The organism is Micromonospora sp. NPDC023956 (genome assembly GCF_040639195.1).
Lineage (GTDB): Bacteria > Actinomycetota > Actinomycetes > Mycobacteriales > Micromonosporaceae > Micromonospora.
The window spans coordinates 1-57,671 of record NZ_JBEZZN010000016.1 but is presented as its reverse complement, the minus strand read 5'-3'; the positions used below and the strand labels follow the sequence as shown (position 1 = coordinate 57,671).

The following is a 57,671-nucleotide window of genomic DNA, read 5'->3' as shown; positions in this document are numbered from 1 at the left end:
CCGTATTGTCGTATAGCTGGGCGACGGCGCGGTCGGGGAGCCAGCGGGCGTGTTCGGTGACCCCGGCGAGCACGGGTGAGACGATGAGCACGAGGCTGAGCGTTCCGACGAGCGCGGGCACGAGGTGTCGCACGAGCAACGCGACGGCGTGGGAGAGCAGGCCGATCAGCGTGAGGTAGGCGGCCGCGCCGGCGAGAAGCCCCGGCTCGCCGTCGTCGGCAGGAGACGGGACGTCTGTCAGGTGCTGCGCGATCGTCGCGGCGGCGAGGCTTGCGCCGATACTCACTGCCGCGGTGACGGCGACGACGAGGAGCGCGGCAACCGTCTTGCCGGTGACCAGCAGGCCGCGATTCGGCACGGACGTGAGGGTCGTGCTGAGCTGGCGGCCGGCGTGCTCGTGCGTAGCGGGCAGGATACCCAGCAGAACGAACCCTGCCTGCGCGAACGGCACCGTCTGGAGGGTGATGTCGACGGCTGATGCCTGCGGGCCCTGAGCGACTGCGGAGGCGGCGAGGGCTGCGGCGATCACGATGCCGGTGGCGATCGCGCCGATGGCGGTGAGCGTCGTAGCGGGCAGGGTGCGGAGCTTGTCGAGTTCGGCCGTGGTGACGCTTCCGATGCGCACGATGTTCACGCGTCTCGACGGCGGAAGACGACTGTGGCGACGATGAGCAGAGCGAGTGTCCAGCCACCCATGACGAGCGCGCCCGGTACGGCGTCCAGCCCGCCCTCGATGGTGTGGAGGCCGCCGAAGAGCCTGCGACCGGCCATGTCGGGAAGCCAGTGCGCGAGCGGGGTGAGGTTCGTCAGCAGCAGTGAGAACGACACCACAGAGCTGTTCACGATGAGAACGATGAGCGGGATGATGCCGCTGCGGGTCAGCACAGTGATCGCAAACGCGATGAGCCCGGTGAGAGCCCAGTAGAGGGTGCCACCGAGGCAGCGCGTCACCGCTTCGTCGAGCGTCACGGTTTCGGTTCCGGCCCCGCCGATGACGACCCGTGCGATGCCGACGGTGATGGGCAGGGTGACCACGGCAACTACTGCGACGAACACGACGATGGTGGCCGCCTTCGCCGCGAGGAGGACCACCCTGCGCGGAGATGCGGTGAGGGTCGCAGTGATCTGCCGGCCCCCGCCGGCATCGGTGCTGTTGGCCACGTACTCGCTGCTGAAGACGATCACCCCGATGACAACCGCGCCGACGGTGCCCAGCGGCATCGCGGCGAACGCCGTCTCGAACGGGGAGGTGAACGCTCGGGTCTCCGGCTGGTCCGCGTCGAGCGCGGCACGAGTCGAGAAGGCGTTCAGCAGCGTGATCGCAACCGATCCGAGCAGCGCCACTGCGATCCCGGCCCACGCGGCGGGCAGGGTCGCGGTCTTCCGCAACTCCGCTGCGAACGTGTTCCATGCGTTCATCGCCCGACTCCGTCTCCGCCGCCGGTGAGGGCGAAGAAGGCGTCCTCCAGGCTGCCGTACCCGACGGTCACCTCCGCCAGAGTCCCGGCCTTGACGATCCGACCGTCGGCGATGACGACGAGGTCATCGGCGAGTCCTGCGACCTCACTCATCAGGTGGCTGGACAGCAGCACGGTGCCACCGGCGTCAGCGTGGCGGCGCAGCAGCCCGCGGATCCAACGGATGCCCTCCGGGTCTAGGCCATTGACCGGCTCATCCAGCACGAGCGCCTCTGGCTCGCCCAATAGCGCCGTCGCCAGCCCGAGCCTTTGCCCCATGCCCAGCGAGTACCGGCCGACGCGGACCCTGGCGGCGTCGGCCAATCCGACCTGTTCCAGCACTTCCCCGATGCGGCGGCGCGGGATGTCGTTGCTGCGCGCCACCCAGGCCAGGTGGTTCCGCGCCGTGCGGGAGCGGTGTGCGCCGGAGCCGTCGAGCATCGACCCGACCGTGCGGAGCGGATTCCGCAGGCTCCGGTACGGGCGGCCGCCGACGAGAGCGCTGCCGCCGTCGGCGCAGTCCAGTCCGAGCAGGATCCGCAGCGTGGAGGACTTACCCGCGCCGTTCGGGCCGAGGAACGCGGTCACCCGCCCCGCTCGCGCGTCGAAACTGACGCGGTCGAGAACGGTGCGGGAGCCGCGGCGTTTGACGAGTTGTTCGACCAAGAGCATGACCAACATCTCAGACCGATCACGTCGCGCAGGCATCGGCCCCGAGTCGGGACTTCGCCGTGCTCTTCTGACCGTGGTCTGTCGGACTCAGGTCCGATGCGCGCCACGGCAATGTACCTAGACTTGGACACGTGGAATCCACTGATCGGCCCGTGCTGCGCTCACGCGTGTGGCTGATCACCGCCCTCCTGCTCGCGACCCTTGTCCTCGCGCTGTCGGCCATCGGCGTTGTCGAGCCGGCCGAAACCCTTGCCGTCCTGCTCGCCGCCGCCAGCTGCGCTGTTTCGGTGCTGGCGTGGGCGCTGCTTCGCACCCGCCGGCAGCGGCGCATCTACGAGGACGAACTGACCGCCTGGGCAGCCGAACGGGCCGCGCACGCCGAGCGGCTGCGCATCGCCCGCGACCTGCACGACCTCGCCTCCCACGGGCTTGGACTCATCACCGTCCGTGCCACCGCCGCACGCACCCTCACCGGGCCAGCCGGTGACGCGGAACGCGTCGCCGCGCTGACCGACATCGAACGCGCTGGCCGCCAGGCCACCACCGAGTTGCGGCGCCTGCTCACGGTGTTGCGCACCCCCGGCGACGACGCGCCCCTGCGACCGGCCGAGACCCTGGACGACCTTCCCCACATCCTGCACTCCGCCCGCACCAGCGGAGTCACCGTGACCCTCGACATCGGCGATACCGGCGAGGTGTCCGCAGGCGTGCAGCTCACCGTATGCGCGATCGTGCGCGAGGCTCTCGCCAACACCGCCCGACACGCCGGACCCACCAGCGCCCACATCGCGGTCCACCGCGACAGTGACGCGATCATCGTCACGGTCGCCGACGACGGGCCCACCCCCGGCTGGGTGCCCCACCCCGGCGCCGGAGCGGGCCTGGCAGGCCTACACGAGCGCGTCGGCGCGTTGGGCGGTAGCTTGCATGCCGAACGCGTCGGCCACGGCTACCGAGTCACCGCCCGCCTGCCTGAGACCGCTGACCGGGCGGAGCGCCGATGAGCGTGCACGTGCTCGTCGTTGACGACCAACCCCTCATCCGCCACAGCCTCCGGCTCATCATCGACAGCGCACCTGACCTCGTTGTCGCCGGCGAGGCGGACACCGGCGAGGCGGCCGTCGCCCGCGCCGGGCAACTGCACCCCGACGTCGTGCTCATGGACATCCGCATGCCTGGCGGTGACGGCATCGACGCCACCCGCCGTATCACCGCCGACCCTGCCTTGAGCAGCACCCGCATCCTCGTGCTCAGCATGTTCGAGCTGGACGAATACGTCCACGCCGCACTTCGGGCCGGAGCCAGCGGCTTCCTCCTCAAGGACGCCGAACCCGGCCAGCTCATCGACGCGATACGGCGCACCCATAGTGGCGAGTCACTGTTCGCCCCGAGCATCCTCACCCGTCTCGTAAAGCACTACCTCGACCAGTCCGCACCGAGAACAGCGCGGACTCAGAGTGTGCTCACCGATCGAGAGACGGAAGTGCTCACCCTCGTCGGCCGTGGCCTGTCCAACCAGGAGATCGTCCGAGCCCTCAGCATCTCGATGGGAACCGTGAAGACCCACATCGGCAGCCTCCTGTCCAAGCTGCACGCCCGCGACCGCGCACAGCTCGTCATCGCCGCCTACGAACGAGGGCTCGTCTCCACACCCCCACTACGATGAGGGTGGGCCGGGCGACGCCACCCGGTCACGCGCTACCGGTCGCCGCCCCGCCCCGCCCAGGCGCAGGGCGCTCAGGTAGCGCCGCAGCAGGGTCGCCGCGGGCGGCGGGGTGGGGACCCCGGCCGCGTCGGTCGCCCGTTCGGTGTGGGCGCAGTCGAAGGACGGATGCTCGCGGGGCCCGTCCTCCTCGGCCAGCGTCGGCACGAACGGCCCGAGTGCGACCGACGGGCCGGCACGCAGCACACCGGCCCGCCAGTCCCGGTACGGCAGCAGTCGGACCGGGATGCCGAGCCCGCCCAGCACCTCGGCCATCTGCGGGTAGGACAGCCCCGGCCGGAAGTAGTGCCGGTCGGCGGCGAGCGCGTCGGGGCGCCGCGACAGCCGGCCGATGGCGGCGGCCACCACGTCGACGGGTGCCATGTCCTCGACGTGGTCCAGCGCCGGTACCGCGCCGGTCTCGGCGAAGGTACGCAGCAGGCGGCTGAAGTAGTCGTCGGCGTTGCCGGTGCCGGTGCGGCTGTCCCCGGTCACCCGGGCCGGCCGGTGCACCGACACCGGCAGGCCGCGCTCCCGGGCGGTCCGCACCAGCCGGTCGGCGACCCACTTGCTCTCGTTGTAGCCGCCGTGCAGGCCCTCGGGCTCGTCCGGCGGCAGCGCCTCGGTGACGGTCCGCGAGGCGTACGCCGGGCACAGGTAGACGCCGAGCGTCGACACGTGGTGCACCGCCTTGGGTCGGCCGCGCGACGCCAGTCGGAGCACCTCGACGGTCCCGGACACGTTGGCCGGCCGCAGCCGCTCGTACGGCTGGACGAAGTGGACGCTGCCCCCGTTGTGCAGCACCACGTCGACCCGGTCGGCGAGCGCGTCGAACGCCCGCTGGCCGAGTCCCAGTCGGGGCTCGGCGAGATCACCGACGACCGGCACGATCCGGGCCGGGTACCCCGGCCGCCAGCGCCCGTACCGGCGCAGGTTCTCCTCGATCCGGGCCGTCGCCGCGCCCTCCGAGCCGGCCCGGACCAGGCAGTACACGTCGGCGGTGGTGTGCCGCAGGGCGTCGTCGAGCAGGTACGCGCCGAGGAAGCCGGTCGCTCCGGTCAGCAGCACCCCGGCCGGGTCGGCCACCGGCACGTACGTCCCGAGCGGCGCCACGTCGTCGGGGGGTACGGCCTCGGCGCGCAGGTCCGGCCCGCGGTGGGCGCCGACGGCAGCGGCGGGTACCGGATCGGGCGCGGGGGCGTCGGGCAGGGCGGCGTCGACCAGCGCGGCGAAGGCGGCCAGCGCGGGGGCGTCGAACAGCGAACGCAGCGGCAGCCGGGTGCCGAAGTGCCGGTTGACCTCGCTGAGCACCGGAGCGGCCAGCAGTGAGTGGCCGCCCAGGTCGAAGAACCCGTCGTCGACGCCGACCCGCTCGCGGTCCAGCGCCCGGGACCAGATCCGAGCCACCGCGACCTCGGTCGCCGTGGCGGGGGCGGTGAAGGGGCGCTGCTCGTCCGGGGTGTCGGCGGGTAGCCGGTCCGGGTCGACCTTGCCGTGCGCGGTCAGCGGCAGTTCCGCCAGCGCCACGACGGTGGCCGGCACCAGGTACTCGGGCAGCCGGGAGCGGAGGTGGGCGCGCAGCTCGTCGGCGGTCGGCGCCACCTGACGGGGCACGACGAACGCGGCGAGCCGCTGCCCCCGGGCCACCACCACCGACCGGGCGACGCCGGGGTGCCCGTCGAGCACCGCCTCGATCTCGGCCGGCTCGATACGGTGCCCCCGGATCTTCAGTTGCCGGTCGACCCGGCCGAGGAACTCCAGCTGCCCGTCCGGACCGACCCGGGCCAGGTCTCCGGTGCGGTAGAGCCGGGCGCCGGGCGCCGCCGAGAACGGGTCGGGTACGAACGCGGCGGCGGTCAGGTCCGGGCGACCGAGGTAGCCACGGGCCAGGCAGTCGTCGCCGAGGTAGAGCTCACCGGCGGCACCGTACGGCACCGGCCGCATCCACCGGTCCAGCACGTACGCCCGCACGTGCGGCAGCGGCCGGCCGATCGGCAGGTGCCCGCCGGCCGCGTACCCGTCGGTGGGGGCGTCGCCGGAGTCCGGCCCGGCGGCGTCGGTGGTGGTGGTGGACTCGGCCTCGTCGGCGGGCGCGGACCGGAACACGGTCGCGCAGACCGTCGCCTCGGTCGGGCCGTAGTGGTTGTAGAAGGCGGTCCGGCCACCGGTCAGCCGGTGCCAGGCGGCGAGCTTGTCGGCGGACACCCGCTCACCGCCGACCATCATCACGGTCAGCGGCAGGTCGGCGGGGAGCCGGTGGCCGTCGAGGTCGTCGACCCAGCGCTGCCAGAGCGCCGCCGGTGCGTCCACGGCGGTGATGCCCTCGACCCGGCAGAGGTCGACCAGCGCCGGTCCGGTGAGGGCGGCCGGGTCGGGGTGCACCACCAGCGCCGCGCCGCTGATCAGGGCGGGGAACACGTCGCCGACCGACGCGTCGAAGGTCAGCGGCGGGATCATCAGGATCCGCTGCCCGGGGCCGAAACCGTGCCGGTCACGGAAGGAGGTGGCCAGGGCGGTCAGCGTCCGGTGGGTCACCATGACGCCCTTGGGCCGGCCGGTCGAGCCGGAGGTGTAGACGACGTACGCGAGCTGGTCCGGCCGGCGGGCCCGCGACACCGTGGCGTCGGCCGGGGTCGGGACGGCGGTGTCGGCCGGGTCGGCGACGTCGACGACGGTGACCGGTAGGCCGGCGAGCAGGTCGCGCCCGGTCGCGTCGGTGACCAGGATCGTCGCGCCCGCGTCGGCGAGCAGCGCGCCGATCCGGTCGACCGGGTGGTCGGGGTCGAGCGGCAGGTAGGCGCCGCCGGCCCGGATGACGGCCAGCAGCGCGACGATCCCGTCCGGGCCGGCCCGCAGGGCCATCCCGACCGGCGCCTCGCGGCCGACGCCGGCCGTGCGCAGTCGCCGCGCCAGCCGGTCGACCCGCCGGTCGAGTTCGCCGTAGGTCAGCACCTGCCCGTCGCCGAGGACGGCGGGCGCCCGTGGTGTCCGGGCGGCCTGCGCCGCCACCAGGTCGTCGACGTAGCCGGAGTCGTCGACGTGGCCGGGAGCATCGACATGGCCGGAGTCGTCGACGTGGCCGGGGGCGTCGACCCCGGCGGATGCCGCGCCGGTCACCGGCCGCAGGCCGGCGTGCAACCGGGCCCGGTCGGCGGGGGTGTGCAGGGCGAGGTCGCGAAGCGGCAGCTCCGGGGTGTACGCCAGCGCGGCCACCGCCAGCTCCAGGTGTGCCACCAGCCGTGCGGCGGTCGCCGGGTCGAACAGCTCGGCGTCGTAGTCCAGCTGGCCGGCGAGCTGTCCGGCGTGCTCGACCACCACCAGGGTCAGGTCGAACCGGGCCGTCCCGCCGGCGGGTCCGGCCGCCGTCACGGTCAGCCCGCCGGTCGCGTCCACCGGGCCGGCCGTCGGGTCGGGGCCGGCGTCGGTGCCGTTGAGCACGAACATCACCTGGAACAGCGGCTGCCGGCCGGCTCCCCGGTCCGGCCGGACCAGTTCGGCGACCCGCTCGAGCGGTACCTCCCGGTGCCCGAGCCCACCGAGGCTGGTCCGCCGGACCCGGCGCAGCACGTCGCGCAGGCTCGGATCACCGCTCAGGTCGGTGCGCAGCGCCAGGGTGTTGACGAACATGCCGACCATCGACTCGAGTTCGGGCAGCGACCTGTTGCTCGCCGGTACGCCGACGACCACGTCCTCCTGGCCACTGTGCCGGGCCAGCAGGATCGTGAACGCGGCCAGCAGCACGGTGAACGTGGTGCAGTCCTCGCGGCGGCGCAGCTCCTCGATCGCCGAGGTCAGCCGACCGGGTAGCCGGAACGGCCGGGTGCCGGCCGGGGACCGGGGCCGCGCCGGTCGGGGCCGGTCGGTGGGCAGGTCGAGCTGACCCGGCGCACCGGCCAGGTGGTCGCGCCAGTACGCCTCCTGCGCCGCCAGTGCCGCCGGATCGCGCTCGCCGAGCCAGCGTACGTAGTCGGCGTACTGCACCGGCGGCGCCTCGGACGCCGGCTGCCGGCCGGCGACGAGGGTGGCGTACCCGCTGATCAGCTCGGCGAGCAGCAGCCGGGCCGAGACGTCGTCGCAGACGACGTGGTGGAAGGCGAGCAGCAGGACGTGGTCGTCGGCGGCGAGCCGGACCAGGGTGGCCCGGACCAGCGGCGCGCGGCCGAGGTCGAAGGGACGGGTCAGCTCGTACCGGGCCAGCCGGTCCAGCCGGGTCTGCCGGGTCGCGGCGGGCGTCTCCGCCAGGTCGACGAGGGGCAGCGGCACGGCCGTCCCGGGATCGTCGGCCGGCAGGATCACCTGCACCGGGTGGCCGGCCCGCTCGGCGAACGACGTCCGCAACGGTTCGTGCCGGCGCACGAGCAGTCGCAGCGCGGCGGCGAGGGCGGTCGCGTCGAGCGCGCCGGTGAGCCGGTGGGCGCTACCCATCACGTAGGCCGAGTCGCCGACCCCGAGCCGGTCGAGGAACCAGATCCGCTGCTGGGCCGGGGAGAGCGGCAGGTCGCCGGTGCGGTCGCCGGGCCGGATCGTCTGCGTACCGGTGACCTCGATGCCGCGCCGGGCCAGCAGGACGGCGAGGAGCTGGTCGGCCGAGGCGGTCATCGGGCGCCCTCCTGGGCCAGCATCGTCTCGACCGCCTCGGGCGACATCGACGCGATCTGCGCCCGCAGTTCGGCTACCGCGGCGACCTGCCCGGGTACCGGTTCCAGTCCGGTCAGCGCGGCGGCCAGCCCGGCGACCGTCGGCGCCTCGAACAGCGCCCGGGTCGGCGCCTCCAGCTGGAAGTACGCCCGGACCCGGGCCAGCACCCGTTCGGCGAGCAGCGAGTGCCCGCCGAGGGCGAAGAAGTCGGCGTCCACCCCGATCGGGCGGACGTCGAGCACCTCCTCCCAGATCCCGACGATCGCCTCCTCGACCGGGTCACGGGGCGCGACGTATGCGGTGGCGTCGGTCGCGCCCCAGTCCGGTGCCGGCAACGCCTGCCGGTTCACCTTGCCGTTCGGGGTGAGCGGCAGCGCGTCGAGCACCACCAGGGTCGCCGGCACCATGTAGCCGGGCAGCCGCCGGGCCAGACCGGGGCGGATCGCCGCCCAGAGCCCGGCGGGGTCGGTGCCGGACTCCGTGCCGACCACGTAGGCGACGAGTCGGGCGTCGCCGTCGCCGGCACCGTGCCAGGCGGTGACGGCGGCGTCCCGAACCCGCTCCTCGGCCCGCAGCGCTTCCTCGATCTCGCCGAGTTCGACCCGGAAGCCGCGTACCTTGACCTGCTGGTCGCCCCGGCCGAGGAACTCCAGCCGCCCGTCCGGCAGGTAGCGGGCCAGGTCGCCGGTGGCGTAGAGCCGGCTGCCCGGGGTGTCGCCGAACGGGTCGGGCACGAACCGCTGCGCGGTCAGTGCGGGTCGCCGGTGGTAGCCCCGGGCCAGCCCGAGCCCGCCGATGTGGACCTCGCCGGCGACGCCGACGGGTACCGGCTGGCCCCGGCCGTCGAGCAGCAGGATCCGGGTGTTGTCGATCGGCGGTCCGATCGCCACCGGCCCGTCGCCGGGGTCGACGACGCCGGCCGCCGACCACACCGTCGTCTCGGTCGGGCCGTAGACGTTCCAGAGCCGCCCCCCGGCCAGCTCCCGCACCAGGTCGCGGGAGAACGCCTCACCGCCGCAGAGCCGGTGCCGGATCCCGGCCGGTACGCCACCGGCGGAGAGCAGCAGCCGCCAGGTCGCCGGGGTGGCCTGGAGCACTGTCGCCCGGTCCGCCTCGGCCCGCCCGCGCAGCGCCGTACCGTCTGCGACCTCGGCGGCGGTGGCGACCAGCACCCGGGCCCCGCAGATCAGCGGCAGCAGCAGCTCCAGCACGGAGATGTCGAACGACAGGGTGGTGACCGCGAGCAGCCGGTCGGCGTCGGTGAGCCCGAGCGAGCGGCGGAACGACAGCAGCAGGTTGGCGACCGCGCCGTGGGTGACCTCGACCCCCTTGGGTCGCCCCGTCGAGCCGGAGGTGTAGATGACGTACGCGAGCTGACCGGCGTGCGGCGGCCGGACCGGTGGCGGCGCCCCGGGGTCGCCGGCCGCCGGGGCGGGTGCCCGCAGCCGCTGCCGCTCGTCGTCCAGGCACACCACGCCCGGACCGGCGCAGAGCTGCGGCAGCCGGTGCCGCACCGACCGCTGCGTCACCAGCACCGTGACGCCCGCGTCGTCGACCATCAGCCGCAGCCGGTCCGGGGGGAACGCCGGGTCCAGCGGCACGTACGCCCCGCCGGCCCGCCACACACCGAGCACCGCGACCAGCATCGACACCGACCGGTCCAGGCAGATCCCGACAGGTGTCTCCGGCCGGACCCCGCGCTCGCGCAGCAGCGCGGCGAGCCGGTCGGCGCTGGCGGCCAGCTCCCGGTACGTCAGCCGGTCGGCGTCGTCGCTGACCGCGATCGCGTCCGGCGTGGTCGCGCAGGCGCGCGCGAACAGCTCGGGGAAGCTCCCGGCCAGCGGCGTGGCGGTCGGCCCCTGCCAGTCGACCAGGGCCCGGTGCCGCTCGTCCGGGGTGAGCAGTGCCACGTCGCCGAGGCGCTGTCCGGGCGCGGCGACCACTGCGGTCAGCAACTGCCGGAAGTGCCCGGCGAACCGGCCGATGTCGGCGTCGTCGAAGACCTCGGTGCGGTACGAGAACGTCAGCTCCAGTCCGCCGTCGGCCTGCGGCACCCCGACCAGGGTCAGGTCGAAGAGCATGTCGTCGAGCTGGCTGTCCCACCAGCTCACCGACAGCCCCGGCCAGGCCGACGGGCCGCCCTCGGTGAAGTTGTGCAGGATCACCGCGCTCTGGAAGAACGGGTGCCGGTCGGCGTCGCGGCGCGGCGCCACCTCCTGCACGACCAGGTCGAACGGCACGTTCTGGTGGGCGAAGCCGTCGATGACGGTGCGCCGTACCCGGCCGGCCGCCTCGGCGAAGGTCAGGTCCGGATCGAGGTCGGTACGCATCGCGATCGGGTTGGCGAAGTAGCCGATCAGGGGCTCCAGCTCCACGTGGGTGCGGGCGGCCACCAGGGTGCCGACGGTGATGTCGCGCTGCCCGGTGTAGCGGGCCAGCAGTGCCGTGAACGCGGAGAGCAGGGTGACGAACGGGGTGGTGCCCCGGGTGCCGCCGGCCGCCGCCCGCAGCCCCTCGACGAGGTCCGGGCCGATCCGCAGGTGCCGCTTGGCGCCACCGGCCCGGGCCGGGCCGGCGTGCCGCCGGGCGATCGGCAGGTGCGCGTCGGCCCGGGGCGCCGCCAGGTGGGTGCGCCAGTACGCCAGCCCCGGCTCCAGCGCGCCGTCGGCGATGCCTCGGTGCTGCCATTCGGCGTAGTCGGCGTACTGCACCGGCAGGTCGGGCAGCGGCGGTGCTCCGGTGCCACCGGCGAGGCGCCACGCGTAGAGCGCGGCGAGTTCCCGCAGCGCGTTGCCGATCGACCAGCCGTCGATGGCGATGTGGTGGCTGGTCGCCAGCAGCACGTGCTCGTCGTCGGCGAGCCGGAACAGCGACGCCCGCAGCACCGGACCGGCGGCCAGGTCGAACGGCACCGCGAACGCCTCGCGGGCGAGGTCCCGGGCCCGGTCCTCGCGGTCGGCCGCCGGCAGGTGCCGCAGGTCGACCTCGATCACCGGCACCTCGCCGGTCGGCCGGAGGACCTGTCGGGGCTCGCCGTCGACGCCGACGTAGCCGGTGCGCAGGATCTCGTGCCGGGCGACCAGGTCGGCCAGGGCGGCGCGGAGCGCGCCGACGTCGAGCGCACCGGTGAGCCGCTGGGACATGGCGACGTGGAACGACGGGTCGGCCGGATCGAACTGGGTAGCCAGCCACATCCGTTGCTGGCCGGAGGAGCACGCGAAGCTCTGCTCGCCGCCGGTACGCGGCACCCGGGGGACGGCCGGCGCGGCGGTGGGCGCCAGGCCGAGCTGGGCCAGCCGCCGGGCCAGCAGTTCCTGGTGCTGCGGTGACAGGGCGGCCACGCCGCCGTGGCCGGGCCGGTCCGCGCCCGCCGGGTCGATGGTGGTCGGCATGGGACGGGCTCCTCGAAGATCGTCGTGGTCAGTCATCGACGCCGCTCGCTCCCGGGATCGCCGGGTCGCCGGACGCCGGCACCGCCGATGACGGCGGCGAGGACGCCGGCGATCGTCGGGGTGTCGAAGAAGACGTGCAGCGGCAGGTCGATGCCGAGCTGGCGGCGCATCCGGGCGGCGATCTGGGTGACGCTCAGCGAGTGACCGCCCAGGTCGTCGAAGAGGTCGTCGTGCGGGCCGAACCGGTCGACCCGCAGCACCTGTCGCCAGATCCCGACGATGCCGGCGACGATGGCGTCCGCGCCGTCGGCGACGTCCGCGGCGTCCGCCCCGTCCGCCCCGTCCGCGACGTCGGCGGCGGCGGTGGTGGCGGTGAGGGCGGGGTCCGGGGCGGGCAGCGCGGACCGGTCGAGCTTGCCGTTCGGGGTGGTCGGCAGCACGGCCAGCGGCACCACCAGCTCCGGCACCATCCACCCGGGCAGCGTCGCGCGCAGGTGGCGCCGGAGGTCGGCGGCGGAGGGCTGCCGGCCGGTCCGGAACTCGACGTAGGCGACCAGGCGTGGCCCCGTGCCGTCGTCGCGCAGCTCGACCGCGCAGCGGCGGACGTCCGGGTGCCCGTCCAGCGCCGCCTCGATCTCGCCGGGCTCGACCCGGTGCCCCCGGATCTTCACCTGCCGGTCGAGCCGCCCGAGGTACTCCAGCCGGCCGTCCGGGCCGAGCCGCCCCTGGTCGCCGGTGCGGTAGAGACGCGAGCCGGGTGGGCCGTACGGGTCGGGCAGGAAGCTGTTCGCGGTCAGCGCGGGTCGGTCGAGGTAACCGAGAGCCACCCCGGGCCCGCCGATGTGGATCTCGCCCGGTACGCCGATCGGCACCGGCCGCCCCCGGGCGTCCAGCAGGTGGATGCGGGTGCCGGGCAGCGGCCGGCCGATGGTGACCGCGTCGACCGGATCGGGCAGTTCCGTCGCGCTGGCCCAGACGGTGGCCTCGGTCGGGCCGTAGAGGTTCCACAGCCGGCGCACCCGGGGCCGCAGTTCACGGGCCAGGGCGAGCGGCAGCGGTTCCGCGCCGCTGAGGCCGACCACGGTACGGTCGGCGAAGCCGGCGTCGAGCAGCAGCCGCCACGTCGACGGGGTGGCGTGCACGTGGCTGACCCGGTGCCGGCGGACCAGTCCGAGCAGGGCGGCGCCGTCGCGGGTGTCGTGCTCGGCGGCGAGCACGATCCGGCCGCCGGTGACCAGGGGCAGGAACAGCTCTGGTATGGACATGTCGAACGACGCCGACGCCAGCGCGAGCCAGCGGTGGGTCGGGCCGCTGTCGAGGGTGGTATGCAGGGCGTCCAGCAGGTACCGCAGGGACCGGTGGGTGACCTCGACGCCCTTCGGCCGGCCGGTGGAGCCGGAGGTGTGCACCACGTACGCCACGTCGTCCGGCTCCGGCCCGGCCAGCTCCGGCTCCCGGGCCGGCGGGCCCGACCCGGTGGTGGCCGGGTCGGTGGTGGCCGGGCCGTCGACGGAGAGCACCCTCGGGCGGTGCGTGGACGCCTCGTCCGGGGTACCGGCCTCGACCAGCAGCACCGCGGGGGTGGTGTCGTCGAGCACGAACGCCCGTCGGGCCGGTGGATGGTCCACGTCGAGCGGCACGTACGCGGCACCGGTGCGCAGCACCGCGAGCAGGCCGACCAGCAGGGCCGGCGACCGGCGCAGCCGGACCGCCACCCGCACCCCGGGTCGGGCACCGGCGGCCCGTAACCGGTCGGCGAGGGTGGCAGCGGCCCGGTCCAGCTCGGCGTACGTCGTCACCCGGTCACCGGCGACGACGGCTGGTACGTCCGGCGTGGCGGCGGCCCACGCGCTGACCAGCTCCGGGACCGTGCCGGCCGGTGGCGCCGCTGCGACGCCGACCGGTGACTCCCCGCCGGTACGCACCAGCCGACGTTCCTCCTCGCCGAGCAGCGCCAGCGCGCCGACCGGCGTGCCCGGTTCGGCGGTCGCCGCGCCCAGCAGCGTGACCAGGTGCCCGGCGATCCGGCCGACGCTGTCGGGGTCGATCGTGTCGACGCCGTACTGCAGGTGCACCGTGGTCCGGTCCCGACCGTCGACCACCTGCACGTGCAGGTCGTTGCGGGCGGCATGGTGGAAGCCGGCCCAGTCGACCTCGGCGCGCAGCCCGGCGAAGACCGGCTCGGGCCCGGTCCGGCGCCGGTAGCTGACCGACACCGGCGCCAGCGCGGCCCGGGGGCGCAGCCCCGACACGGACCGGGCCAGCGGCACCGCCCGGACCGGGTACGTGTCCCGCAACTCGGCGCGGGTGGCGGCGACCAGGTCGGCGAAGGGACGGTCCGGATCCGGGTGCACGGCCACCGGCAGCTCGTTGACGAACAGCCCGACGGTGGCGCGGGTCGCCCCGGTACGCGTACCGAGGTCCACCGCCACCGTCGGGGTGCCGTTGCCGTAGCGGCACAGCAGGGCGTACACGGCGGCGAGCAGCACCTCGAACCGGGTGTGTCCACTGGCGTCGGCGTACCGGGCCAGGGCCAGCCGGTGCGGCTCGGGCAGGTCGAACGCGACGACCTCGCCGGCCCGTACGCCGTCCTGGGGCCGGCGCAGTCCGGGCAGCACCACCGGATCGGGCTCCCGCCACCGGGTGTCCCAGAAGACCCGGGCGGCCGCCACGCCGGCGGCGATCCGGGCCTCGTCCTCGGCGACGTGCGCGGCGTACGGCACCGGTGCCCCGCCGGGCGGGGCGCTCCCGGCGACCCGGGCGCCGTACTGCGCACCCAGGTCGCGCAGCAGCAGGTCCTTGGACTCGCCGTCGAAGACCAGGTGGTGTGCGACGATCAGCAGCAGGTGCTCGGTCGGTGCCACGGTGAACAGGGTGAACCGGACCAGTGGGCCGTGTCGGGGGTCGAACGGGAGCAGCGTCTCGGCGCGGACGGCGGCGGGCAGCTCCCCGGGGGCCACCGACCGGCGGGTCAGCCGGGGTGGCGGGGCGGCGACCAGCGACAGTTCCCCGTCGGTGTCGTCGAAGGCGTACCCGAGGGCCGGATGCCGGGCGACGACGGCGGCACAGGCGTCGGCCAGCGCGGCGACGTCGAGTGCGCCGAGCAGGCGTACCGGCAGTGGCATGTGGTAGGCGGACCGGGCGTGGCCGATCCGCTCGGTGAACCACAGGCCGTGCTGGGCGGTCGAGGCCGGCCCGAGCCGGGACGACTCCACCGTGGTCACACTGCCTCCGTTTCGGGCGCCGGGTGGCCGGCACCGGGACGCTGCGGGTATCGGGTCGCCCGGTCCGGGTCGACCAGGTCGGAGATCGGGGCGCCGGCGCCGTCGGGCAGCGCGTGCAGCAGGTGCAGCAGGGCGTCGGCGAGCCGGCGCGGGGTGGTCGGGTCGAAGGCGTAGGAGTTCCAGAGCAGCCAGCCGGTCAGCGATCCGTCCGGCTGTTCCACCACGGCCAGTTCCGGTACGCCGAGATCAGGCCGGCCGTCCGGGGTGGGCCAGTCGGCGTCCAGTGCCCGGGGCAACGGGAAGCCCTCGGAGATCAGGCCGGGGAAGTGCGGGTCGCCGCCCCAGCTCTCGAACCGGAGCCAGGCGGCGGCCGGGAAGCGGGCGTAGAACTCGGCGAACGGATAGTACTGGTGGTCCACCGCGTCGAGCGCGGTGCCGCGTACCCGCTCGAGCAGGTCGGTGAAGGGCGGATCGCCGCCGGTGTCGATCCGCAGCGGCAGCGACTGCACCAGGCAGCCGACCAGGGCCTCGAACTCCGGCCGGCTGCGCCCCGGGACCGGGGACATGACGACGAGCTCACGCGCCCCGCTCCAGCCGCTGAGTACGGCCGCCCAGGCCGCCGCGACCAGCATGAACGTGCTCGCGCCCCGCTGCGTCGCCAGGGAGCGCAGCCGGCCGGCCGGCGCCGGGTCGACCCGGAACTCCCGCGAGTCGCTGCGCAGCCGTACCGCGTGCCGGCGGCCGGGAAACGGCTCGACGACGGTCGGTGCTCCGGCCAGCCGGTCCTGCCAGTAGCGGCGGGTCCGGGGCCACTGGGCCCGGGTCCAGCGCACCGCCTCGGGGTGCGACACCGGCAGCGCCGGCAGGGTGGCCGGCCGGTGGGTACGCAGCGCCGAGTAGACCAGGCCGAGTTCGCGCAGCAGCACCCCCATCGACCAGCCGTCGAAGACCAGGTGGTGCACGGCGAGCCCGAGGACGTGGTCGTCCACGCCGAGCCGGACCACGATCGCCCGGACCAGTGGCCCGTGCGCCAGCCCGAACCGCAGCTCCCGGTCGGCGCGGACCAGGTCGGCGGCCTCCCGGGCGTCGGTCGCGGTGCTGACCGTCACCGCCGGTGGGCAGTCCGGCAGCAGGTACGCCCGGGGCGAGCCGTCGACGAGCCGGAAGACCGTCCGCAGCGCCTCGTGCCGGGCCACCAGGACACCGAGCGCCTCGCGGAGCAGGGCCGGGTCGAACCGGTCGGTGATCCGGATCGCGACGCTGATCGGCCCCGGGTCGCGGGGCTCGTCGGTGGCGTACATCCAGGCCAGGAAGTTCTCCTGCTGGGCGGTGAGGGCCACCGTCACGTCGTGGGCGTCCGGCGCGACGCAGCCGTCCGGTACGACCGCAGCGGTCGCCGGCTCCGGTGCCGCCACGGTCACGGCTGCGGCCGGGGCGGCCGTGGTCGTGGCACCGGCGGTGGAGACGGACGTGGCGGAGGCGGTGGAGGCCGGGCGGGCGGCGCTGGCGAGCCAGTCGGCCTGGGCGGCCAGCCCCGGCCGGTCGAAGACCACCGAGGCGGGCACGTCCACGCCGAACTCGGCGGCGGCCAGCGTGGCGATCTGGGCGGCCCGTAGCGAGTCCCCGCCGAGGGCGAAGAAGTCGTCGTGCCGGCCGACCGCCGGCCCGCCGAGCACCCGGTTCCAGAGCGCGGCGAGCCGGATCTCGGCCGTTGTCGCCGGCGGGCCGGCCACGGTGTCCGGCTGGTCGGTGAACAGCTCGCGCAGGGCGGCCCGGACCACCTTCCCGCCGTCGTTGCGGGGCAGCGCGTCGACCTGGAGCAGGCGCAGCGGGCGCTCGTACGGGGCGAGCCGGTCGGTCAGGTGGGCCCGCAGCGCGTCGAACGGGAGCGGTCGGCGGGGCACCACGGCAGCCGCCACCATCGCACCGAGCGTGGCGTGCGGCAGGCCGACCACGGCGGCGTCGGCGACGTCCGGGTGGTCGAACAGCACCGACTCGACGTGCAGGGTGGAGACCTTGAAGGCGCCGGTCTTGACGGTGTCCCCCTCCCGGTCCACCAGGTGCAGGTAGCCGTCGGCGTCGAGGTGGCCGAGGTCGCCCATCCGTACCCAGCCGTCCCGGAAGACCGTGGCGCTGGCGGCCGGGTCGCCGAAGTACGTACGGGACTCGGTCTCCGCCCGTAGCCACACCTCACCGGTCACGCCCGGCGGCAGCGGCGCCCCGTCCGCGTCGGTGATCCTCAGCTGGGCGCCGGCGGCCGGTCGGCCGAGCGCGGTGGGCCGGTCCGGGTCGTAGACCACCGTGGTGTGCGCCGGGGCGGCCTCCGTCGACGTGTAGTTGTTGACCACCGTGGCCCCGGGCAGCGCGGCCGTGAGATCCCGCGCGACGGCCGGCGGCAGCGCCGCGCCGGTCGAGGCGACCAGTAGCACGTCGCCGAGGTCGTGCCGCCGGTGTGCCCCGGCGCGCAGCAGCTCGATCGCCATCGAGGGCACCACGAAGACCGTGCCGGCCCGGTGCCGGGCGACCAGCGCGGCGAACTCCTCGGCGTCGAAGCGTGCGGCGACGACGGCGGCCGGGCGGGCGGTCAACGCCTGGAGCAGCATGGTCTGGGCGGCGTTGGTGCCGATCGGGAAGGCGTGCACGAAGTGGCGGGAGTGGGCCAGTGCCCGGCGGCGCGGTCGCGGTGCCGCGCCGAAGGTCAGGTTCGCATGGCTGGCGGCCACCCCCCTGGGGGCGCCGGTGGTGCCCGAGGTGTGCACGATCTGGGCGAGGTCGCCGGGGCGCACCTCGACGTCGACCGGGCCACGCGCACCGCCGCGCCCGAGGTCACCGGCCGCCGCCGTCCACCAGGAGCGGGCCGGCGGCCGGCCGGTGGTGGGCGCGGATCCGGTGTCGGGCGGCGGACCGGCCCGGCCGTGCAGCACCCCGGTCGCGCCGCACCGGGCGAGCAGGTCGGCCGCCACGGGTCCGGTCCGGTCCGAGATCGGTACGGCGACCGCGCCGGCCGTGGTGACCGCCGCGTAGGCGACCGCGTAGTCGAGCCAGTCCGCCCCGCCGAAGACCAGCCCGATCCGGTCACCCCGGCGTACCCCCCGGCCCCGCAGGTCGTGCGCGCCCGCGTCGGCCCCGGCCCGCCACTGCCCGAAGGTCAGCGTGCCGACCCCGTCGAGGAGCATCGCGACCCGGTCCGGATCGTCGTCGGCCCGCGCCGCGAGCAGCTGCGGCACCGTCGTCGGGGGGTCAGTGCGCACCGGCACCGCCGACGGTGGCCGGTGCCAGCCCGAGCTGGTCGACGGCGCGGCGCACCGTCTCGCGCAGGTGCGGCGGGATCTGGCCGGCGAAGCGGGCGAGGTAGGCCCGGACGTTGTCCGGATCGTCGCGCAGGAAGAAGAAGTCCGTCGGCACCATGTGCCGGATGGCCAGCAGCGGTACCGGGCAGCGCAGCGCGGCGAAGTCCGGATTCCACAGCCCGCCCTTGGCCGGCGGGCCGGCGTGGAACTCGCCGAGCATCAGACCGTGCACGACGAAGCGCGCCTTGAGCCGCTCCTGGGTGAGGTCGACGACCTCGGGCACGTCGGCGGCGGCCAGGTCCGGGAAGACGATCAGGATCGTGGTGAACTGGGCGGCACCGCCACGGTGCCGGCTGAGGTCGAGCAGCCAGTCCCGGTGGTGGATCAGCAGTCGGTCCAGCTCGTCCGCCGGGTGTGCCCGGCCCGGCGCCACGGTGAGATAGAACGCGTTGCGGTCCAGCGACCCCTGCGCGTACGGGCAGACGTTGCCGGTTCGGCCGAGTTCGGGGTGCGGGCGGCACAGGTAATCGCGGGCCCACTCGAGGACCGCGCGCAGCGGCCGGACGTGTGCGCGTACCGGCGGGGGCAGCGGGTCCTGGTGCAGGTCCGCGACCTCGATCAGGGTGTGGCGGGCGTGCGCCGGGTGGGTCAGCATCTGGGCCCCTCGTCTGCGTACGCGCCCTGGGTGGTCCGGTAGCCGCCGACGGGCGACCCTGTCCGTGCGCGCTGGCAGTCACGCTAGTGAGCGGCACGACAATAAGTAAGTAGTCCTTACAGTTAAGTGGACTGTCCTAACAGTCGGGGTCGGGGTCGGGTGATTCCCCGAGGTCGACTTCCCTCGGCCCGGCCGGGCCGGGCAATGTCCACTGTGTGGTGACGACGCGCGACGAAAGGCCGCCGACCGTCACCGGACCAACCCGACAGCACAACTGTTAAGAGTATTGACAGTGCGCTCGGCGCGTTCCTACGGTGGTTCCGCGCCAACATGGAGATCGACTTACCGCGACGTGGGGTACGGGGCAGCGATGGCAAACCACAGCGCCGACTATCCGGTGGTGGTGACCGCCACCTTCGTCGCGGATCCGCTCGCCCCCACCTTCAGCTACTGGACCGCCGAGCTGGGCCTGCCGCACGACCTGGTCGTCGCACCGTACGGGCAGGTGCTGCAACACCTGCTCGATCCGCACGGCCCGCTGGTGCGGACCGGCCCCGGGGCCGATGTCGTGCTGGTCCGGCCGCAGGACTGGGCCCGCGACCGGCCGGCCGCACCGGCACCGCCCTCGGCCGCCGACGCCCCGCCGAGCCCCGACCCGACGCCCTCCGGGCACCTCCGGGCGCCGCTCGGCGCCGACGGCCGGGCGGCGGTCCGACGCGTCGCCGACGAGCTGGTCGAGGCGGTCGCCGGCAGCGCGCGCCAGCGGAGCGCGCCGTTGCTGGTGGTGCTCTGCCCGGCCAGCCCCGCGCTGCTGGCCGACCCGGCCGACGGCGGGTTCCTCACCGCCATCGAGGAGCGGATCGCGGCGGAGCTGCGCCGGATCCCCGGTCTGGGCGTGCTGACCACGGCCGACACCGTCGAGGCGTACGACCTGCCGCACCACGCCGACGACTACGCCGACGAGCTGGCCCGGATGCCTTACACCCCGGCCGGCTACGCGGTGCTCGGCACCGCCGTCGTCCGCCGGTTGCACGCGCTGCGCACGGCTCGCCCGAAGGTGATCGTGGTCGACGCCGACAACACCCTCTGGGACGGCGTGGTCGGCGAGGACGGGGTGGACGGCATCCGGATCGGCCCGCACCGCCAGGAGCTGCACCGGCTGCTGGTGCGGCAGCAGGAGGCCGGCGCCCTGCTCTGCCTGAGCAGCAAGAACAGCGAGGCCGAGGTACGCGAGGTCTTCCGGCGCCGCCCCGAGCTGGGGCTGGAGCTGAGCCAGTTCACCGCCCTGCGGGTGGACTGGCGGCCCAAGCACGAGACGCTGCGCGAGCTGGCCGCCGAACTCGACCTCGGGCTGGACAGCTTCCTCTTCCTCGACGACAGCCCGGCCGAATGCGCCGAGCTGCGCGCAGCCTGTCCCGAGGTGCTGGTGCTCAACCTGCCGGCGGGGGCCGCCCCGGCACTGTCCTACCTGCGCCACGTCTGGGCGCTGGATCGACCGGTGGTCACCGGTGAGGACCGGCTGCGTACCGAGCTGTACCAGCGGGAGAGCCGCCGTCGCGAGCTGCGGGCCAGCTCCGCCGGGCTGGCCGAGTTCGTCGCCGGGCTGCGGTTGGAGGTGCGCCTGACCCCGGCGACGTCCGGGCAGGCCGACCGGCTCGCCCAGCTCACGCAGCGCACCAACCAGTTCAACACCAGCACGGTACGGCGCACCGCCGCCGACTTCGCCACCGCCGACGAGCTGCGCTGGGCGGTCGACGTCTCCGACCGGTTCGGCGCGTACGGCCTGGTCGGCCTGGTGTCGCTGACCGTCGACGGCACCGCCCTGCGGGTCGACGACCTGCTGCTGAGCTGCCGGGTGCTGGGCCGTGGCGTGGAGCACCGGGTGATCGCCGCGATCGGCGCGGCGGCCCTGGAGCGGGGGCTCGACACGGTCGACGTCCCGGTCCGCAGGACCGCGCGCAACCAGCCGGCCCGGGACTTCGTGACCCGGGTGGCCGGCCCACCCGATTCGGCCACCGGCGTACACCGGATGCGTGCGGCCGACGCCGCGGCGGTCCGGTACACCCCGGAGCAGCCGGTGCCGGCCGGCCCACCCGCGCCGAACGGGCCGGCCGAGCCGAACGGGCCGGCCGAGCCGGACCGGGCGGCGGATGCGGCGGGGCACGCCGACCGGCTGGACCGGATCGCCCGTGAGCTGGCCACCGGCGCGGCACTGCACCGGGCGATCCTTACCCCGCCCCCCGATGCCGGACCGACCGCCGGGCCGGCCGACGCGCGGACGCCCACCGAGCTGGCCGTTGCCCGGCTCTGGGCCGAGGTGTTGGGCGTGGCACCGGTCTCGGTCTGGGACAGCTTCTTCGCCCTCGGCGGCCAGTCGTTGCAGGTGGTTCAGTTCATGGCCCGGGTACGCGCCGGCTACGGCGTCGAGCTGCCGGTGGACCTGCTGTTCACCACGGGCTTCACCGTCGCCCAGGCCGCGCACGCGATCGACGAGGTTCGTCCCGTGTCCGGCGTCGACATCGACCTGCTGATCGCGCAGGTGGAGGCGCTCTCCGACGACGAGGTCGCGGCGCTGCTCGCCGCCGAGGAGGCCTAGCCCGGCGCCATGGCGACCATGCTGCTCAGCACCCATGGCACGAACGGCGACGTGCTGTCGTTCGTGCGCCTCGGCGCGGAGCTGGCCGAGCGCGGCCACGACGTCACGATCGCCACCCACGCCAGGTACGCGCCGACCGTCCGGGCGGCCGACATCGAGCTGGTACCGATCGACACCGAGGACGAGTACGTCCGCTACCTGGCCGACGCCCGGGACATGCTCGACGCCCGGGTCGGCTCGCCGCGTCTGCCGGACCTGCTCGGTCACTACCAGCGCAACGATCTCTTCGGGCAGCTCCGCCGCGAGGTCGAGGCCGCGGTGGCCCGCCACCGGGCGGGCGCGACGGTGCTGGTCGGACGGCACACCTCGGGGCTGGCCACGCTGATCGCCGCCGAGTTGCTCGGCGCACCGAGCGTGTGGGTGGCGATGACGCCGGCGCAGCAGTTGCTGCTGCCGGTGCAGGTGCACCTGCACCGGTCCGCGCTGGCCGCCGGCATCGACGCGGTACGCGCGGACTTCGGGTTGGCTCCGGTCGACGACTGGGCGGCCTGGATGAGCGGCGCGGACCGACAGCTCGGACTCTGGCCGCGCTGGTTCGACAAGGCCGGCCCGCCGACGGTCGAGGCCGTCGAGCCGGTCGGCTTCCTGCTCAACGACGCCGCCGAGTCGGGCGACCTGCCGCCGGAGGTGGAGCGGATCCTGGCCGATCCGAGCGGACCGCCGGTGCTGGTCGCCGCCAGCTCCGGACAGATGCTCTGGGAACCGTTCTACGCCGCCGCGCTGTACGCCTGCCGGCGCGTCGGCCGGCCGGTCATCCTGGTCAGCCCGCACCTCGACGCGCTGCCCGACCCGCTGCCCGCCGGGGTGAGGTGGTTTCCCCGGCTGCCCTACCGTGACCTGGTGCCCCGGGTCGCGGCGGTGATCCACCACGGCGGCATCGGCACGCTCGGCCGCTGTATCGCCGCCGGGGTGCCGCAGGTGGTGCTGGCGCACAGCTTCGACCAGCCGGACACCGGGGCCCGGTTGCAGCGCTGCGGGGTGGCCCGCTTCCTCCCGTCCACCCGGTGGGCTCCCGAGACGGCCGCCGAGCTGCTCACCGAGGTGCTCACCGACGCCCGTTACGCCGAACGCAGCCGACGGTTCGGCGCCACCGTGGACCCGACGACCACCGCCACCCGGGCCGCCGAACGGATCGAGGCGCTGCTGGCACCATCGCCGGAACCCGTCGACCGGTAGTGGCGCAGGGCCCGGTCTGCCCGACCGGCTCCCGGTGGTGTCGTCCGGGCGCGGCCGGTGCGGGTCACCGTCGAGCTGCAACCGATGGACACCGAAATGCGGCTGCTACGCCACGAACACTGCACTACGGTGCTCCGATGCAGGCATATGAGACTCAGCGGGCAACACGGGCAGCCATATCGAGCGCCTCCTGTCTCGGCCTAACCGCCCACGACGCCGCTGTCCTGCAGAACTCCAACACGCTCACCCTGCGTTTGCAGCCCTGCGACGTGCTCGCCCGGGTGGCCTCGGCCGCGCACCAATGCGCCCAGCTTGAAGTGGATGTCGCTCAGCGGCTGGCCAAGGCCGGAAGCCCGGTGGCTGCGCTCGAGTCGCCTCACGTCTTTGTCCGAGGCGACTACGTTGTTACCCTCTGGGCCTACTACGAACCGGCGACTACTCAGCCGATCCCCAACGCGGAATACGTGGGCGCGCTCGAACGTCTGCACGCCGGAATGCGCGAAATCGACTTGCCCACCCCGCACTTCACGGACCGGGTTTCCGCGGCCCAGATTCTGGTGGCCGACCCCGCCCGAACGCCGGAACTGGCTGACGCGGACCGGGTCTTCCTCGCGAGCACGTTGGACCGCATGCGACGAGCGGTCGGTGAGAGCGGTCGGCCGGAGCAGCTCCTGCACGGCGAACCCCATCCGGGCAACCTGCTCTCCACCCGGACCGGCCCTCTTTTCATCGACTTCGAGACATGCTGCCGGGGGCCGATCGAGTTCGACCTGGCCCACGCGCCCGACGAGGTCGGGGACCACTACCCGGGTGTCGATCACCAGTTGCTCCGGGATTGCCGCACTCTCACGCTGGCGATGATTACAGCGTGGCGCTGGGATCGCGACGACCAGCTCCCCGACGGCCGCCGGCTCGGCATCGAGTGGTTGCGCCAACTCCGGAAAGCAACGGTCAATCTGGATGGGCAAGCCGACTCGCGTTAGCGACTGGACGGCTGACGGTCCTGTTCCGGTTCGATCAGATACAACGGGACAACAGCCGAGCGGACGTCCCGGCCTGACCCTGCCGGACCTCGCCGCGCACCTGCGCGGCGTTGACGACCCTGACGCCCAGCGCTGGCCGCATGACGCCCGGCTGCTGCGGGCCCTCGTCGCCCCCAGAGACGAGGACGTCGGCCCGCTCACTGCTGCGCTACGCCGCGCACTGGGACCCGTACCAGACATAGATCGAACTGGCCTCCGGGCCCCGAGGACGTACGTGTCACCGTCGTGCCGGTACGTGCGATCATGCCGCTGTGGTGGATCAGTCGGTCAGCGTGTTGTGGTCGCGGCCGTTGCATCTGAGGTCGGGCCTGCAGGCGATGGCGGTGGCGGCCGGTTCCCTCGTCGTGGCGGAGCGGCACTCGCGTCTGGTCCGGCTGGACCCGCACAGCGGGGCGCGGTTGTGGGAGCAGCGTGTCGAGGATTGCTGGGGCACGGCCGTCATCGCGGGTGAGCGCTGCCTCTACCTGAGTCAGGCAGGTGTCCTGCACTGCTTCGACCTGGGCAGTGGACTGCGGTTGTGGTCGACGCCCGGCCTGACTCGGCGGTACCACGTCAGCGTCTGCGGTGCTGTTGTCCTGTCGGGAGGGTGGCGCGGTTACCACCCGTTGACGCGGGTGGCTCTCGCCGACGGCAGGTGCCTGCCGTTCGACGACGGCGCGGTTGCCGGGGTCGGTCCAGTTGCCTGGCCGCAGCCGGTCCGGTGGAGGCCCGACGGTGACGGGGCCGCCGATGCGGTGCTCGTCGCAGGCAGCGGTCTGCCGAAACTACTGGTGATGGCCGCCTCCGGGGCCGTTCTGGGGGAGTGGTCGCTGCCGGAGCCGGTGGTCGTCTCCGATGCTGGCGGCAGCTATGGAGTCAGCGACGATGGCCGTGTCACGTTTCTCAGTGGTCGATGCACGGTCATGGTTTTTCATCCGGCGAGCGGTGTGCGGGTAATGTGGCGCCACGAGCGTGATCTCCGCCCACCCACGCCGATCCTCTACGAGGACACGCTGTGGCTCGTCGATGACGCGGGTATCGCGGTCGTCGATCTGGTGCATGGTGCGGTCACCGACGTACGGCATCTACCGCAGGGCGTTGTCCGCGCCTCGGCTCCGGTGTCCGGCGGCGTGCTGTTCGCCTTCGCGGACGGTTCGCTGGTCACCATCGACCGCGCCGGCAACGTCGTCGCCCGCACCCGGCTGTCGGCGCGGGTCGGCCGGCTGGTGCCCGGAGTCAATGGTCTGACGCACGCGATCGGCGAAGGCCACCTCGTCACGCTCGACATCGCGGGGTGATCCCGCGCCGAACAGCTCCGACTCCGGGTACTTCATGTTCCCCGCGCACGCACGGCGAGGACTGAAGTGGTTGCTGTCAGACGGGCATGGATCCGCAAGGCCGGGCGGAGTCGACGCCATGAAGGCATTCCAAGGTCAGCCGAGGACCAATGTGCCGGCACGAGCAGTGCGCACCCTCATGGCAGGGGTGCAGGGCCGGCTCCATCCAGTTGCCACCGCGTGCTGACGACCCGCCCGTGGTCGGCCGGCCGGACGGTGTGCGCCTGCAGGTGCAGCACCATCCTGTCCAGGACCTGCCTGCCGGCCTCGGTGGTGAGGTCGAGCTGATACTCGTGGCCGAGCGGCGGCTCGTGGTCATCGGGGCGGAACAGGGCGTCGACGGGGACGCCCCGAGCGGTCAGGACCTCGGCGAGGAGCAGCTCGGATACGTCGACGTCCGGACCACCAGACGCTACGACCACGGCGGACACCGCCTCGCCCCGGCCCCCGAAGCCGATGTGGTCCGCAAGCTCCACGGCGTGCCGTGGTCACGCGGCTCCGAGCGGTCTGGCCGCCATGGTCCCGCCCACCAGACGGTGTTCCGACGCGGTGAGGTCCGGTTCGCCGACGGTCGCCGCCCATGCCTCGGCGTCGTCGCGGGGGAGGTAGCCGATCGCCCGGCCCCCGGCGGCCGACCACCAGCGACGGGTGTTCGCCGAGACACCCCAGACGAGATGCCAGCCGTCAGCGGTGATCGACGCCTCCACCAGCCGCGCCGCGTCGTCCGGGGAGAGCCACACCGACAGGTCGCGCGGGTCGACGGGCCGCTCGGTGCACGACCCGATGCGCAGGCAGACGACGTGGATGCCGTACCGGTCGTGGTACAGCCTGCCCAGCGCCTCCATCGTCGCCTTGCTCCAGCCGTAGTAGGAGTCGGGGCGGGGCGGTACGTCGTCGGGCAGGCCCTCCGGGCCGGCGTCGCGGCGCTCGTACAGCCCGGCCGCGTGGTTGCTCGAGGCCAGCACCACCCGGGGCACCCCGTTGCGGTGCGCCGCCTGTAGCACCCGTTCGGTGCCACGGACGTTGACGGCGAGCACGTCCTCGAACGGGGCTTCGCCGGCCAGCCCACCGAGGTGCACGACCGCGTCGACGCCCTGGCAGGCCCGGTCGACCGCCGTCGCGTCGGTGACGTCGAGCGCCTCGACGCCCGCTGCGGCCCGCACGTCGGTGAGGCGCAGCTCGTGGTGACCCAGCCGATGCCGCAGCATCTGCCCGATCGATCCGGATGCGCCAGTCACGAGTACCACTGCCATGCCGCTTGTGTGCCCGCGTCGGTGGCATCTCATGCGCCCCGATCGACAGTCGAGGACGGCCCGTTCGTCGTGGAGGTCGGCCGGTGACGGGCGGACCGACCGGTGGGGAGTTCGCTGAAGGAGTTTGCCGATCCCGGGCACCGAGCACCACTACCGGGCTGATGGTGGGCGGGTGCTGGTGCGGGTTTCGGGAAGGTGAAGCCGTCGCGAGCCGAGAGGATAGAAGCGGCTGTGGCCGGCGGTGGGGGAGCGCTGATGTGTCTGCTGACGGCAGGTCGCGCCTGCGGCTACCAGGAGAGCCTCCGTGTCGGAGTGGCCGCCTCGGACAGCCCAGTCGAGCGGCGACAGGCCGCTGCCATGGTCCTCGCGAAGGTTCGGATCCGCGTCCTGCGCGAGAAGTTCGCGTACGACGTCCGTGTGTCCCCAGGCCGCGGCCCCCGTCAACGGAGTGCCCTCGTCGCCGTGTCCGCTCTCGACATTCGGGTCCGCGCCGGCATTCAGGAGGATCCGCACAGCCGCAGGTGTGTTCTGCACCGAGGCTAGGTAGAGGGGTGTGGTGCCATCGCGGTCTGCCGCATTCGGGTCGGCACCTGCACGCAGAGACGTCAGCACGGCCGCAAGGTCGTCACGCAGCAGCGACGCCATCAGGCGGGAGGTGAGCTTCTTGCGCTGCCGGACGTTCATCCTCGTCAGGGTAAGCGCTCGGTTCGTCACGACCGGCCCTGCGCACGGCTTCCGGCATCCTCGCATGCCGCGATCCGCCCGCACCGGCTCGTGGCACATGAGAGCGTCGGCGGGCCGAAGTGAACGAGCATGTTCGATTCCTTGACAGCCCAGATGGGATCGCTAACACTTGTTCGCAACAAGAACGTAACGAGTAGACCACCATGCTCTTACGCGAGCGTGACGCGTCGGAGCTGCCCCGAGCGGCCGATCATCCACTGTCAGAACAAGGGAAATCCCGCCGTCCACGCTCCGATCATGTTATCGCTCACATCGATGATCAGTGCCAGGGGAGTCGTGTCGACCACCCGGTCGTCTCAGCCGGCCTCAAGGGCACCGGCCACCACTCCGTGATTCGGGCACCCGGCAGCGACACCTGGTACGTCCGCCCACCACCGGTTCGTTGTGCCCGCCGGTGACGGCACCAACCGGGAGACCGCCATCGACCGGATGGAGTTCGACACCGACGGCACCATCCGCCCCGTCGTACCGACCCTCCAGCTGGCTGGCAAACCACCCCGCGCAAAGGAGTAGGACCATGTCGAGAGTCCTCGCCCGGCTCTGTGCGGTCGCGGTCGCCGCGTGCCTGCTGTTCACCACCTGGTCGGCGGCGACACCGAAGGAGGCGGCCGCGCTGGATCCGACCGTCGGCTACCTGATGGCGCACTTCACCGGCGAGTCGTCGACCGACCAGCAGATCCACCTCGCCCACAGCACCGACGGCCTTCGCTGGACGGACCTGAACAACGGTGGGCTCGTGCTGCGGTCCACCGTCGGCACCCGCGGCGTCCGCGACCCCGCCCTGGTCCGCTCGCCCGGCGGCGACCGGTACTGGATCGTCGCCACGGACCTGTGCATCGGCTGCGGCCAGGACTGGTCCACCGCGATCAACAACGGCAGCCGCAACCTCGTCGTGTGGGAGTCCACCGACCTGGTCAACTGGTCGGCGCCGTGGCTGCTGAACGTGGCCGGAGTGATTCCGGACGGACGCAACGCCTGGGCTCCGGAGGCGATCTGGAACCCTGCCACCGGCGACTACGTCCTCTACTGGGCGACGAACGTCCCGCTCAACGGGGTGACCAAGCACCGCATCTTCTACGCGCGCACGACGAACTTCCGCACCATCACCACCCCGCACATCTACGTCGACCGGCCCGGCAGCCAGGAGATCATCGACACCCAGATCGTCGAGGTGCCGGCCGGAGTCGGCGCCTACCGCTACGTCCGGGCCTCCCGCGACGGCCAGATCGCCATCGAAGGCAGCAACTCCATCCTCGGCGCCTGGACGAACCTCGGAAACCTGTCCGGCATCGGGCTGACCGGCTCCCAGGTCGAGGGCCCGATGTGGATGAGGTTCAACACCCGCAACGAGTGGGTTCTCTACCTTGACCAGTACGCCAGCGGGCGCGGCTACCTGCCCGTCCTGAGCACCAACCCGTCGAGCCCGGCCAGCTTCCGGCTGCCGACGGCCGGCTCGTACGCCATGGGCGGCACCAAGAAGCGGCACGGTTCGATCCTCAACCTGACCGCCGCCGAACAGAACCGCGTGCTCGCCCGCTGGCCCGCCAGCGCGGTCAACCGGATCCAGTCGTACAACCTCCCGGACCGGTACGTGCGGCACGCCGACTACGACGCTCGCATCGACGCGAACGTCAGCCCCGCCCAGGACGGCCAATGGCGGCTGGTGCCCGGCCTGGCCGGCTCCGGCACCGTCTCCATCCAGTCGGTCAACTACCCGGGCTACTACCTGCGCCACTACGGGTTCGACTTCCGGCTGGAAGCCACCGACGGCACCGCCACCTTCGCCGCCGACGCCACCTTCCGGCAGGTCGCCGGCCTCGCCAACTCCTCGTGGACGTCGTTCCAGTCCTACAGCCACCCGGACCGCTACCTCCGCCACTACGACTACCTGCTCCGGCTGGACCCGATCACCGACGCGCAGAGCCGCGCCGACGCCACCTTCCGCGTCACCAGCTGAACCGGCCCTGGACAGCCTCCGCCGGACGAGGTTCCGGCGGCGCGAGGCCAAGGCCCGCCCGATCGCCCGAGAGTGAGGAGACACCATGAGGTTTCGGAAGGAGCGGAACATCCGGTCGGTGCGTCGGCTGCTGATCGCCCTGGTGGCCGCGATGACCGGGATGGTTGGCGTCGTCGTCACGTCTGCGCCGGCCACTGCCGCCACCAACCACTTCCGCGGCATGAACTGGGCCGTGTTGGGAGACAACTTCAGCACCGGCCCGCTCGTCGTGCAGGGCCTGAGCTCGTCCGACAGCAACGCGACGGTGCGGGCCAAGGCCAATGCCCTCTACGACGACATGGCCTCCACCATGGGGGTCAACACCGTCCGACTGCCCATCAACACGCACACGGTGGGGACGACGTGGTGGAACGCCTACCGGGGCGCCATCGACGCCGCCACCGCCCGCGGGTTCAAGGTCATCCTCGCCTACTGGGAGGACGGCGCCGCCTCCGGCGGCAGGATCACGAACCTCGCCGCCTGGAACACCATGTGGTCCACGGTGACCAACACCTACGGCTCGAACACCAACGTCTACTTCGAGCCGATGAACGAGCCGCACGGTTACAGCTCCGCGGAGTGGCGCGACGTCGCGGCCAACTGGCTCAGCTACCACCACTCGGCGGTGCCCGGCCGGGTACTCGTCGGCGGCACCGGCTACAGCCAGGACCTGCGAGACATCTGCAACGACACCCGCTTCACCTCGACGCTGCTCTCCTTTCACCACTACGCCTTCTTCTACAGCCCGATGACCTACGACGCCTTCCGCAGCCACATCCAGACCCGCCTCGGCAACTGCGCCTCCCGAGCGGTGGCGACCGAATTCGGCGCGCCCATGAACGACGGCCGCAACTACGCCGACGCCAACAGCACCGACAACTTCGTCCGCCACGTCCGCGCCATGGCCCAGGTCATGCGCGACAACCAGATGGGCGGCACCTACTGGCCCGCCCTCGGCGGCAAGCCCGGCAGCATCGGCTACGACTGGTACTCCATGTTCTCCTTCAGCGGGAGCGGCACCGACCTCAACCTGACCGTCCGCAACACCTCCGGCGCCGACCGGGTCCGCTATGGATGGGGCGACACCATCGGCGGGGGCCCGACGACGCCTCCGCCGTCGACGGGAACGTTCTACCGGATCGATGTGCGGCACAGCGGCAAGGCCATGGACGTCCAGCAGCCGAACACCGACAACGGTGCACGCGTCGGCCAGTACACGTACGGCGGCAGTGCGTGGCAGCAGTGGCAGTTCCAGGACGCGGGCAGCGGCTACTGGCGCATCGTCAGCCGACACAGCGGGAAGTGTCTCGACGTCGTGAGCGCTTCCACCGCCGACGGCGCGGAACTCGTCCAGTACACCTGCGGCACCGGCACCAACCAGCAGTTCGAGATGGTCGCCAACGGCAGCTACTTCCAGCTCCGGGCGCGACACAGCAGCAAATGCGTGGACGTGCCGGCCGCATCGACCGCGGACGGCGTGATCCTCAAGCAGTATCCGTGCAACACCGGCACCAACCAGCAGTGGTCGCGCACGGCCGCCTGACGGTCGTCACCACGGATCCACGCTGCGGCGCACCGCCGCCGCATCCGCCTGCGCGGTCGGCGGTCGCGCGAACGGCACCGCATCGGACATCGGCGCATACCGTCGCTGGTCGGACGGATTCTCCCGAGTGGGTCGGAGCCCGGGTCATCCCCGGTGGGGAGACCGATATGGGTCCACAGACCGACGTTTCCAGGTGGCGGCCCGGGGCACCATGGGCAGCAGTTACGTCACACGGGAGGCGACATGCACCTGTCACGCCGCAGTTTCCTGCTGGCCACCACCGGTACGGCACTCGCGACGCCCCTGCTGGCCGGTGCCGGCCCGGCACTCGCGTCCGGCCGTCCGCCCGCCGGGTCGCTGCCGGACGCGGCGCTCACCGCCGACCTGCGCGCGATCACCGAGGCCGGCATGCCCGGTGTGTTCGCCGAGGCGCGGCACGGACGGGACCGGTGGCGGGGCGCCAGCGGAGTGGCCGACGTGACGACCGGTCGACCGGTGCTGCCCGGGTTCCAGCACCGAGTCGGCAGCATCACCAAGACCTTCGTGGCCGCCACGCTGCTGCAACTCGTCGGTGAGCGCCGGATCGCGCTGGACGCCCCGATCGGCCGGTACCTTCCGGAGTTCGCGGTCGCCGGAGTGACCGTCCGGATGCTGCTCGACCACACCAGCGGAATCAGCGACTACGACCACGTCATCTTCGCCACCCCGGAAGACATCGAGCGGCACCGCTCCACCACGTTCACGCCGCGCCAACTCGTCCGGGCCGGCCTCGGTCAGCCGCCGACCGGGGCACCGGGCGCGGCCTTCTCCTACTCGAACACCAACTACATCCTGGCCGGGCTGATCATCGAGCGGGTCACCCGCCGGTCCGCCACCGACGAGGTGTACCGGCGGATCCTCCGGCCGCTCGGGCTGCGGCAGACGTACTTCCCCGGCCTGCGTCCCCGGATCGCCGGCCCGCACAGCAGGGGCTACGTCCCGTGGTACGAGGGCGAGCTGCGCGACTTCAGCGTCAGCAACATGTCCTGGGCCTGGACGGCCGGGGCGCTCGTCTCGACCATGGCCGACCTGAACACCTTCTTCCGGGCGCTGCTCGGTGGCCGGCTGCTCCGCCCGGCCGAACTGGCCGCGATGAAGACCACCGTGCCGTTCGACCCGGCCCAGCCGGAGGCCGCCGGCTACGGGCTCGGCCTCTACCGGATGACCTGGCCCACCGGCGACGTCTGGGGGCACGACGGCCTGGTCTTCGGACACAGCGCCATCTCGCTGCACACCCCGGACGGTCGGCGGCAGGTGAGCCTCGCCCAGAACGTGACGCACTACGCGCTGCCCGGCACGCCGGACCCGATCGGCGAGGCGGTCGGCACGTTCCTGAACACGGCTCTGGTCGGTGAGAGCGCCGTCGCGGCGCGGACCGCCACCGCTGCCCGGGTGCCGGCGGTCGTCCCAGCGCCGGGCGCACCGACCCTGGTCAGGCCACTGCCGCAGCGCTGACGCCGTCGCCCGGCAGCCGCGACCGGACACCGTACGCCGGTCGCGGCTGCCGCACGGCCGGGCCGTGGCGTTCCCGCGACGCCGGAACGCGCCGCCCGGGTGCCCGGCTACCGAGAGCGGCGTCGACGATGACGCTCTCGTGCTCGCCACTGAATGACAGGGTCGCGCGAACCTCGATCGGCCAGATGAACCGTAGCGAGCGGGCCACCCCTGCCCGGCCCACGCTGCGTGGCCTTGTTCGCGCGCAGGGGGACAGGCGGCCTACCGCGGGCTGGTCGGCGATGGGCAGGTGCTCCCGGCGTAGGCGAAGAGGGAGTCGGTTGCACTCGCCCGGATCGATCGGTGCCGGGACAGTGAGTCGGTGCCGGTGATCGGGGCCGAGGCCAGCGGGTCCGGGTGCACCGGGCAGGCGTCGATGCGGTCGACCAGCCACACCTGTTGTCCGCTCGGGCCGGTGCCGAGACTGAAGGACAGGCTCAGGGCGGTGGTGCCGATGTACCGCGGCACCGGCACCTCCTCCGGTGGGCGGGTCAGGCAGGACGGGGTCGCCTCGACCAGCCGGACGTCGATCACCGTGACGCCGCCCGGCGCGCCGCTCACCCGCACCGTCGAGCGCTGCGGGCGTACCTCGATCCGCTGCGGGTCGTCCCAGAAGCCCGCCGGTAGCCCGGAGGCTTCCGGCGTGGGCGTGGGTGGGTCGGTCGGCAGTACCGCCTGGCAGGACCGGACGGCCCGGTTCGCCGTGCGGAGGGCGGCGGCGTGGTCGTCGTCGCGGTGCAGCGCGCTGAGGTACGGTCCGACGTCGCCGCCGGGCAGTTGGGCGCCGAGCAGGACGAACAGCCGGTCCAGGTAGGCGTCGACCAGTGCCGGGCCCGGGCGGACCTCGTCGGCCGGTATGGAGAGCAGATGCCGCAGTCCCACCGGGCAACGGCTAGCGAAGGACGGCATGTTGATCACCATTGCCGCGGCGGAGACCGGGTCGTTGCACGCCCGTTCGAACAGCGCCTGCTCCTCCTGACGCTGCTGCTGCTCCAGCGAATCGGACCGCCGCTCGATGTACCAGGTGGCCGTCGAGGCCAGGCCGAGGAGGGCCGTGGTGAGCACGGCGGCGACTGGCCGGACGGGCCGGCCACCCGGGCGGTCGCCGCGGGAACCGGACGGGGCGTTTCCGGTGTCGACGCTGCGGCCTGCGTCACCCATGTCCGACCCCCTGATCGTCGCGCCCACAGCAGCAAGGGCTTTCTGATGTCACCTCGGGTGACGTGCAGTCGGCAAGAGAGGAGAACGTTGCGCGAAGGTCCCAGCCGAAGCTGGGCTCGATACTACGTCGGCAGCGGCGGCCACGACGGCTGACGTGCGGGTCGTTGGTATTGAGATGTTTCTATCACTGCTACGTGTTCGGCTGGGTTGAGCGATCGCACCGCGCCGTCGCGATCTCACGGTCGGCCGTCATCATCCGGCCACTACAGAGCCGGTGACGCGGTAGCGTGCGCCAGTGGATTGGGACGCCTTCGAGACGGCATGGCATGACAGCGGATGCCAGGCCCTAACCGATCTCGCTGCGGCGCATCCGGACGAGCGGCTCTACGCCGCGGCCTTCCACCTCTTCTACAGCGACGACATCGAAATCCTCCCGCCGGCTCTCGCCGCCAACACCGAGGCTGCGGTGCACCGGAACCACGGATACTCCACGCGGTTCGCCCCGCCGGAATGGCGGTGGGACGTCCTGGACGCCGTGAGCGAGGCGATGCGGCCGTGGTACCACCACCTCACCGAGGAGTTCCTCGCGCCCGTCGGCACCGACGCCGAACGGGGCGAGGCGGCGGGCGCACTCGAGGTGGCACACGACGGCGCCATCGCCCGAGTCTGCAGGGCGATGACCGCGACCGCTCGCCAGGGCGGCATCCACCGCTTGCTTCCGGCCACCTTCGTCGTCGTCGTCCTCGACGGTCAGCGCGGGGACGCGCAGGCCGATCTGATCCGGGCGAGCGTCGATGCGCCGGTGCTCGCAACCGTCCCCGACCTGGTCGAGTACCTGGAGGAGTTCGAGCAGACGTGACCTCCAGCCGCTTCAACGGCCGACCTCGCCGGTGCGGATGACCGAGGCGGGCGGCAAGCATCCCGGTCCGCTGACCACAACCCCGGGGAAGACGCGTCAGAAGCTGCTCTCGCGCAGCCAGGCGCGAAGACAGCGAATCTACCAACCACGGCTGGAGCGCTAACCGGCAATCGTCCAGATCGCCAGTGCCGGCAGGGTCAGTAGGTAGGCGATGCCGCAGGACCGGAACGCTCTGTCCGTGGCGCGACCGGACGGCCCACGACTGCCGGTGAGCACCTGTAGCGGACTTGCGGATGTGTTGTCGCCGCCGTCTTCGAAAACCAACGCACACACCAGGAGCAGGACGTCGGCCGCGATGAGCAGGGGCCAGGCAGACTGTGGAGCGGAGAATCCGGCGTAGATCAGCGGCCCCAGCACGATCGCGGGCACGATGCCGAGCGACAGGGCGCTCACGATGGCCGCGATGATGGCGAACCAGCCGAAGGCTGTCAGTCGCAGAAGCACAGCCAGTCCGACGACCGCGATCTGGATCAGTCCCATCGACACCGCAGTCACCCTTCCCCGAACGCATCACGTACGGCGAGCTGGTCAAACCTCACCCGCACGTTCCTCGGCGCGGCGTCCCCCCTGGTCTGTACCTTCAGAGTGGCTGTCGGGCCGGGAGTGTCCTCGACGATGACCACGTCCGTCGTACCGGCCGGCAGATCGGCCGGCCATCCCGCATCGTCGGTCGGCTCACTGGTCAGTAGTCGCGCGGCACGTCCGTTCAAGCCCGTGTCGGTGGCCCGCACTGGCCGCCACCCCGTCAACGCTGGCCTCGTCGACTGTCTGACGGGCGCACGCCGGTGAGGCGTGGCCGTGGATCAGCACTGACCGGATAGGACCAGGTTTGAGGTTCCCATGTCTCCGTCAATTCCGCTGCTTCACCATTCGCCATCGGTATGCCTTACCCTCGTACCGCGAATCATGTGCCGGCCCCGACCGAAGCGCCGGAGCCTATCCGCCACGGTCTGCGGCACCCCGCAGCACCCACTCTCCACCATCGCTGTGGAGGCGACGACGAGCGTCCCGTCGACTGGCAGCGGCAGCACGTAGGCGATCCGGCACGTCTTCGCCGACTCCGGATTCGCCGGCCGTCTGGTCGACTGGGCCCGCGACACCCTCCCGACGTCAGTCGCGGGCGGGTGACCATCCGTCGGCGACGAGTCGGGAGCCGTCGCCACCCTCGCCCTGGAAGAGCAATCCGTTCCGGTCCGTAGCGATGATCTGGTCGACGTAAACCCCGCGGCCCTGGCTGGAGCCATCGGTGGTGCTGCTCCAGCGCAGGTGGGTCGCCTGGTCGGGCAGCTCGACCGTGACCTGCCACCAGACCCGGCCGCCGTAGCCGGTGACCGTGCCGTCGCTGGTCCACCGTCGGTTCCCCTGGTGGAGCAGCATCCGCCCCGGAGCCCAGGTGTGCCCTCCGTCCGTGGAGACCTCGAACCGGGCGCTGTCGTAGCGGGGCTCCGTGTCGTACCACAGCAGGAAACGCGCCGTCCCGCCCCGCGCCGCCCGGCGCAGCGGTGCGGTGAGTGTGTTCGTCGCGAGGTCGCGCGGGTCGGCCCGCCAGGCCTCGCGTGACCGGGGGCGCACCGGCATCGCCTCGGCGAGTCCGCGCGCGACCGCGCGTCGGGCGATGTTGTTGCTGCCCCAGCCGCGGTCGGGGTGCACCCGGTTGCTGAGCAGGATGACGAACGAGTGGGAGAGCGGGTCGATGACGACGGACGTGCCGGTGAAGCCGGTGTGCCCGAACGTCACGGGGGAGGAGAGCCCCATCATGTACCAGTGCTTGTTCAGCTCGAAGCCGAGTCCACGGCGGCTTTCCGGATCGGCCGACTCCAGCCGTGCGTTGTAGTTGACCAGCATCGCCCGCACCGTGTCGTCCCGCAGGATCCGCTGCCCACGGTACGTACCGCCATTGAGTAGGGCCTGGCAGAGGAGGGCGAGGTCCGCCGCCGTGGAGAAGATGCCGGCATGCCCGGCCACGCCCCCGAGCGACCAGGCGTTCTCGTCGTGCACCTCGCCCCAGACCATGCCGCGCCCGGCGTACGGCTGGTACTCGGTCGCGGCGATCCGCGACCGCAGCTCCGGCCCCGGGTTGTAGCCGGTGTCGGTCATGCCGAGCGGCCCGGTGATGCCGTCCCGGACCAGGTGGGCCAACGGTCGGCCGGTCACCCGTTCCAGCAGTACGCCGAGTGTGATCAGCCCGAGGTCGGAGTAGACGTACCGGGTGTCGGGCGGCGCCGTGAGCGGCGTGGCGAGCGTGGCGGCGATCCGCTCGGCCGGCGTCGGGTACTTGCTCCACAGCGCCGTGAAGGCGGGCAGCCCCGAGGTGTGGGTGAGCAGCATGCGTACGGTGACGGCCTCCTTGCCGCCGGCCGCGAACTCCGGAACGTACCGGGCGACCGGAGCGTCCAGGTCCACCCGTCCCCGCTCGACCAGCTGCATGGTGACGATCGCGGTGAACAGCTTCGACACCGACGCCATGTCGAAGATGGTGTCGGGCCGCATCGGGATCTGCTGGTCGGCGGGAAGCTCTACCCCGACCAGTCCGGGTGCCGGTCCGACGGCGGCGTACCGTACCGCCGTTCCCACCGCGGCGTGCTGCACGATCACACCGTCCTTGGCCGCCAGGGCCACGGCACCCGCGTACGTGGGATGACCGGGATGGTCCGGGGTCGGCTGCAGGTAGGCCGCCAGCTCGGTGGGGAGGCGATCCACCTCTTCGGGAGTCAGGCCGACCTCGCGGGCGCTGCCGGGCCGCAGCGTGTCGTCACGGAACCGGATGTCGGCGGGGGTGACGACCGGCGGTCCGGACTCGGCCGAGGGCGGCGCGGCGGTGACGGGCGCCCCGGTGGCGGGCATCGCCGCGCCCAGGAGAGCCACGGTCACGCCGAGCGCGACCGTGCGGCGGAGCAGCGGGCGGGAGGACGCGGTGGCTCTCCTCCCCGTATTGGTGCCGAGCGCTCCCGCACCGACCACGTCGGTGGAGCGGTTCCTACGCGGCATGCGTCGCCTCCTACCAGGTCAGGCCGTGGCCGTACGGGTAGAGCACGGTTCCCGCGCCCTCGGCCGTGGGGATCGTGACGGGCAGCCGCCCGCTCGGGGACAGCTCGCCGTGCAGCGCGCGGACGAGGGCGTCCATCGCCGCGACGGTGTACGAGTAGGTCGCCAGGTAGGTGGTCGCACCCGGCAGGTACGCGATGTCGTACGGGTCCCGGACCGCTACCACCACCACGGGTTTCCCGGTTTCCACCAGTGCCGCGACGAGGCGCCGCTGGGTGCCACGTGGGTCCGTGACGACGTCGTCCCACGCCTTGTTCACCAGCACGACGGTGAGATCATGGTTCGCTGCCGTGGCGGCCGTCGCGGCGATCAGCGCGTCGGACGGTAGGGTCGCGGGCTGGGCAGTGGCTCGGGCACCGCGGGCGGTGAACCCGCCGGCGAGCGCCGCGATCGGCGTGAAGGCGGCACTGTTCCAACCAGTGACCAGCACCGACCGGTTCGCACGGGTCAGCGGCAGCAGACCGGCGTCGTTGCGCACGGCGGTGAGGGTCGGGTCGGTCACCTGGGCGACGGCGGCGACGTGCTGGGGCGCGCCGACCGTCCGTACCGCCTCGTCGACGTCGGTCAGTGGCGATCCGGCCAGCCCCTGCCGGTACTTCATGGCGAGGATGCGCCGGACCGACTCGTCGATGCGCCGCTCGGTGAGCTCGCCGGTGGTGACGGCCCGTAGTACCGCGTCCCGCGCCAGCCGGAGGTCCGGCGGCATCAGGAGCTGGTCGGCGCCGGCCTTGAGGGCCAACACCGGCACCCGGTCATCGCCGTACTTCTGTCGCACGGCGGCCATGTTCAGCGCGTCGGTGACGATGACTCCCCGGAAACCGAGTTCACCGCGCAGCACACCGGTGAGAATCGTCGGCGACAACGTGGCGGGGTCGCCGGAGGGATCGAGCGCGGGCACCACGATGTGGGCGGTCATGATCGAATCGACACCCGCGGCGACCGCCCGCCGGAACGGCGGCGCGTCGATCCGGTCCCACTCCGCCCGGCTGTGGTCGATCACCGGCAGGCCGGTGTGGCTGTCGTCCGCCGTGTCGCCGTGGCCGGGGAAGTGCTTCGCCACCGATGTCACGCCGGCGCCCTCCTCGAACCCGGCGACCTGGGCGGCGGTCAGCTCAGCCACCAGGGCGGGGTCGGCGCCGAAGGACCGTACGCCGATCACCGGGTTGTCCGGGTTGATGTTGACATCGGCAATCGGTGCGTACGGCTGGTGGATGCCGACCGCCCGCAGTTCCCGCCCGGTGATCTCCGCCGCCGTGTACGCGGCTCGGGGCGACCGCCCGGCGCCGAGGGCCATCGACCCGGGGAACTGCGCCGCGGGGGCCGGCATCCGCAGCACCACGCCCTGTTCCTGGTCGGTGGAGACGAGCAGTGGCACGCGACCCTTGGCGCCGTCACCGAGAGCGGCCCGCTGGAGCCCGTTGGAGAGGGTGGCGATCTGGCGGGGGCTGTCCAGGTTGTGAGACCAGGAGAAGTAGATGACGCCGCCGAGGTGGAATCGATCGACGACCTCGGCCGGCGTTTCGACGCCGAACGCGGCCCGGTTGGCGGCGCGGTCGGCGGCCGTGGGCTCGGTGGCGTCACCACCGTAGACGTAGGTGGAGAAGAGTTGGCCGACCTTCTGCTCCAGGCTCATGTGCCGCAACGTCGAGGTGACCCAGCCGTGCTCGGCGGCGGGCGGGTGCGCAGCCCCGGCGTGGGCCCGGACGGGGAGCGGCGTGACGGTGATCGGGAGCGTGGCCATCAGGACGGTCGCGGTGACGAGTCGAGCTTTCATAGACGATGGCCTTTCAGTCCGGATGGCTGAAACTTAGCTACCTGTCTATGTGTCGTCAAGGAAGGTTAGCTACGGCGCTTGCGGTGCTCCGGCGCGTGAACGGCGTGACGGCGGGCGTGGGCGTGTGGTTCCGTCGGCGTAGGTCGTGAACCCGGGCCTGTGGACCCGCGTGGGCCTCGTCGGCGGGTGTCGGACGTCGCTCGTATCGTGGTGGGGTGGCTGAGCGATCTCTGACGTTGATGGCGGTGCACGCGCACCCGGACGACGAGGCGACCAGTACTGGCGGCATCCTCGCCCGGTACGCGGCGGAGGGGATCACGACGGTGCTCGTGACCTGCACGGACGGGCGGTGCGGCGACGGGCCCGGCGGTGTGAAACCGGGTGACCCGGGGCACGACCCGGAGGCCGTGGTGGCGATGCGCCGGGCCGAGTTGGCGGCCAGTTGCGAGGCGTTGAAGGTCACGCACCTGGAGACGCTCGGCTATGCCGACTCCGGGATGATGGGTTGGGCGGCCAACGATGCGCCCGGCGCGTTCTGGAACACGCCGGTGGCGGAGGCGGCCGACCGGCTGAGCGAGTTGATCCGGCGCTATCGACCCGACGTCGTCGTCACCTATGACGAAAACGGCTTCTACGGCCATCCGGACCACATCCAGGCGCACCGCATCACGATGGCCGCCGTCGAGCGGACGGACATCCCCGCGAAGGTGTACTGGACCACCGTGCCGCGTAGTGCGTTTCAGGAGTTCGGCCGCGTGATGAAGGAGATAGGCGTCGAGTTTCCCGAGCTGGATGAGCCGTCGGTACCGCAGCTCGGCCTGCCCGACGACGAGATCACCACCTGGGTGGACACGAGCGGCTACGGCGCGCAGAAGTTCGAATCGTTGGCTGCGCACGCCAGTCAGGCGGAGAACATCTTCTTCCTGCAACTTGGCCAGGAACGGTTCACCGAGCTGATGGGCGTGGAGACCTTCGTCCGGGTCCGCGACACCACCGACGCGCCGACGCCCGAGGAGGATCTGTTCGCCGGACTGCGCTGACAGCGTGTCCGCCCGCCGGCCGGGTGCCTGGCCCCGAGGTTCGTCATCCGGCCGGTGCCCAGCGGTCCGCGACGGGGTGACGGCCGGTACCGGCCGTGATCAGTAGAGCAGGTAGGGCCGGCGCTGCCGGCCGAAAGCGGCCAGCTCGTCGGCCCAGGCGCCCACCACCTCGTCCACGTCGGCGCCCGCGTCGATCATGGTGCGCAGCCGGGGCGACCCGGTGAGCTTGTCGATCCAGTACGGCCGAACCGCGTCCCAGGTGTCCTGGCGCCAGGCGAACGCCGGATACTTCCGCGCCTCCACCAACATGGCCACCCCCGTGCGGATCGGGTCGTAGACGTGGCGGTCCACGATCTTCACCTCGACGCCGGCACAGAGCTTGTTGAGCAGCGCCGGCTTCTGGCCGGCTGCGGTGGGCGAGAAGTACGCCTCCCGGAACCGCACTCCCGGCAGGTCACGGGCGTTGAGGCGGTCACTCCAGTGGTAGTCGAAGTCGGTGTCGAGTCCGCCGATCAGCTCGAACGGACGGCAGGTGCCACGACCCTCGGTGATCGACGCGACGCCCTCGAAGAGGCAGGTACCCGGGTAGACGAGCGCCGTGTCGGTGGTGGGCATGTTGGGGCTGGGCATCACCCACGGCAGATCGGTGTCGGCCGCCAGCACGTCCCGCTTCCAGTGCCGGCACTGCACCACGTGCAGGTCGACCGGCCGTCCGGCCTCGGCGGGCAGGAACTCGGCGTTGAAGAGGCGAGCCAGTTCGCCGACGGTCATGCCGTGCTGCTGCACGATCTCCTTCAGCCCGACACCGGAGGTGTAGCCGGCGGTCATCATCGGGCCGTACGCCCGGCCGCCGATCGGGTTGGGCCGGTCGAGCACGACGTACCGCTTGCCGACCCGGGCTGCGGCGAGCATCGAGGTGTACATCGTCCAGATGTAGGTGTAGAACCGGGCGCCGACGTCCTGGATGTCGAACACCACCGTGTCCGTCCCGGACTTGGTGAACATGCTCTCCCAGTCGGCCTGCGAGGCGCCGTACGCGTCGTAGACGGTGATGCCGGTCCGGGCGTCCGTGCCGGTGCCCTCGCTGCCGCCTGCCTGGGCCGAACCCCGGAATCCGTGCTCGGGGCCGAACGCCGCCACCACGTTGACCTGACCCGAGCCGTGCATCAGGTCGACCAGGTGGCGGTAGGAGGAGTCGACGCCGGTCGGGTTGGAGATGACCCCCACCCGCTGTCCGCGCAGGTCCCGGAAGCCGGAACGGACCAGAGCGTCCAGGCCGGTCTCGACCCGGCGGATTCCCGGGGCGGCGCTGCTGGGTGCGCCGGCCAGGGCCCCGGCGAGGGTGCCTCCGGTGACCGCGCTGGCTCCGGTGAGGAAGGTTCTGCGCTCCATCGGATGCCTCCCAAGCCGCTCGATTCATCGAAACTTAGCTACATCCCGCAGGTCGGTCAAGGAAAGAGTCCTACATGAACGTCCAGCTCGTGCTGGCGCTCCCCGCTGCGGGCGGAACCCGGGACCCGGGAGCCTCGGCCGGTGGGCTGCCCACACCGTGATCGACGCCGAGGTGTCGATCGTACGGATATGGCCTGTGTTCGATGTCACGTTAGCGTCTGCGCATGCCGGTCGTCCCGCCGGCGCTCCGACGGGAGAACGTCATGAGAACAGCGTGGAAAGCTCTCACCGCCCTCGCCGCCGCCGTCCTGCTGGTCCTGCCCGGGGCGGTCACCGCCCAGGCCGCCGGTACGCCGTACACCAAGACTCCGGTGTCCGGCTCGCTGCGGAGCTACCCGGTCTCCGCCGTCTACGTCGCCGGGGTCTCCTCCGGCGGGTACATGGCCACCCAGCTCCAGGTCGCCTACTCGTCGCGGATCCGGGGAGCGGCGGTCTTCGCGGCCGGCCCGTACTACTGCGCCCAGAACACCGTCGCGCAGGCGCTCTACGGCTGCGGCGACAACATCTACCCGACCAACGTGCCCGCGTTGGAGACCTACACCCGCACCTGGGCGTCCTACGGCTGGGTGGACGGCACCGCCAACCTCTCCGGCCAGCCGGTCTACGTCTACCACGGCGCGAACGACGGGGTCGTGAAGACGTCGGTCACCAACGACCTGGTCCGCTACTACCGGGACTTCGGGGCCAGCGTCCAGTACGACTCCGGCAGCGCCGCGGGCCACGCCTGGGTGACCCCGTACGGCACGGTCGGCTGCACGCAGACCGCCGCGCCGTTCCTCAACGACTGCGGTACCGACCCGCAGCGCACCTTCCTCGGACGGCTGCTCGGTGCGGTGTCGCCGCCGAACACCGGCCCGCTCGGCGGCACCCTGATCCGGTTCGGCCAGGACTCGTTCGCGGTCAACGGCTGGGCCAACGGGCTCAGCATGGACGCCAACGGCTTCGCGTACGTTCCGAGTTCCTGCGCCGCCGGCCAGAGCTGTCGCCTGCTGGTCGCTCTGCACGGCTGCGCGCAGGGCCACAGCAAGGTCGGCACCGCCTTCGTCGACCGGGCCAACCTCAACCAGTACGCCGACACCAACCGGCTCATCGTCCTGTACCCGCAGGCGATCCCGACGGCGGTGAACCCGAACGGCTGCTGGGACTGGTGGGGCTACCTCGGGGCCACCAACTACCCGATCAAGGGCGGGGCCCAGATCGAGACGATCATGAACATGGTCCGTCGGCTGGACGGCTGACGGCAGCAGCGCCGCCACGACATGCCCTGAACCGCTCCGGGCTCCGCGCAGGCTCCACCGGGCCCGGAGCGGTTCAGGCCGCCGCGTCAGGCGGTCGTCGGGCCGCCGGCGATCGCGTGGCGGCAGAGCAGACAGTCGGCGTCAGGACAGTGGGTGATGTGTCGGTCGGCGGCGATGGCGGCCGTCGCGGTGGCAAGGACCTGCTGGGCCGGGTAGGCGCGCCAGCGCGAGGCGCCGACGACGACGCTCCGGGCGAGCGGACCGAGGACCGGTTCCAGCCGGGGGAATCCGCCGGAGCAGGAGCCGACCTCGACCATCCGGACCTCGCCGGCCTCGCCCCGTGCCCACCTGGTGAACAGGCGGCGGCCGGCCCGCTGTTCGGCCAGGTGCAGTGCGGTCATCCGGTCGAGGCCCACGCCGACGAGCAGGATCGCGCCACCGCGCTCGGCCAGCTCGCGAATCGGCCCGTACACGTCGTCGGGGCTCTGCACGTCGATGAGTTCGGCCGCTCGGGGACCGATGGCGGCGAAGGAGTTGAGCGGATGCCGGCCGCGTACGGCGCCGGCGCGTCGGATCAGTACCGCGGGCAGGACCCCCAGTCGGGGGTTGACCAGGCCGCAGTCGACGGCGTAGGGGACAGTCTCCGGGCGGTGCTTCTCCACCACCGGCGCGGTGTAGTCGAGGCCGTTGCGCGCCGGACGCATGTCCGCAGGGGCAGGCAGCCCGAACTGGGGTTCCGTGAAGGCGGGTGTCAGCACCGTGCACCCATGGGCGAGCAGTGCGTCGATCAGGGTGTCGGCACCGCCGTCGATCGCCGTGCCGAAGGACCGCAGCGACGTGTGCAGCATGACCGGCCGATTCGCCAGGTGCAGGTTCTCGACGGCGGCGACGAGGTGTTCGCCGAGGATCATGTGGGCCTCCGGGTGGTTCAGGCGGGATGGACGGCATCGGTGATCCGACCCCCGTGCAGGAGTTCACCGAGCGCCCGTCGGGTCGTCTCGGTGTCGGGGTGGTCGTCGCCCAGGGTGCGGCTCCGGCGCTCCAGGACGAGCCGACAGATGGCTTCCGCCTCGGCCCGGCGACCCTGACGGGCGATCGTCCAGGCGAGTTCGTGCAGGGTGAGCAGGACGTGGGGATGGTCGGTCCCGAGCACCTGACGCAGGTCGAGAAGGTGCCGGTACAGGCTCTCGGCCTCCGCCCATCTGCCCTGCTTGGCGGTGATCCAGGCGAGCGCGTGCTGGGTCTGCAGGGTCTGCGGGGACCCGTCGGGGAGGAGGCGTCGCCGATCGCGCAGGACGTCCTCGAAGGCCTGGCGGGCTTCGTCGAATCGGCCCTGCCGGGCGATCGCGTAGGCCAGTTCGTGACGGGTCGTCAGGGTGTTCCGCGCGTCCGGTCCCTGGTGGATCAGGCGATCGCGGAGAGTGTCGCGATAGCGCTGCTCCGCCTCGGTCCACCGGCCCAGGAGCGTGGCGACCCAGGCGAACTCGTGGCGGCTGTCGAGGGTGTCGGGGTGGTGGGCACCGAGCACGCGCAGCCGGATGCCGAGGATATCCCGGTACCTGTCCTCCGCCCCGGCCAGATCGCCGGCGTTGGCGACCGTCCAGGCGAGCTGATGCCGCACGCGCAGCACTGCGGGGTGCTCCTCGCCCAGGGCGGCGCAGCAGTCCAGGGCGATGCGGCACAGCCGTGCGGCGGCTCCGGTGGCGCCGCTGTGGATGAGGGCCCTGGCCACGTCGACCGTGGCGTCACCGAGCAGGACGAGGTGTTCCCGGTTGCCGTGTTCGACGGCGGTGTCGAGCAGGGCCAGCAGGTGCTGGCCGAGCAGCCTGTACTGCGGCCAGTCCGCTGGCTCGTCGATGACGAGCTCCCGGAGGGCACCGGCCAGGTGCGCGACCGCGGTGCGCCAGACCTCCGGCCCTTCGAGGCGGGCGCGATTGGTGTCGGTGACGACCGGGTGCAGGGTGATCCCGGCGGAACCCTGCTCGATCAGTCCCACGTCTCTCAACCCGTCGAGTGCCTCCTGCAAACCGGTCATGGAGAGGATCCGGGTCGGGATCGTCCTGGGCGCGTAGCAACTGGCCAGCCGCAGCAGCGTCCGGGCCTGGGGGATGCCGTGCCGGGTCAGCCCGTCCAGGGAGATCTCCGCGGTACGGGACACCATGGTTCCCGCCCGGCTGCGGAGGACACGGTCGTAGGCGACGAAGGTGGGCGACTGCGCGACCCCGGAGCGCAGGTACGTCCCGGCCAGGTGAAGGCTGAGCGGCAGCCCGCCGAGACGGTGTGCCAGAGCCTGGGCCTCGATCTCGTCTCCCGCCTCCGGAGCGAGATCGCGCAACACCCGGGCGGCGTCGACGACGCCGAGACGACCGACGGTGAGGACGCGGGCCCCTGCCCACATGCGCGGGTCGGTTTCCCGGCTGGTCACCACGACCAGGCCACGCTGCGACGCACGCGCCCAGCCGTGCCCGTCCTGCACCCCTGCGGGCGAGTCCCCGGCGGCGAGCGTCCAGGGGTCGTCGGCGTTGTCGATGACGAGCAGCCAGTCGCGGGACGCGTGCTCCAACAGCCGCCACAGTCGATCCGGGCCGTCCGGTGCGCCCCTGGCGATCGACTCCAGGTCGGTGGTGGACCCGCCGAGATCCCGCGCCACGTCGGTCAGGCCCGTGGACATGCCGGCCAGGTCGCCGGCGGAGACCCACCACACCTGCCGATTCCAGCTCCGCACCCGTTCGGCCAGGGCGGCGGCCAGGGTGGACTTTCCCGCACCACCCGTGCCGGCGAGCACGGCAGGGCCGTCCCCAGGTCGACGCGCCAAGGCCACCAGTTCCTCCAGCAGATCGTGGCGCCCTCGGAGTTCGACCTGTGAGCTCGGTACGACGTCGGCGGGGCGCTGTCCCGTCTCCTCGACGACGTCGACCTCCTGACCGATCCACGCCCGCAGGTCGTCCAGCCCACGTTGCACGTCGAAGGACGGGATCGCCCTGACCCCGGCGGCACGGGCTCGTCGGTAGACCTCAGCGGACGTGAGCGGGATTCCCTCCTCGTTGTTGTTCACCACCCGGACTCCTGTTCTTCCTCGTCGTCGATGAACGGCACCAGATGGCCGACGCTGGCCCTCAGCTGCTTGCGCGCCTCCCGCAGATGGCCGCGGACCGTACTCTCCGCCAACCCGAGGCGCGCGGCCACCCGCTTGGTCGCCCACGACTCACCCCAGACCAGCAACGCGACCTTCCGCCGGACCGGGGGCATCTGCTCGATCTCCTGCCAGCAGCGGGCCAGGGCGATCGCGAACTCCGCGCGCTCGCCCGTGTCGTCGGTGGATCGAGCACCCAGCGCGGAGATGTCGGGCGTCAGGTCGACCCTCTGCTGCTTTCTCGACAGGTCGACGATCTTGTTCATGAGCACCCTACGCAGCCACTTCCTGCGCTCGTCCGGACCGAGACCACCGACCTTCCGCCAGCCGCGGATCGCCTCGTGGAACGTCGTCTGGACCAGATCCCGCGCCTCGGACTCGCCACCCCAGGAGCGCGAGCGGGCGTACCTGTAGAGGTCTTGGGCTTCCTGCAGGTAGAGGTGTTCGACCTGGTTCACCTCGTGGCGGGTCAGTTGCGGTCGGGACCTAGAGGAGAATTCCACGACACGTCCTTGGCTGCCGTCGGCACCGCTTCGCCGCCGGACTCCACACCCGTCGAGTGACCTGCCGGACGCAGGGGTCCCCGCAGATCCGGACCAGCTCCGCAGGGGGCCCGCAGGCGTGGGTGGCCGGGGTGCCTCTCGCCTGCCACTCGGCGAGCAGGCTCATCGCCGTGCAGACGGCCAGAAAGCTCGCCATCAGCGTGGTCGACTGACCGGGCAGCACGCCCGCAGTCAGGGCGGTCAGCGCCGCCCATGCTTCGTGTCTCGGGGAGGTCAGCATCACACCCCACTGTCGTGCGGCCGCCCCCTGGCGTTTGGTCGCCCCGGGTGGATGGTCCATCGGTCGTCGGGCGCTTGCGGCCCGGGTCCTGACTCGTGTCGGGCGATCAGCGTTGGTCGGGAGGCGGGAAGGCAGCGAACGATGCCAGCACCCGACGATCCCACCCGCGGGCCGGGTGGTGTGTCGGTTCAGGGACGTCGAGGTTTTCTCGTCCGGGGTGCCGGCACGTGGAGAGAGCCGAGAACTGCGCCGTCCCGGTCGCCGGCGGGCGACTCGACCGGGCGGCATGGGTACACCCTCCCCACCTTTCCACCCCCACCAACGGCCGTCGGGCGCGCGGACCCACCCCCCGATTCCGGGCGGTGATCGCCCGGATGCGGAACGTTACCGCAGCCACCGGGGTGGCCGCGCGTGGCCGTGGCCGCCACATGCCCTACTGAGCAAGATGACCCACGCTGTCCAGGCGCCGAATCTAGGGGGCGGGGCACCCATGTGTATCGGACAGTCCGGCGACACGCTCTCTGGCAACGGATGGCGCATCACGGCGCTACGGCGACCGGCCGGGGCCATCGCTCGGCGCGTAGGAGGCGGTTGTGCTCAGGAGACGGTGCCCGGTGGAGCGTGCGCCGGCGAGTGGCGACAGCCGCCGGTGGCGGTCTGACCCGACCGGGGGCAGGTCGGATCTCGCGGGCGGTGGCGATGATCGCCCCTGACCGTCCGACGAACGTGATCTGGGACGTGACGTACGCGTGCCCCCTGCGGTGCACCCACTGCTACTCCGAGTCCGGGCGGCGACCGTCCCGTCAGCTGGGCAACGAGGACATGTTCCGGGTCGCCGACGCGATCGTCTCACTGCGACCCGCCGGGGTGGCCCTCGCCGGTGGGGAACCCTTGCTGGTGAAGGACGTCTTCGAGGTTGCTGGGCGGATCTCCCGGGCGGGCATCCCGGTCGTCCTCTACACCGGCGGATGGTCACTGGCGCCGTGGATGGTCGAGGCGGCTCAGGCGGTGCTGTCCCAGGTGGTCGTGAGCGTCGACGGGGCGACCGCCGAGGTCCACGACCGGATCCGGGGCCGGGCCGGCTCGTTCGACCGGGCGATGGACGCCCTGGCCATGCTGGACGGGGCCGTACGGCAGCGACGGGCACGCGGCGAGCGGTCCCTCTCGATCGGGATCGACTGCGCGGTGGTGCGCAGCAACGTCCACGAGATCGAGCAGATGTGCACCACCGTCGCCCCCCGGATCCCCGGCTTGGGGTACCTCACGTTCGCAGCGGCCGTCCCGGCCGGGCTGGCCAGCCGGCCCAGCTTCGGCAACCACGAACTGCTGACCGATGAGCAGGTCGACCTGTTGGGGGACCCCGCGCACACGCGCCGGCTGCAGTCGCTCGCGCCGCCGTCGGTGCAGGTGACCGCCACGGACAACCGGATCCTGCAGATGCATCCCGAACTGCTCGCGCGCGGCATGGTCTTTCCGGCGATGCAGGTGGAGCCGGACGGGGCGGTGCGAGCCATGCCGATCTACGAGGGCACGGTGGGCAGTCTGCTCACCGACCCGCCCGTCGACCTCTGGCAGCGCGCGGTGGCGCGCTGGGCCGATCCGTTCGTCACCCGTACGTTGGGGCCGGTCCGCTCCATGGCGCAGTGGGCCGAGGCCGCCCGCCGCATCGACTACCACTTCGGTTCGAGTGACGTCCGTGCCCGGATCGACCGGCGCCCCGTCCACTCGCTGCCGGTGCCCGACGGACGACCGCGGTGAACAGTGAGGTCACCATCATGAACGGGACCGTTCTCGTCGACTGTGTCCGGTCGGTGCTGGCCCGCCACGACGACGGCTGGCGAGTCCACCCGGGCGACTTCTGGTGCCAGGTACAGCCACCGCAGCGACGGCCCCGGGTACAGGGGTGGAAGCTGCACGTCTCCGCCACGCCGCTGTCCGCGCCGCTGGTGCTGGCCGCGTCGGCGGAGGTCCTGGCGCGGAACGGCTGCTCGTTCAAGTTCGCGGGCACGCTGGCCCGGGTCCGGGAACTCGGCTCCCGCCACGTCGACCGGGGCGGCGGAGGAAAGTTCATCACCGCCTATCCGACCTGCGACGACGACGAGCTGCGGGTGCTCGCCGAGGAGCTGCACACCGCGACCGAAGGGCTGCCCGGACCGACCATCCTGTCCGACCGTCCGTACCGCCCCGGCAGCCGGGTGCACTACCGCTACGGGGTGTTCGACGGCGTACGCATGCTCGGGAACGACGGCCTCTACGAGGCGATGCTGGTCGCCCCGGACGGCACTCTCGTGCTCGACCAGCGCAGGGCGTGGTTCACGCCACCCGCGTGGGCGCCACGCGACCCGTTCGCACCGGAGCGGTCCGACCCGCCCTCCTCGTCGGGTGCGGCACCGAAGCCGGTCCTGCTCGACGGGCGTTACGTCGTACGGGAGGTGATCCGGCACTCGTTCCCGGGCGGGGTGTACCGGGCGACCGACGAGCAGACCGGTGCGGCGGTGATCATCAAGCAGGGGCGCCCGTACGCCGGTGCAGACCTGACGGGCCGCGACGTCCGCGACGACCGTCGCCACGAGGCGGCGATGCTGACGCTCCTCGGACCCTCCGGCCTCACCCCCCGCCTGGTCGGCCTCTTCGAGCAGCAGAAGGACGTGTTCCTGGCCCAGGAGGCGGTGTCGGGGAGCACCCTGCGCCAGTGGGTGTCGGCGCACACCGCGCTCGACGACGGCGACGGCTGGGGACTGCCGGTGGAGGATGTGCTGCGCCTCGCCGCCGGGCTGCTCGACCTGGTGGAGTTCGTCCACACCGAGGGATTCGTGCTGCGTGACTTCAACCCCAACAACGTCATGGTCACCGACGACGGGCGATTGCGTCTGATCGACCTTGAACTGCTCGCCCGGTCCGGGGAGCCGGTCGGCCGCGTGTTCACGCCGGGCTACGGGGCGCCCGAACAGGTGAAGGCGCCCGATTTCGGGCCGGCGCCGGAACCGGCGGCGGACCTGTACAGCCTCGGCGGCACGCTGTTCTACCTCGTCAGCGCCGTCGACCCCATCCTGGCCGAGGACGCCCCGCACGTGCGTCCGCACCGGGAACGGATCGAGAACTGGCTCGGCCATTTCTCGGTCGGCAACCCGGCGGCGCGCCGGCTCGCCGGGATCATCGTGGCGTTGCTGCACGAGGACCCGGCGCAGCGGCCGGACCTGGCCACCGTGCGGACCTGGCTGGCCCGGACCGGGCAGCCCGATTCGCGGCGGGACGGTGCCCACCTGGCCACCGGGCTGGGCGACGGCAATCTCAAGCGCGCCATCGTCGACGGAATCGACTACCTCGTCACCAGCATGCGGCCGGCCGACGACGACCGGCTGTGGCCGTGCGGCCAGTCCGGCGGGACGACGGACCCGCTCAATGTCCAGCACGGGGCGGCCGGGATCCTCGGCGTCCTCACCCGGGCGGTGCGTGCCGAGCCCGATCCGGCGCTGCGCGAGGCGGTCGCCACGGCCGCCGCCTGGATCAGCGGTCGGGTGGCGCGTGAGCCGCGTGCCCTGCCGGGGCTGTACTTCGGCCGGTCCGGTACGGCGTGGGCGCTGCTCGACGCCGGTCGCGTACTCGGCCTCGACCAGCTCGTCGACCAGGCCGTCGACCTCGCCCGACGGGTCCCGCTCCGGTGGCCCAACCCGGACGTCTGCCACGGTACGGCCGGTGCCGGCCTCACCCAGCTGCGGTTCTGGGAGGTGACGGGGCACGGGGAGTTTCTCGACCGGGTCCGGCAGGCGGCCGACGCCCTGGTCGACGCGGCCCGGTACCGGGACGGCCTGGTTCGCTGGCCGATCGCGGGTGACTTCGCATCCCAACTTGCCGGCCTGGTGCACTACGGTTTCGCCCACGGCGTCGCCGGAGTCGGCACGTTCCTGCTCGCCGCCGGCCACGCCACGGGGGAGACCCGCTACCTGGACCTCGCGGTCGCGGGCGCCGACACGCTGCTGTCCGTCGCCATCCGTGACCGGGGGGCGGCGTACTGGACCAGCGGTGAGAAGGGCGGTCCCCGCAAGTCCCACTGGTGCAGCGGCTCCTCGGGGGTGGGCACGTTCCTGACCCGGGTGTGGCGCCGCACCGGCGACGACCGGTACGGCGAACTGGCCGCCGACGCGGCGGTGGCGGTACGCCGCTCCCGCTGGCACGCCGGCCCCGCCCAGTGTCACGGCCTCGCCGGGGACGCGGAGTTCCTTCTCGATCTTGCCGAGGCGTCCGGCGAGGGGCGCTATCGGGATTGGGCGGACGAGCTCGCCGCGAGCATCTACGTACGCCACGCGCTGCGCGCCGGCCGAATGCTGGCGCCCGACGAGACGGCCACGACCGTGGTACCTGACTTCAACACCGGCCTCAGCGGCGTGCTGGCGCTGTTGCTACGGCTGCGCGACGGCAACCACCGGATGTGGCTGCCGGCCTCGTCCACCGCTACCGGACCGGCCGCCACGCCACGTTGACCCGCGGCGCGCCGGCCGGCGTGCCGGACCTGCACCGCAGATCGGGTGTGCCGTCCACCACAGACCCCGCTCAGCGTCCCCCCGGCCGCTGCCGCGGAGCCCGTACCACCGAGGGATGAGAGGAGGTGATCATCATGGAACTCGACGTCAACGCCCTTCAGCTGCTGGAGGAGGTCGAGTCCGAGACCGCGCTGTGGCCCTGCACCGTCACGTGCGAGATCTCGTGCGAGATCCGGACCATCTGATCGGTCCGCCAGCACAGTCCGGTCCGCCGTCTGCCCACCTCGGGCAACGGCGGACCGGCGCGCGCTGCCTCCGACAGCGCGGCCCGGACCGGGAACACGACAGACGACGGTGATTCGTCACCCCGGGGCGAGCCCTCGACCGCGACGCGACCCGCAGGAGGACGGTAGGCATGACGACCCGACACGTCGACGTGGGTCAGCGTGCGGCGGCGCACCGGCTGAGCTTCCGATTCTCCGGCCGGGCCGGCCGGGCCGCGTGCCTCGTCGCCGACGGGAACAGCACCCTCGTCGTCGAGAGCTGGTCGTTCCAGGGGACGACAGCCGAGGCCTTTCCACTGCCCACCACCGCTGGCGAGACGGTCCGCACCCAACTGCTGCCCGCCGAGGACGGTCGGGTGGTGCTGCTGCGTCATCGCCCCGGTACGCACGAGGTGGTCGTCGTCGACCGTGGCGACGGACGTACCGGCGAGCAACCGGTCGGCCGGTTCGACTGCCCGGCTCTGCGGGCGGTGCCGAGCCTCGACACCGCCACGCTCGCCTGGCTCGTCGCGTTCCGCACCGAGGGCTGCTCCGTCCTCCACCGCATCGACGCTCGGACGCTGCGAGCGGAGGCGGTTGTGGAGGTGGCCGGTCACCTGACGGGTGGCGGCTGGCTGACCGGGCAGGGTCACCTGTTGGCGGCCAACCAGCTTGCCGAGGGCCAGCGCCGCCTGGTCGCGGTCGATCTCCGCCGTGCGACGGTGTCCCCGATCGAGGTGGCCGGCAGCGCGGTCCTGCTGACCAGCCCCCGACGTGGCCGGATGCTGGTCGCCACGGCCACCTCCGACGGGGTCCGGCTGGGCTGGGCGGCACCGGACGGGCGACCGGTGCGGTATCCCCCGGCGCTCAACGCGATCACCGGTACCGTGCTGCCCCTGGCGGTCGATCCCACCGGACGTCGGCTCGCGGTACGGATCACCGCTGGCACCCGTTCCCGCCTGCTCGTCCACGACGACGATGCCGATCAGGTCACCGAGATCCCGCTGCCGCCCGGCGTGGTCAGGAGCGCCGGCTGGAGCGGGAGCGGCCTGCGGCTGGTGTGGTCGTCACCGACCTGTCCGACAACGATCGTCACGCCCCACCCCGGCGGCGGGCCGGACGACCGGACCGAACCGGACACGGGCACCGGGTGGCACGACGCGCGACCGGAGCGCTTCGACGGACCGGCCGGACCTGTCGAAGCGGTCGTGTACGGCGACTGGCGGCAAGCACGACACCTGCTGGTGGCCCTGCACGGCGGTCCCGAGGCCGCCTGGGAGCTGGCGTTCGACCCCTTCTTCCAGTCGCTCGCCGCCGCCGGTGTCGCCATCGTGGCACCCAACCAGCGGGGTAGTACCAACTACGGAGCCGCCCACCGCGCCGCCATCGACGGCGCCTGGGGAGGGCCGGACCTGGCCGACATCCGGTGGCTGCGCGAGACCTTGAACCGGGAGCGTCGCGTCCACGCCGGCCGCGCCCCGATGCTCTTCGGCACCAGTTACGGGGCGTTCCTGGCGCTGCTCGCCGCTGCGGCCGACCCGCACGGATGGTCACGATGTGTCGTCGTCGCGCCGTTCCTGTCCGGCCCGCAGCTGTACCGCGACGGCTCACCGGCGGTGCGTTCCCTGCTCGACCGGTCGGGTGGCCGTACCTCGCTCGACGACGAACTCGGCCCGCGTGACCTGCTGCGGCTCGCGCCCCGGATCCGGGCGCGACTGCTCATCGTGCACGGACAGCGCGACGACGTCATCCCGGTCGGGCACTCGCGGTCCCTGGCCCGACGGCTGCGGGAGACCGGCCGCCGCGCGCCTCGGGACTTCCGCTACCGGGAGGTCACCGGCGGTGGCCACAACCCGCTGGACGAGACCGGCGGGCAGGCCCTACGGGCGGAAGTCGTCGACTTCCTCACCTCCGAGCAGCGCGGATGAGGAGTTCGTCCGTGGCCGCCGACCGTCCCCGCTCACCGGGAGTCGCCATGTCCCCGCCCCCCACCGACGTCGACCTCGGCTGGTGGGCCCTCGTCCGACTGGCCCCGGTCAGCACCGTCGCGAGTGTGCTGTGGGTGGTGTTGGCCAACGGGGCGACGCTGCTCCTTCCGGCGGTCTCCGCCGCCGCCCTCGACCAGGCCATCGCCGGACGAGCCGTCGGGGGCGCTCTGGCGGCGTTGGCTGGCCTGCTGGTCCTGCGCACGTTGGCCGAGGCGTACGGCGGACTCGCCCGGGTGTCGGCGGCCACCCGTGTCTCGGCCACCCTGCGGTACCGGCTGGTTCGCCACGTGTTCGCCCTGGGCGTGCCGGGCACGCGCCGCCACGTCACCGGCGACCTGGTCACCCGGCTGAGCAGCAACACCACCACGGCCGGTGCCGCCGTTCCGGCGCTGGTCACCGCCACCGTCGCGGCCGCCGCCTCACTCGGCGGACTGGTGGCGCTCTGGTTGATCGACTGGCGGCTCGGGGTGACCTTCCTGATCGGCGCGCTACCCGCGACGCTCCTGCTGCGCCTCCTCATGAACCGGGCGACCAGCAGCTACGCCGCGTACCTGGAACGGTTGGCCGCCATCGCCGCCCGGCTCACCGACGCGCTGACGGGCCGCCGGACCATCCGTGCCTCGGGCACGCAACGCCGCGAGATGGCCCGCGTCCTCGCTCCGCTGCCCGAGCTCAGCCGAGCGGGACAGAAGACATGGGCGGTACAGCGCGCCGTGTCGTGGCAGGTCGACCTCGTCATCACCGGATTACGGCTCGCGGTGCTCGCCGTCGCCGGGCTCGGCGTGGCGGCCGGGCGGCTCTCGCCCGGCGACATCCTCGCCGCTGCCATGTACCTGACCTCCGCACTGGCGTTCCTCAGTCAGGTGGACACGCTGATCCGACTGAGCGACGCGCGGGCCAACACCTCCAGGGTCGCCGCCCTGCTGGCAGAACGCCCCCAGGATCCGGCCGTCGGTGCGGCGCCACGTCAGCACCGTGCCATACCCGCCGGTCCCGGCGCGCTGTCGTTCCGAGGGGTACGGGTCCGGCTGGGTGACCAGCTCGTCCTCGACGGGATCGATCTCGACGTACCGGGCGGTGCCGCCGTTGCCCTGGTCGGCCGCTCCGGCGCCGGCAAGACCACCCTCTCCCTGCTGGCCGGGCGCCTGCTCACCCCGGACTCCGGCACCGTGCTCCTCGACGGCGTCCCGACCGCCGACCTCTGCCCCGACGCGTTGCGCCGCGAGGTCTCCTACGCCTTCGACCGACCGGTGCTGCTCGGCGGTACCGTCCGCGAGGCGCTCACGTACGGTCGGCCGGAGGCGAGTGACCAGCAGGTCTGGGAGGCGGCCCGAGCCGCGCAGGCGGTGGAGTTCATCCGACGACTGCCCGGTGGGATCGACACCGCCCTGGCTGACGCGCCGTTGTCCGGCGGCGAACTACAGCGGCTGGGCCTGGCTCGGGCGGTCGCGCACGGTGGCCGGCTACTGGTGCTCGACGACGCCACGTCGAGTCTGGACACCGTCACCGAAGCCGAGGTGACGCACGCCCTCACCGTGGCCCTGGTCGGCCGTACCCGGCTCATCGTGGCCCACCGGGCGAGCACCGCGGCCCGAGCCGACCTGGTCGCCTGGCTGGATGCGGGACGGATCCGGGCGGTGGCGCCGCACCACGTGTTATGGGAGCGCGAGGCGGCGTACCGGTCGGTGTTCGCAGCGGACCCGCCACCGCAGGAGGGGGACGGATGAGGCGACGGGGTCCACGCAATTCGGGAATGGCCCTGCTGTGGCAGGAGCTGCGGGCCCGGCGTCGGGCGGTCGCCCGGATCGCGCTGTGGTCGGTCGTGGAGTCGCTGCCCGTACTGCTGTCCGGGCTGCTGGTCTCTGCGGCGACCGACCGTTTCCTGGCCCGTCAGGCCGGTGACGGGCTGGCTCTCCTCGCGCTCCTGCTGCCCACGGCCGCAGTCGGTGCGGTCGCGACCCACCGGCTGTTCCCGTGGCTCGCGGCGGTGGTGGAGCCGGTCCGGGACGCGTTTCTCGCCGAGGTCACGAAGGGCGCCCTGCTCGCCGCGACCCGCTCACCCACCCGGCTGGACACCACCAGCGTGGCCCGGCTGACCGCGCAGGTCCAGACGGTACGCAACATCCTCTTCGCGCTGCTGCGCACCGTGCGCCAGGTGCTCTTCACCTTTGTGGCCGCCCTCATCGGACTCTGTCTGCTGGCGCCGGTCGTCGCGATGGCCACTGCCGTGCTGGTGGTGTTCACCCTGGCCATGATCGGCCTGCTGGTGCCGAGGCTGGCCGCCCGGCACCGGGCGTTGCTGCTCACGCAGGAGGAGGTGGCGGGCCGCGCTGGTGCCGCATTCGAGGGGGTACGGGACGCCCTCGCGTGCGCCGGGCAGGAGCGGGCGGCGGCCGAGGTCGAGCGGGCGGTCGACGACGAGGCCACCCAGACCCGGGCGCTGGCTCGGGCCACCACCCTGACCCGACTGCTGGTCCTAGCCGGCGGGCAGCTTCCGCTGCTCCTGCTGCTGGTGGCGACCCCGTGGCTGCTGCGCTCCGGGTCTCTGACCGTGGGGGAGGTGGTGGGGGCCGCGACGTACCTGGCGGTCAGTCTGGAGCCCGCCCTGCACCGGATCGTCGGCGTGGTCGTGAGCTGGGCCCTGGACCTGGTGGTCAGCCTCCGCCGGCTCGGCGAGGCCTTCGCCGAGCCGGAGCCCGCGGGGACCGAGGGGCTACCCGCCCCCGAACGGTACGACTTCAGGGTCGACGGTCTGACCTTCGCGTACGGGGCACACGCGAACCCGGTCGTCGACGATCTCCACCTCACCATCGCCGAAGACGACCATCTCGCCGTCGTCGGCTCCAGCGGGATCGGTAAGTCCACCCTGGCGAACCTGCTTGCCGGGCTGCTCGTCCCCAGCTGCGGCACGGTCCGGCTCGGCGGTGTCGACGTCACCCGACTCCGTGAGGCCGAACTGCGCCGGATGCTCGCGCTCATCCCGCAGGAGGCGTACGTCTTCGCCGGCACCGTGCGGGAGAACCTCACCTACCTCGCACCCCGTGCCAGCGAGCATGACCTGGCCGACGCGGTGGCCGCCGTGGGCCTGGGCCCGCTGCTGGGCCGACTGGGTGGCCTCGACGTCCGGGTGGGCGCGGGCGGCGCCGACCTGTCCCAGGGGGAGAAGCAGCTCGTCGCGCTCGGACGGGTGTACCTGTCACCGGCCCGGGTCGTCATCCTCGACGAGGCCACGGCCAACCTGGACCCGGTGGCCGAGGCGCGGGCAGAGGCGGCGTTCGCGGCGCGGCCGGGGACCGTGGTGGTCATCGCGCACCGGATCACCTCGGCCCGCCGCGCCGAGCGGATCCTGCTCCTCGACGGGGACCGGGTGCACCTCGGTACCCACGACGAACTGGTACGGGGCTCCGCCAGCTACGCGGAACTGGTCGGACGGTGGGACGCGGGTGGCACCGCGACGGACAGCCGGTCACGCGTGGCGCCCGGGTGACCGCTCACCGCCGGGGCCATGCCGGTGAGGGCCCTGCCGGAGATCACCGAGGGCGTCACCGACGGCCATCTCCGAGGGCTGCGCGACGGTGGCTGGTCCGGATCGGACGCCACGAGGTCACGACCTCGAGGGAACGCAGGTCGGCCGGGGCGGGGCGGACGTGGGCCCGTCGGCCGTCGACGTACGCCCCGCCACCCCGGACGGCGGTCGCCGGTTGCCCCAGCGCGGGCAGGCAGGTCCCGGGGCCGATCGGATCATCGCTACGCGTACGCACGGTGAGAATGGTCAATGTCATCCTCACATCGCGAACATTATAGAATCTAAAGACGTAAATATCGACGTTAGGATTCTCCCATCGTCCAGCGCCTCTCGAGTGGGCTTCGGGCTCCACGAGAGGCCACCACAGTAGGAGGACCGGGAGATGACACTCCCCCGCACTCACCGGCGTACCTTCGCCGCGGTCGGCGTGCTCGCCAGCGCCGCCATGGTCACCGCCATGGCCAGCGCTCCGGCGACGGCAGTCCCGTCCGTCGGCGAGATCCGGAGCGCCGGTGGCGCGACGGCCGTGGCCGACAGCTACATCGTGGTACTCAAGGACAGCAGCGTCGGCGGGCGCG

At 72.6% G+C, this 57,671-nt stretch carries 38 protein-coding genes and 1 pseudogene (1 of these 39 running past the window's edge); 20 read left to right on the top strand and 19 right to left on the bottom strand.

Annotated elements, in window-relative coordinates:
* The 3 genes in view from AB0F58_RS25085 to AB0F58_RS25075 are tightly spaced (each overlapping or abutting the next) and all read right to left on the bottom strand, a layout consistent with a single transcriptional unit that may run on beyond the window.
* Nucleotides 1–634, bottom strand: the 5' portion of a protein-coding gene (locus AB0F58_RS25085) for a hypothetical protein (protein ID WP_357147562.1). 101 nt of this gene lie to the left of the window's left edge; the window shows 634 of its 735 coding nt (coding positions 1–634); the start codon lies at nucleotides 632–634; its stop codon lies beyond the left edge, outside the window.
* Nucleotides 631–1,419 carry a hypothetical protein gene (locus tag AB0F58_RS25080; protein ID WP_357147559.1) on the bottom strand — a complete coding sequence of 263 codons (789 nt, stop codon included), beginning with the start codon at nucleotides 1,417–1,419 and terminating at the stop codon, nucleotides 631–633. Before AB0F58_RS25080 ends, AB0F58_RS25085 begins: the two co-directional genes overlap by 4 nt.
* A complete protein-coding gene (locus AB0F58_RS25075; protein ID WP_357147556.1) occupies nucleotides 1,416–2,129 on the bottom strand; it encodes an ATP-binding cassette domain-containing protein in 714 nt (237 codons plus the stop codon). The genes AB0F58_RS25080 and AB0F58_RS25075 overlap by 4 nt, the downstream gene beginning before the upstream one ends.
* A gap of 131 nt (nucleotides 2,130–2,260) precedes the next feature.
* On the opposite strand from AB0F58_RS25075, the gene AB0F58_RS25070 reads away from it, so the two are divergent.
* Both AB0F58_RS25070 and AB0F58_RS25065 read left to right on the top strand, forming a co-directional pair.
* Entirely contained in the window at nucleotides 2,261–3,133 is an 873-nt protein-coding gene (locus tag AB0F58_RS25070; RefSeq protein WP_357147553.1) for a histidine kinase, read from the top strand.
* Complete coding sequence (locus tag AB0F58_RS25065; RefSeq protein WP_357147549.1) at nucleotides 3,130–3,795, top strand: response regulator transcription factor; 666 nt, start codon at nucleotides 3,130–3,132, stop codon at nucleotides 3,793–3,795. The genes AB0F58_RS25070 and AB0F58_RS25065 overlap by 4 nt, the downstream gene beginning before the upstream one ends.
* On the opposite strand, the gene AB0F58_RS25060 is transcribed toward AB0F58_RS25065, so the two are convergent.
* Genes AB0F58_RS25060 through AB0F58_RS25040 form a run of 5 tightly spaced genes read right to left on the bottom strand, consistent with a single transcriptional unit; the run spans nucleotide 3,787 to nucleotide 19,030 of the window.
* The gene (locus tag AB0F58_RS25060) at nucleotides 3,787–8,430 is read right to left on the bottom strand and encodes an amino acid adenylation domain-containing protein (protein WP_357147546.1); all 4,644 of its coding nucleotides are present in this window, start codon (nucleotides 8,428–8,430) and stop codon (nucleotides 3,787–3,789) included. The two genes, AB0F58_RS25065 and AB0F58_RS25060, sit on opposite strands and share 9 nt — an antisense overlap.
* Nucleotides 8,427–11,861 (bottom strand): amino acid adenylation domain-containing protein, encoded by a 3,435-nt coding sequence (locus AB0F58_RS25055; RefSeq protein ID WP_357147543.1) that lies wholly within the window; start codon nucleotides 11,859–11,861, stop codon nucleotides 8,427–8,429. Before AB0F58_RS25055 ends, AB0F58_RS25060 begins: the two co-directional genes overlap by 4 nt.
* 32 nt (nucleotides 11,862–11,893) lie before the next feature.
* On the bottom strand, nucleotides 11,894–15,085 hold the full coding sequence (locus AB0F58_RS25050) for an amino acid adenylation domain-containing protein (protein ID WP_357147540.1): 3,192 nt from the start codon (nucleotides 15,083–15,085) through the stop codon (nucleotides 11,894–11,896).
* Complete coding sequence (locus AB0F58_RS25045; RefSeq protein WP_357147537.1) at nucleotides 15,082–18,336, bottom strand: condensation domain-containing protein; 3,255 nt, start codon at nucleotides 18,334–18,336, stop codon at nucleotides 15,082–15,084. Before AB0F58_RS25045 ends, AB0F58_RS25050 begins: the two co-directional genes overlap by 4 nt.
* Complete coding sequence (locus AB0F58_RS25040) at nucleotides 18,326–19,030, bottom strand: DUF6875 domain-containing protein (RefSeq protein WP_357147534.1); 705 nt, start codon at nucleotides 19,028–19,030, stop codon at nucleotides 18,326–18,328. The genes AB0F58_RS25045 and AB0F58_RS25040 overlap by 11 nt, the downstream gene beginning before the upstream one ends.
* A gap of 370 nt (nucleotides 19,031–19,400) precedes the next feature.
* On the opposite strand from AB0F58_RS25040, the gene AB0F58_RS25035 reads away from it, so the two are divergent.
* The 4 genes from AB0F58_RS25035 (at nucleotide 19,401) to AB0F58_RS25020 (ending at nucleotide 25,182) form a co-directional block, all read left to right on the top strand.
* Nucleotides 19,401–21,626, top strand: coding sequence for an HAD-IIIC family phosphatase (locus tag AB0F58_RS25035; RefSeq protein WP_357147531.1), 2,226 nt, complete (start codon nucleotides 19,401–19,403; stop codon nucleotides 21,624–21,626).
* Nucleotides 21,627–21,635: 9 nt separating this feature from the next.
* Nucleotides 21,636–22,862: a nucleotide disphospho-sugar-binding domain-containing protein gene (locus AB0F58_RS25030; protein WP_357147528.1), complete on the top strand. Its 1,227-nt coding sequence runs from the start codon at nucleotides 21,636–21,638 to the stop codon at nucleotides 22,860–22,862.
* A 137-nt stretch (nucleotides 22,863–22,999) separates the two neighbouring features.
* On the top strand, nucleotides 23,000–23,845 hold the full coding sequence (locus tag AB0F58_RS25025; RefSeq protein WP_357147525.1) for an aminoglycoside phosphotransferase family protein: 846 nt from the start codon (nucleotides 23,000–23,002) through the stop codon (nucleotides 23,843–23,845).
* Nucleotides 23,846–24,156: 311 nt separating this feature from the next.
* The gene (locus AB0F58_RS25020; protein ID WP_357147522.1) at nucleotides 24,157–25,182 is read left to right on the top strand and encodes a PQQ-binding-like beta-propeller repeat protein; all 1,026 of its coding nucleotides are present in this window, start codon (nucleotides 24,157–24,159) and stop codon (nucleotides 25,180–25,182) included.
* Nucleotides 25,183–25,358: 176 nt separating this feature from the next.
* Here the strand turns inward: AB0F58_RS25020 and AB0F58_RS25015 are convergent, their stop codons facing one another.
* The 3 genes from AB0F58_RS25015 to AB0F58_RS25005 all read right to left on the bottom strand — a co-directional run bounded on the left by AB0F58_RS25015 (nucleotide 25,359) and on the right by AB0F58_RS25005 (nucleotide 27,158).
* Entirely contained in the window at nucleotides 25,359–25,697 is a 339-nt protein-coding gene (locus AB0F58_RS25015) for a hypothetical protein (RefSeq protein WP_357147520.1), read from the bottom strand.
* A gap of 12 nt (nucleotides 25,698–25,709) precedes the next feature.
* Nucleotides 25,710–26,474, bottom strand: coding sequence for an NAD(P)-dependent oxidoreductase (locus AB0F58_RS25010; protein ID WP_357147517.1), 765 nt, complete (start codon nucleotides 26,472–26,474; stop codon nucleotides 25,710–25,712).
* A gap of 150 nt (nucleotides 26,475–26,624) precedes the next feature.
* A complete protein-coding gene (locus tag AB0F58_RS25005; RefSeq protein WP_357147515.1) occupies nucleotides 26,625–27,158 on the bottom strand; it encodes an ankyrin repeat domain-containing protein in 534 nt (177 codons plus the stop codon).
* 444 nt (nucleotides 27,159–27,602) lie between these two features.
* On the opposite strand from AB0F58_RS25005, the gene AB0F58_RS25000 reads away from it, so the two are divergent.
* From AB0F58_RS25000 to AB0F58_RS24985, 4 genes are all read left to right on the top strand, one after another.
* Nucleotides 27,603–27,731, top strand: coding sequence for a hypothetical protein (locus tag AB0F58_RS25000; protein ID WP_357147512.1), 129 nt, complete (start codon nucleotides 27,603–27,605; stop codon nucleotides 27,729–27,731).
* A gap of 4 nt (nucleotides 27,732–27,735) precedes the next feature.
* On the top strand, nucleotides 27,736–29,175 hold the full coding sequence (locus AB0F58_RS24995) for a glycoside hydrolase family 43 protein (protein WP_357147509.1): 1,440 nt from the start codon (nucleotides 27,736–27,738) through the stop codon (nucleotides 29,173–29,175).
* 85 nt (nucleotides 29,176–29,260) lie between these two features.
* A complete protein-coding gene (locus AB0F58_RS24990; protein WP_357147507.1) occupies nucleotides 29,261–30,757 on the top strand; it encodes an RICIN domain-containing protein in 1,497 nt (498 codons plus the stop codon).
* Between the two features lie 243 nt (nucleotides 30,758–31,000).
* On the top strand, nucleotides 31,001–32,251 hold the full coding sequence (locus AB0F58_RS24985) for a serine hydrolase domain-containing protein (RefSeq protein ID WP_357147504.1): 1,251 nt from the start codon (nucleotides 31,001–31,003) through the stop codon (nucleotides 32,249–32,251).
* A 261-nt stretch (nucleotides 32,252–32,512) separates the two neighbouring features.
* On the opposite strand, the gene AB0F58_RS24980 is transcribed toward AB0F58_RS24985, so the two are convergent.
* Nucleotides 32,513–33,355: a hypothetical protein gene (locus AB0F58_RS24980; RefSeq protein WP_357147502.1), complete on the bottom strand. Its 843-nt coding sequence runs from the start codon at nucleotides 33,353–33,355 to the stop codon at nucleotides 32,513–32,515.
* Between the two features lie 391 nt (nucleotides 33,356–33,746).
* Between AB0F58_RS24980 and AB0F58_RS24975 the strand changes: the two genes are divergently transcribed.
* Nucleotides 33,747–34,310: a DUF4303 domain-containing protein gene (locus tag AB0F58_RS24975; protein ID WP_357147499.1), complete on the top strand. Its 564-nt coding sequence runs from the start codon at nucleotides 33,747–33,749 to the stop codon at nucleotides 34,308–34,310.
* 159 nt (nucleotides 34,311–34,469) lie between these two features.
* Here the strand turns inward: AB0F58_RS24975 and AB0F58_RS24970 are convergent, their stop codons facing one another.
* From AB0F58_RS24970 to AB0F58_RS24960, 3 genes are all read right to left on the bottom strand, one after another.
* Nucleotides 34,470–34,856, bottom strand: a complete 387-nt coding sequence (locus AB0F58_RS24970) for a hypothetical protein (RefSeq protein ID WP_357147496.1) — start codon at nucleotides 34,854–34,856, stop codon at nucleotides 34,470–34,472.
* A gap of 624 nt (nucleotides 34,857–35,480) precedes the next feature.
* Nucleotides 35,481–37,358 (bottom strand): serine hydrolase domain-containing protein, encoded by a 1,878-nt coding sequence (locus AB0F58_RS24965; RefSeq protein ID WP_357147493.1) that lies wholly within the window; start codon nucleotides 37,356–37,358, stop codon nucleotides 35,481–35,483.
* A gap of 10 nt (nucleotides 37,359–37,368) precedes the next feature.
* Nucleotides 37,369–39,189 (bottom strand): glycoside hydrolase family 3 protein, encoded by a 1,821-nt coding sequence (locus AB0F58_RS24960; RefSeq protein WP_357147490.1) that lies wholly within the window; start codon nucleotides 39,187–39,189, stop codon nucleotides 37,369–37,371.
* Nucleotides 39,190–39,428: 239 nt separating this feature from the next.
* On the opposite strand from AB0F58_RS24960, the gene AB0F58_RS24955 reads away from it, so the two are divergent.
* Nucleotides 39,429–40,229, top strand: a complete 801-nt coding sequence (locus tag AB0F58_RS24955) for a PIG-L family deacetylase (RefSeq protein WP_357147487.1) — start codon at nucleotides 39,429–39,431, stop codon at nucleotides 40,227–40,229.
* 99 nt (nucleotides 40,230–40,328) lie between these two features.
* On the opposite strand, the gene AB0F58_RS24950 is transcribed toward AB0F58_RS24955, so the two are convergent.
* Nucleotides 40,329–41,621 (bottom strand): DUF1343 domain-containing protein, encoded by a 1,293-nt coding sequence (locus tag AB0F58_RS24950; RefSeq protein ID WP_357147484.1) that lies wholly within the window; start codon nucleotides 41,619–41,621, stop codon nucleotides 40,329–40,331.
* A 263-nt stretch (nucleotides 41,622–41,884) separates the two neighbouring features.
* Between AB0F58_RS24950 and AB0F58_RS24945 the strand changes: the two genes are divergently transcribed.
* Nucleotides 41,885–42,919, top strand: a complete 1,035-nt coding sequence (locus AB0F58_RS24945) for a PHB depolymerase family esterase (protein WP_357147481.1) — start codon at nucleotides 41,885–41,887, stop codon at nucleotides 42,917–42,919.
* Between the two features lie 86 nt (nucleotides 42,920–43,005).
* On the opposite strand, the gene AB0F58_RS24940 is transcribed toward AB0F58_RS24945, so the two are convergent.
* From AB0F58_RS24940 to AB0F58_RS24930, 3 genes are read right to left on the bottom strand one after another with little or no spacing between them, the layout of a single operon-like run.
* Nucleotides 43,006–43,830, bottom strand: a complete 825-nt coding sequence (locus AB0F58_RS24940) for an AAC(3) family N-acetyltransferase (RefSeq protein ID WP_357147478.1) — start codon at nucleotides 43,828–43,830, stop codon at nucleotides 43,006–43,008.
* Nucleotides 43,831–43,847: 17 nt separating this feature from the next.
* The gene (locus AB0F58_RS24935) at nucleotides 43,848–45,977 is read right to left on the bottom strand and encodes a tetratricopeptide repeat protein (RefSeq protein WP_357147475.1); all 2,130 of its coding nucleotides are present in this window, start codon (nucleotides 45,975–45,977) and stop codon (nucleotides 43,848–43,850) included.
* A complete protein-coding gene (locus AB0F58_RS24930) occupies nucleotides 45,971–46,555 on the bottom strand; it encodes a sigma-70 family RNA polymerase sigma factor (RefSeq protein WP_357147472.1) in 585 nt (194 codons plus the stop codon). The genes AB0F58_RS24935 and AB0F58_RS24930 overlap by 7 nt, the downstream gene beginning before the upstream one ends.
* 979 nt (nucleotides 46,556–47,534) lie before the next feature.
* On the opposite strand from AB0F58_RS24930, the gene AB0F58_RS24925 reads away from it, so the two are divergent.
* From AB0F58_RS24925 to AB0F58_RS24895, 7 genes and pseudogenes are all read left to right on the top strand, one after another.
* Nucleotides 47,535–48,593, top strand: coding sequence for a radical SAM protein (locus AB0F58_RS24925; RefSeq protein ID WP_357147468.1), 1,059 nt, complete (start codon nucleotides 47,535–47,537; stop codon nucleotides 48,591–48,593).
* A 17-nt stretch (nucleotides 48,594–48,610) separates the two neighbouring features.
* A complete protein-coding gene (gene lanL, locus AB0F58_RS24920) occupies nucleotides 48,611–51,316 on the top strand; it encodes a class IV lanthionine synthetase LanL (RefSeq protein ID WP_357147465.1) in 2,706 nt (901 codons plus the stop codon).
* Between the two features lie 134 nt (nucleotides 51,317–51,450).
* The gene (locus tag AB0F58_RS24915) at nucleotides 51,451–51,561 is read left to right on the top strand and encodes an ALQxL family class IV lanthipeptide (RefSeq protein WP_357147734.1); all 111 of its coding nucleotides are present in this window, start codon (nucleotides 51,451–51,453) and stop codon (nucleotides 51,559–51,561) included.
* 170 nt (nucleotides 51,562–51,731) lie between these two features.
* Nucleotides 51,732–53,507, top strand: coding sequence for a prolyl oligopeptidase family serine peptidase (locus AB0F58_RS24910; RefSeq protein WP_357147462.1), 1,776 nt, complete (start codon nucleotides 51,732–51,734; stop codon nucleotides 53,505–53,507).
* A gap of 47 nt (nucleotides 53,508–53,554) precedes the next feature.
* Nucleotides 53,555–55,294: an ABC transporter ATP-binding protein gene (locus AB0F58_RS24905; protein ID WP_357147459.1), complete on the top strand. Its 1,740-nt coding sequence runs from the start codon at nucleotides 53,555–53,557 to the stop codon at nucleotides 55,292–55,294.
* A gap of 26 nt (nucleotides 55,295–55,320) precedes the next feature.
* Complete coding sequence (locus AB0F58_RS24900; protein ID WP_357147456.1) at nucleotides 55,321–57,054, top strand: ABC transporter ATP-binding protein; 1,734 nt, start codon at nucleotides 55,321–55,323, stop codon at nucleotides 57,052–57,054.
* Nucleotides 57,055–57,475: 421 nt separating this feature from the next.
* Nucleotides 57,476–57,671, top strand: a pseudogene (locus AB0F58_RS24895) (S8 family peptidase); the annotation flags it as partial.

What these genes read in the sequence shown, in the direction of transcription:
- AB0F58_RS25080 (WP_357147559.1), bottom strand. Translation starts at nt 1,419, where the DNA reads ATGAACGCATGGAACACGTTCGCAGCGGAGTTGCGGAAGACCGCGACC.
- AB0F58_RS25075 (WP_357147556.1), bottom strand. Translation starts at nt 2,129, where the DNA reads ATGCTCTTGGTCGAACAACTCGTCAAACGCCGCGGCTCCCGCACCGTT.
- AB0F58_RS25065 (WP_357147549.1), top strand. Translation starts at nt 3,130, where the DNA reads ATGAGCGTGCACGTGCTCGTCGTTGACGACCAACCCCTCATCCGCCAC.
- AB0F58_RS25060 (WP_357147546.1), bottom strand. Translation starts at nt 8,430, where the DNA reads ATGACCGCCTCGGCCGACCAGCTCCTCGCCGTCCTGCTGGCCCGGCGC.
- AB0F58_RS25055 (WP_357147543.1), bottom strand. Translation starts at nt 11,861, where the DNA reads ATGCCGACCACCATCGACCCGGCGGGCGCGGACCGGCCCGGCCACGGC.
- AB0F58_RS25040 (WP_357147534.1), bottom strand. Translation starts at nt 19,030, where the DNA reads ATGCTGACCCACCCGGCGCACGCCCGCCACACCCTGATCGAGGTCGCG.
- AB0F58_RS25035 (WP_357147531.1), top strand. Translation starts at nt 19,401, where the DNA reads ATGGCAAACCACAGCGCCGACTATCCGGTGGTGGTGACCGCCACCTTC.
- AB0F58_RS25030 (WP_357147528.1), top strand. Translation starts at nt 21,636, where the DNA reads ATGGCGACCATGCTGCTCAGCACCCATGGCACGAACGGCGACGTGCTG.
- AB0F58_RS25025 (WP_357147525.1), top strand. Translation starts at nt 23,000, where the DNA reads ATGCAGGCATATGAGACTCAGCGGGCAACACGGGCAGCCATATCGAGC.
- AB0F58_RS25010 (WP_357147517.1), bottom strand. Translation starts at nt 26,474, where the DNA reads ATGGCAGTGGTACTCGTGACTGGCGCATCCGGATCGATCGGGCAGATG.
- AB0F58_RS25005 (WP_357147515.1), bottom strand. Translation starts at nt 27,158, where the DNA reads ATGAACGTCCGGCAGCGCAAGAAGCTCACCTCCCGCCTGATGGCGTCG.
- AB0F58_RS24995 (WP_357147509.1), top strand. Translation starts at nt 27,736, where the DNA reads ATGTCGAGAGTCCTCGCCCGGCTCTGTGCGGTCGCGGTCGCCGCGTGC.
- AB0F58_RS24990 (WP_357147507.1), top strand. Translation starts at nt 29,261, where the DNA reads ATGAGGTTTCGGAAGGAGCGGAACATCCGGTCGGTGCGTCGGCTGCTG.
- AB0F58_RS24985 (WP_357147504.1), top strand. Translation starts at nt 31,001, where the DNA reads ATGCACCTGTCACGCCGCAGTTTCCTGCTGGCCACCACCGGTACGGCA.
- AB0F58_RS24965 (WP_357147493.1), bottom strand. Translation starts at nt 37,358, where the DNA reads ATGCCGCGTAGGAACCGCTCCACCGACGTGGTCGGTGCGGGAGCGCTC.
- AB0F58_RS24960 (WP_357147490.1), bottom strand. Translation starts at nt 39,189, where the DNA reads ATGAAAGCTCGACTCGTCACCGCGACCGTCCTGATGGCCACGCTCCCG.
- AB0F58_RS24955 (WP_357147487.1), top strand. Translation starts at nt 39,429, where the DNA reads ATGGCGGTGCACGCGCACCCGGACGACGAGGCGACCAGTACTGGCGGC.
- AB0F58_RS24950 (WP_357147484.1), bottom strand. Translation starts at nt 41,621, where the DNA reads ATGGAGCGCAGAACCTTCCTCACCGGAGCCAGCGCGGTCACCGGAGGC.
- AB0F58_RS24945 (WP_357147481.1), top strand. Translation starts at nt 41,885, where the DNA reads ATGAGAACAGCGTGGAAAGCTCTCACCGCCCTCGCCGCCGCCGTCCTG.
- AB0F58_RS24940 (WP_357147478.1), bottom strand. Translation starts at nt 43,830, where the DNA reads ATGATCCTCGGCGAACACCTCGTCGCCGCCGTCGAGAACCTGCACCTG.
- AB0F58_RS24925 (WP_357147468.1), top strand. Translation starts at nt 47,535, where the DNA reads ATGATCGCCCCTGACCGTCCGACGAACGTGATCTGGGACGTGACGTAC.
- lanL (WP_357147465.1), top strand. Translation starts at nt 48,611, where the DNA reads ATGAACGGGACCGTTCTCGTCGACTGTGTCCGGTCGGTGCTGGCCCGC.
- AB0F58_RS24915 (WP_357147734.1), top strand. Translation starts at nt 51,451, where the DNA reads ATGGAACTCGACGTCAACGCCCTTCAGCTGCTGGAGGAGGTCGAGTCC.
- AB0F58_RS24910 (WP_357147462.1), top strand. Translation starts at nt 51,732, where the DNA reads ATGACGACCCGACACGTCGACGTGGGTCAGCGTGCGGCGGCGCACCGG.
- AB0F58_RS24905 (WP_357147459.1), top strand. Translation starts at nt 53,555, where the DNA reads ATGTCCCCGCCCCCCACCGACGTCGACCTCGGCTGGTGGGCCCTCGTC.
- AB0F58_RS24900 (WP_357147456.1), top strand. Translation starts at nt 55,321, where the DNA reads ATGGCCCTGCTGTGGCAGGAGCTGCGGGCCCGGCGTCGGGCGGTCGCC.